Source organism: Pseudomonas sp. V98_8, from assembly GCF_029967975.1.
Taxonomy (GTDB): domain Bacteria; phylum Pseudomonadota; class Gammaproteobacteria; order Pseudomonadales; family Pseudomonadaceae; genus Aquipseudomonas; species Aquipseudomonas umsongensis.
On sequence record NZ_JASCAE010000001.1, the window covers coordinates 170,346 to 228,016 of the forward strand.

Consider the following 57,671-nt stretch of genomic DNA (forward strand, 5'->3'; position numbering starts at 1 on the left):
GAAAAGCAAAGGTCCATGCCTGTTCGACGCATAACAACGCCAGCAGCGCCCAACCGGCCAGCCACAGTGTCGGGGCTCCGATTTGCCTGAGTAGCTTCAGCCAGCGCTGACTGATTCGCTCCAGCAGCCGTTCGTACCAACCCACCGGTTCTTCAGGTTCATCAGCGGCGACCACCGATGCCAAGGGATTCATCGCCTGCGCACGCCATTGCGTGACCCACCAGGCCGATTGCAAGCCAGCGACCAGCACCAGCAATGCGGCGCTCTGATTGAACAACAGCGCAGGCCAGAGGGATTGCGGCGCAAACAGCCCGACAAAAAAACCCAGCACCAGGCCCATTGCCGCGAGTGCGCCGAGGCCGACGGCGAGCAAGCGCAATCGTCGGCCCTGAAAAACTGCCTGCTGAAAGCGCGGCAGCCCGGCTGCCTGCGCTCCATCACCCTCTTCGAGATCGACTTGCATACCACTCCAGTGTTTAGCATCGCCCACGGGGCATTCCGTTACGATATAACGATACTGGTGAAATTTTCGTGCTCAGTCTGCTTATCTAAAGATGCTGAACCTGTCGCCAAGCTGAAGCCTTGACCGAAATGCATCGGAGCGCACATATTACGCTCGTAATTTTATTCCAAGACTACTTTTACCCCTCCCCGTCCGCTTTCAATCCAGGAGTACTTCCATGAGCACCTATGACGTCGTGATACTCGGTGGTGGCCCCGGTGGCTATAACGCAGCGATTCGAGCAGGCCAACTGGGATTGAAGGCGGCGTGCGTAGAAGGACGCGCTACGCTCGGCGGCACCTGCCTGAACGTCGGTTGCATGCCGTCCAAGGCATTGCTGCACGCCTCGGAGCTTTACGATGCAGCCATGGGAGCGGAATTCGCCAACCTTGGGATCGAGGTCAAACCCACGCTCAACCTCGCCCAGATGATGAAACAAAAAGATGAAAGCGTGACCGGGCTGACCAAAGGCATCGAGTTTCTCTTCCGCAAAAACAAGGTCGACTGGATCAAGGGTTGGGGCCACATCGACGGGCCGGGCAAAGTCACCGTGACGGATAACGCCGGCGGCAAGACCGAACTGGTCGGCAAAGACATCATTATCGCCACCGGTTCCGAACCCACTCCCCTGCCTGGGGTGGACATTGATAACCAACGCATCCTCGATTCCACCGGCGCACTGTCACTCACAGAAGTGCCGAAGCACCTGGTGGTGATCGGCGCCGGGGTGATTGGGCTGGAGCTGGGTTCCGTCTGGCGGCGCTTGGGGGCCCAAGTGACCGTGGTCGAGTACCTGGACCGGATCTGTCCGGGTGTGGACGGTGAAGCAGGAAAAACCCTGCAACGCTCACTGAGCAAACAGGGCATCAGTTTCAAATTGAGTTCAAAAGTGACCAGCGCCACGACGACCGCAACCGGCGTGCAGCTCAGCGTCGAACCCGCCGCAGGTGGAGCAGCCGAGTCGCTGGAGGCCGATTACGTGCTGGTGGCGATCGGACGTCGGCCTTATACCCAAGGTCTGGGATTGGAGAACGTCGGCCTCGCCACCGATAAACGCGGCATGCTCGCCAACAAGGGGCACCGTACCGAAGCCGCGGGCGTCTGGGTGATTGGCGACGTCACCTCCGGACCGATGCTTGCCCACAAGGCTGAAGACGAAGCCATGGCCTGCGTCGAACAGATCGCCGGCAAGGCGGGAGAGGTCAATTACGATCTGATCCCCAATGTGATCTACACCAAGCCGGAGCTGGCCAGCGTCGGCAAGACCGAAGAACAGTTGAAGGCCGAAGGTCGCACATTCAAGGTCGGCAAATTTCCATTTACCGCCAACAGCCGGGCGAAGATCAATCATGAAACCGAAGGATTCGCCAAGGTACTGGCCGATGAGCGTACCGACGAAATCCTCGGTGTGCATCTCGTAGGGCCAAGCGTCAGTGAAATGATTGGCGAATATTGCGTGGCCATGGAGTTCAGCGCATCCGCCGAAGACATTGCCCTGACCTGCCATCCACACCCGACCCGATCCGAAGCCTTGCGCCAGGCTGCGATGAATGTGGAGGGGATGGCGACGCAGATGTAAGCCTCCAGATTTTTGGTGGCTGGGCCTTCGCTTCGCGAGCAGGGTCGCTCCCACATTGGAATGCATTCGTATGTGGGAGCGAGCCTGCTCGCGAAGAAGTCTCCTCGGTCTACAGCGGCAAATGCCCCAACGGCAATGCTCCCGGTGTCTTCACCGTGTGGATGGCAAAGTTGCTGCGGATATCGCTCACCCCTGGCAGCTTCAACAAACACCCCGTGAGAAACCGGTCGTAGGCGCGTAAATCCGGTACCACCACTTGCAACAGAAAGTCCGATTCCCCAGATACCAGAAACGCCGAAATCACCTCCGGCAATGCTGTCACGGCCAAGCGAAAAGTTTCGGCCTGCTCATCGTTATGGCGCTCGACTTTTACTCCGACGAATACGGTCAGGCCTAGCCCGACTTCATCGCGATCCAGATTGGCCTGATAACCACGAATTACTCCGGCCTCTTCAAGCATCCGTACCCGGCGCAAACATGGCGAAGCGGACAGACCGATTTCTTCAGCTAATTGCACATTACTCAGCCGACCATCCCGTTGCAGCGCAGCAAGAATCTTGCGGTCGTAGGCATCCAGTTTCATCACTTGGCATATTCCGCTGGTTGAACTGTGATTTGTTGGCAGGTTATGCCAAATCATCCCGCTTTAGAAGCAAACTACGCAAGCACATGCCCTGCTCCCTGGCTCTAGACTGGCACCACTGAATCGACAACGACAGGGGTGCGACATGGCGGGACTCGGGCTATTTTTCATGGCGCTGGCGGTGGTCTATCTGCTGCCCGGCCCCGATATGATCCTGCTGCTGCAAACCGGTGCCCGCCACGGCAAAGGCGCAGCGTTGGCCACGGCCGTCGGCTTGGCAATCGCACGCGGTTGTCATGTAGTGCTGGCGGCGTTGGGATTGGCTGCATTGTTCAAGGCGGCTCCCTGGACATTCGACGCGGTACGCCTGGTCGGGGCTGCTTATCTGCTGTGGATCGGCATTCAATGCCTGCGCACGACGATGCTGCCATCCCTGGACGACCCAGGTACAACAGATGAAAAAACACGCTGGAGCGAAGCGATCCGCCGCGGTTTACTGACCAATCTGCTTAACCCCAAGGCGCTGCTGTTCTGCTCGGTATTGCTGCCGCAGTTCATCGATCCACTCAATGGACCGGTACTCGCGCAATTTGCGGTCCTGGGCCTGGTGTTGGTCGGCGTCGGTTTGCTGTTCGATAGCGCCTATGCGTTAACCGGTGCCGCACTGGGTCGTTGGTTGCAACGCAGCCCCAGCTTCCAGCGCGTTCAACAATGGCTGTTCGGCAGCCTGTTGATCGGTTTCGCCGTGCGGCTGACCTTTGTTCAACAGGCTTGAACCTTATTGCACTTTGCGGCGACGGCGCTTGACCTGCACCAGCGCCACCGCCACGACCAACAACACGCCTCCCATCTGCAGAGCTGTCTTGTACGGTCGCAGGGCCGAGCGGGCAGCATCGGTGGCCTGGGTGACATAGCGCTTGTCTGCACTTTCAAAGTCGGGATACGGGCATTGATGCCCAAAATCCGCCGCCCACTCCACGAATGGTCCCTCTTTGACATATCGCTGGTAGAGCGCACTTTGTTCTTCAAGGCTGCTGTTCCAGCCGGCCGCTTCACACAGCACAGCGGCGAACGCCTGGCTGGTGTGCGGCAGATTGTCGGCAGCTCGGCGGGCCAGTGCCGTTGCCACGAATCGATAGTGGTAACGCTGATCGGGTTGGGCGGCGCTGGCTTGCTGACGCTTCACTTCGTCCTCGGCTACCAGCGGCCCGACCTTGAGTTCAGCACTCTCAAGGCTGAAGTTGCCTCCGAACGTGGCGTAGTCTGGCGCCATTTCATAACTGAGAATGTCCATCCCCCATTCACGTGCGGTCCAGGCGGCATTGAACAGTGCCGCGGCGCGTCGCGTCGGCCACCATGCCGAATCCGCCGCCATACGTTGCTGGCCGTACAGCCTGGCTTTGTGGCGCAAGCCATCGTTATCGAAATAAGCCGGCGCTTGCTCGTAGTGTCCTTCGCGCAACAAACGCCGCCCAAGCAGATTGCGCAGGCTCGCCGCCACCGGCAGGGGCACGTAGTTGTCCACATCGTGCTGGCTGAGGGGTGGCGGTGCCGGTACCTGAGTATCGACGTAATGCTTGAGCTCATCCAACGTCAGTACACGCTCGGCAACAGTGGCCGCGTCCAACCAATAGACGCCTTGGCTGCGGTACAACTGGTCGAACGCCTGCAGATAATCCCCGCGTTGCAGGGCCAGGATCGCGCTTTCGCCTTCGACCCGGCATTTGGGTTGCAGCGTTTCGAAATCGTAATCCGGCGTTCTCCGATCGCCCCACGATTCATTCTGCGGGAAAGCCTTGGCGGCCTTCGCATACGCTGCAGCCGCCGCCGTTTTATCGCCATCGCGCACCGCCAGTTTGGCCCGAAGCCACCAGGCCAGACCGCCGTCACCAGCGCGCTCAAGAAAGGCTTTGGCGCTGTTGAAATCGCCCTGTTGATAATTCACCGCGGCCAGGCGGTCCGCATTGTCGAGGCTGCCGCGCGTACTGCTCTGCAACAGCTTGATCAGTTTTTGCTCATTCGGTGGTTGATCACCGAATGACCAACCCAGCCGGCTGATCAAGGCGGCGGTCACCAATTGCTGCACAGGCTTGCCCTTGAGCAACCCGGCCAACTGATCCTCGGGCATCGAAGCCAGTTCAGCCATCAACAGCTTCAATGAGGTGTAACCCACTGCCGAACCCTGAAGGTTCTGCGTCGCATAAAGTTCGATGGCGCCGTTCCAGTCACCTGCCGCCCGGGCCACGCGAGCCTCTTCACCAAGACTGGCGACGCCCAGTTCCAGTGGGTCGCTGAAGCCGTCGATGCTCAGTTGGCGGGTTTGTTCGTAGGCCTTGCGCGATTGTTCCAGCAGGTTGGGGGCGGCATCGGCCTGCGAACTCATGGCGAACAACGCCCGCCCCAGCGAGTAGGCAGCCCAGGTACTGCGCAATGCCCGTTGATCGGCGGGCAGCGCCAGCACCTTGCGGAAGTATTCGGCGGCCAGCGTTTGATCGCCGGCGTTGAACGCCACCGCGCCCGCCAGATACAACTTGAGCTCGGCGGGAAGGTTCGCACCCTGTACTTCAACCTGCCGGGCATCGGCCAGCCCACGCAGCTGTTTCACCTGTGCCTGCTGTTCATGGGACAAACCAACCTGCTCGGCTTGATCCCGCTGTTCAACATGAGCGGAGGCTTCTCCATAGGCTGCGCCAGGGACAAGGGTGGCGTCCGTAGCAGGCTTGAGACCGGCAATCGCATGACTGAGGCGGCTCACCTCGAAACTGAAATTGCCCTCCGGCAATTCCTCCAGGGATTGACCTCGATTGTCCAGCAACCGCATGGGGAAATCCGGCCCGCACGCCATGGCTGCCAACGGCAGGCCAAGGCTCAGACAAAGCAAGTGACGAGGCCAGTTACGGGTGAACATTCCAAGCTCCTTGATCAATGATTGCGCAGCGTGCCCAACCGATGGCGCGCTGTCCGCCAGCCGCTATCCGGCCGTCGCGCAGGCGGGTGAAGGTAAGCAGGTTCGGCTCTTGTTGCAACGTATAACCGGCCAGCGCATCGGCCCCCTCACAACCCTGCACCGCCAGCGTCACGCGCTCGGGCCAGGCATTGTCGAGGTTGCCCTCATTGCTGATACCAATGTCATAGAGGCCTTCGTGCTCCGAAAGATTCAGTGCCAGATGACTCTCAAGAACATCACCACGCGACACGGCGCGCAAGGTCGTCAGGCTCCAGGCTCGACGGTCGTTGGCCAAAGGCAGCCGAAACCAGATCAGACCGGTCAGATGAGCCGGCGGATCTGCGCGCAACCGCGCAGCAAGCTTGCTCAATTGCAGTGGATCAGCCAACAACTCCCGGCGCTCGCCGTTACGTTCAATGGCTACTTCGCTTTCCACGAGGGGAGCGCCACCGACACTCGGCAACAACGCGACGCCATACGCCGGCAGGGCCAGGAAAAAGGGTTTCGAGGTGATTCGGCTCCAGGCCATTGCCCATTGGCTAGCGAGATCTGAGTCGAACAAGCCGCGCCGGGGATCGTTGACGGCATGAACCTGTAACACGCTGCTATCGACAGTGGATAACAACGCTGGCAACTCTGGACTGTCGAGCCACGCCGGCAATGCCGTGATGCTCATGGCCATGGACGTCGGCAACACAGATCGCAGATGCGCCAGAAACTCACGGTAGGCGGGAAGCCGAGCGTTGCCCGCATCGTGATCGATCTCCACCCCGGCGAGGATCAGCCCCTGGCCCTGCCAATCGCTGATCAGTTGCTGGATCTGCCCCATGACCTCCTCCTGATCCAGCGACTGCAACTGGCCATCCAGGCGAACCACCGCAATCAACGGTCGGCCATCGCGCTTGAGCAGCTCAGGATCAATCCGCGCACGACTCCAACCTGCCTTAGGGAAAGCCTGTAGCGCCAGCACCCGCAAGGTGGAAAAGTCGGCGCGACTCTCCCGCAATGCAGCGTCATGCGCCGGGGTCCATTGGCGTTGCCACACATAGAGTTGCTGATCGAGTGGCGGAGCATCGTGCTGCTCGCAACCACCCAGCAGCGCGAGCGCCGTTAGCGAGACGATCACGCGAGTGAGAAAACCCATGAAAAAACGCCTTTCCCTGAAATGCACAAAGGGCCTTCTCGGCCCTTTTTCGTACTACCTACCCTACCCAGCCAACGACCGTCGGGCAATGGCTCCCGCGAGTTGATCCCCTAAAGGTCCAGGACCAAAGGCTGCGTGCCTTGAGCCGGAACTGCGCAACAAATCAGCACCTGACCTTCATCCGGTTCCTCCGCTGGCGGCTGTGGATAATTGACCTGGCCGCTGATCAGACGAGTCTTACAAGTGCCGCAGGAGCCCCCACGACAACTGAATTCCGGGTGCAATCCGCGGCTCTCCGCTAGCTCCAACAGACTGCCGCCATCCGGTTGCCAGCGAGCCTCCTTCGCTGAGCGCTGGAACACCACCGGCACCGAGGTGGTAGCCGCTGGCGGTTGCTCGATGACGATGGCATCGGGGTCAGGTCGACGACGCAATGTCGAGGGTCCGAAAGTTTCGGCATGAATCCGTGAGTCGCGAATATCCAGTTCGCGCAGGGCGTCATACATCGCCTGGGTAAAGCTGCCGGGACCACAAAGGACAAAATCCAGCTGATCGTAGTCCTCGACCTCAAGCAATTCCGAGAGCCGAGCGACATCGATTCGCCCAGTCACATCGAAGTCCTCGCCCTCCCGTGCCTCCGGCTCCGGCTGACTGAGCAGACGCACTACCCTGATCGCGTCACCGGCATGATCGAGCAAGCGATCCACCTCGGGACGAAACGGCTGATCGGCCAGGGTGCGCGAACTCTGGAAGAACCAGGTCGGCCGGATGTGTCGAGTGCGCAAGCCTTGATAAACCACCTCACGCAGCATCGACAGCAGTGGCGTAATACCCACTCCAGCGGCCAACAACACCAGCGGCCGACGTTCATGGGGCGCAACGGTGAAATGCCCCTGGGGGGCCCTTGCCTCCAACAAGTCACCGACGCGAACCTGGTCATGCAGGTGCGAAGACACCCGACCGTCACGTTTCACACTGATTCGGAAAAAGTCATCCGATGGCGCACTCGACAGGCTGTAGGTGCGGATATGGGTTTCACCATCAATGTTGAAGCGCAGCGGTAGATGTTGCCCGGCTTGAAACAGCGGCAACCCGGCGTCGTCGGCTGGCTCCATATAGATCGAACGGATGTGTTGGCTCTCCGCTTCGATCCGCACTACCCGCAGTGGCCGCCATTTATCGCCCAAGGTCTTGGCTTGCAAGCGCGCCTTGGCCTGCTCCCACGTTCCCGTCAGCAAGCTGGTTGGCGAAACACCGTCAAATCGCCAGCGCAAACCGAGGGCGGCTGGACGACGCACAACGTGTTCCACGTGGAACATCCACAAACGTTCAGCACCTTGAAATGCCTCTACCTGCGGGCCTTCAAGAATGATTTCGGTGCGCCCACTTAGCTGCAGCAGATCACCGGAATTGAAATCAATGAACAGCAAACCGGCTTTTGGATTGACCCGCAGATTGCCCAAGGTATTGAAAAACAAGTTGCCAGCAAAGTCCGGGATGGTCAGGCAGTCCCCTTCCACCCGGACGAAACCCGCCTGACCGCCACGGTGGGAAACGTCCACCGACCGTACGCCATCAACATCAACGTAACTGGCGACGAAAAAGGTGTCCGCCTCAGCAATCATCGCTTTAGCCGCATCATCCAGTTCATTGAATTGCTGCGCGGGACGTGTTGCCGGATCCGCCAGGGGCACCGATCGGAACTGCCTCAGTTGAATGTACTGCGGGCAGTTTCCATAGGACTGATCCACCGTCACAGCAAATTCGCTCGCGGTCATTGCGCTGATATGGCCATTAATACGATTGCGACGCCGGGTATGCAGTTCAATGCCCAGCAGGCCGATCGCCGAACCCGCGCCCAATTGCGCAGGGTCATCAGCAGCCGGCAAGCTGCTAAATTGCAATAAACCTGGATCGGGGGAATGTACGAAACCCGGTTGACCTTCAAGCACACTGGCCCAGGGACGACCGTCAGCATCAACCGCGCCATACAACATGAACGGAAGTTGCTGATAGAAGGTGCGGTGTTGATCCGGCATCTGATCGCGAATCACCCTGCGCCCGAGTACGTCCATTCGCTCGCTCACACCGAGATGAGCCTGCAACTCTTTTTCGCCAGCATGCCACGGTGAATAGTCCATTGCGGCTTCTCCCCTGCGCCATCGGCACAGCGTGAAGGGCCCGACAAAAGTCGGGCGAAAATATCAGGCAGTTTTTTGCAGGCCGGCGACAGTGCGCGGCATGCCGATAAAACCGGGCAAGGCTTCGACCCTCGCCAACCAGCCGCGGATATTGGCGTAGTCGTCCAGCGAGACATTGCCTTCCGGTGCATGGGCGATGTAACTGTAGGCAGCCACGTCGGCGATGGTCGGTTCGCTGCCGGTAAGGAAAGCTGTGTTGGCCAGTTCCTGATCGATCACCTTGAGCACGCTATGAGCGTAAGGAATCACTTCATCAGGATTGTACGGTGCACCAAATACTGTGATCAGCCTTGCCCTGGCGGGCCCGAAGGCGATTGGCCCGGCAGCAACCGACAACCAGCGCTGCACTTTGGCGGCACCGACCGGATCATCTGGCAGCCAGCGACCTTTACCGTATTTTTTCGCCAGGTAGACCAGAATCGCATTGGAATCCGCCAGCACCACACCTTGATCGTCGAGCACCGGCACTTGGCCAAAAGCGTTGATGGCCAGGAACTCCGGCTTTTTATGCTCGCCCTTAGCCAGGTCGACGAAGACCAGCTCGGTCGGCAGTTGCAGCAGCGAAAGCATCAGTTCCACGCGATGCGCGTGGCCGGAACGTGGAAAGTTGTAGAGTTTGATGGCTTGCATGGTCGACTCCGCTGGGCAGTGGCGCTGTGAGGGGAAAGATCAGCACCGATGGCAGCCATCTTCTACCAGTCACCAAAACAACAGAATAACCAGCAAACGCAATTAATTATTTCATCCAGAGAAATAAATCATCAGGCCCGCAAAGCAGGATGCTCGCGGAGGGCCTTCACCGTAAAGTCGACAAAACTACGGACCCGCGTCGCAGCCTTACGCCCGCCTTGATAAAGCACATGGATGGGCAAAGGCGGCATTTCGAAATCCGCGAGTACAATTTCAAGCTCACCTGCCGCCACTTTGCTCGCCGACTGATAGGACAGAATCCGGGTATAACCCAGTCCAAGCCCGGCCGCCGTGATTGCTGCTTGATTCGCCGTTACTGTCAGACGCGGTTCTACCCGGACACTCAGGGGCTCGCCACGCTCGAGAAAGGGCCAGTGCTTCAACTGTCCAATCGCGGACGTCGCAATAATCGGCGCCTGAGCCAGCTCTTGTGGATGTCTTGGCCGACCATGGATACCCAGAAATTGCGGCGATGCACAGATCACTCGCCGCACTTCGCCCACCCGAATCGCATGCTGGTTGCTGTCAGGCAACTCACCGATGCGGATGGCCACATCCACACCTTCCTCGACGATACTCACCACCCGGTCCACCAGCAGCGAATTGATCGTCACGTCAGGAAATTGCGTGAGAAAATTCACCATCAATGGAGTGACGAACAACTCACCGAACAAAACCGGCGCCGTGATCGTCAGTTGCCCACGGGGCTGGACGTGACTACCCGCCGCGGAATCCTCGGCTTCCTGCACCTCAGCCAGAATTCTCCGACAGTCTTCCAGATAACGCTGCCCTGCCTCGCTCAAATAAACACTGCGCGTAGTGCGCGTGAGCAACTGCGTGCCAATGCGCTTCTCCAACGCCGCCACCGCCCGGGTGACGCTGGCGGCCGACAGCCCCAAACGCCGTGCCGCTGCGGAAAAACCCTGGTCCTGGGCGACGGCGGCAAACACCTGCATTTCCTGGAAGCGGTCCATGGGCGTGTCCTTGATTCAGATAAAAAAATCGCAACCAAGTGGCTGCGATTTTTTAAGGTGTGACGAAATAATAAAGATTGTCACAGCGCCCCGCGTATTCCGCAGCCTACAGGGCACTACAAAGCTAGCTCTTTGAATATAAAGTTTGCCACAAAACTCCAAATCTCCAGAAAAACGGCTCCGCTGCAAACAATAAAAATTGTCACAACGTCTTTACCCTTGCCCCAGAAAGCAACTGCAGTTGATAAATCCCCGCTGCTTTCGATTAGGCTGTGAAATTGTTCTAAGGAAACTCTGAAAAAGACTTCCATCTCCGGTGAATACTCGCCTCACACGAATCGAACGGTTGAGCCCCGATGAAACAGATGTCCTTCGCCTATGCCGAGTATGCCGGCAAACGTAAGCAGACCCGCTGTGAGCGCTTCCTGATCGAGATGGATCAGCTCTACGGTTGACACTAGGTGAACTAGGGTTTGTCTGTAGCCAACTCAAACGGGGAGGGGGAATACTATGGCTAGTCGGAATCGTGCCACCGTTGAGCGGATAATCCTACAAGCCCGGATATGGGGATGGGATATGTCATGGTCTTTTAGCATGGCCACGCCTACCGATACCAGGCCAATCGGTCACCATTATTCAGAGCATACTGCGATCAAGCTTTACGGCTCCGTCCGATACCCTGAAGCATTCAAATACCCAACCCTAGAATGCTACCTACACGTTGACCCACTACTCCTAAGCGACAAGTCGACTCCTCGCTGCATCGGCTCTATGCAGGCGACTGGCAAAAGGCTCATCGCATATATCTCCGTTAGCAATGACCGATTCAACAGCTTGATCATCGCTGCAAGTCGACTTGTTGCCCTAGAGATCAATGCGGAGCCACTGAGATACCGCAAGGCCAAGGTGATGGGTATCCACCTAAGCACCGAGCTGGAATCTGATTGGTAATGGTGCTTTTGATCATAGAGACGCTAGTGTGTTGGCGCTGACACCGCATTGACCCAGTGGCCGAGATGTCACTGACCCAGTCTGACTCCTCGAAAAACATTGCCTGCGCGGGATTGTGCCGGTTTGAAGGTGGGCAGCCTTGCATCGGCACATGGATCAATTCGGCATAGGCCTCAACAATTTTCGAGAAAAACCTGGGCGATTCAATCAATATATTTTCACGCTGAAACCAAGCGCTCGGAGAGCCTTGCTGGTTCGGCCATTACGGGGCGGAACGACTTCTGGTCTGGCCCATCCGACTACCTCTGCGAGGGAGTTCAAGCCGTAACGCGAAATGCCATACTCCGAATCACGACCCGCGTGGTAAAGACGTTGCCAAACTTCTTCATTTGGCCCTCCATAGAGTACGTAATGGAGCAATTGGCGCACATCCCAGCCTTTACGATTACGTTGGCGCAAAATCAAATCTGCGAATGGTTCAACGCGTGATTCCCGATCCAGCGTCTTGAGCTCCGGGCACCCTAGCACCGCCAGGGGAACCTTGATGATATGGTCCATGGTTGCGTGTGTGTTTCGACACAGGGTGGCGAACTCTTCACGAGTCAGTCCCTTTACCTTGTCTTGCGCCAGTAAGGCCCGCACTGCCGGAGCACTATAGTAGAGCGCGTAATCCTCCCTTGAGGGAGCTTCCGGCAGTGATTTCCACCAACTCAGCTCAGTTTCCAGCGCCGCTTGTGGGTTGCCCTTGTTGCGCTGGTGATAGTCCTCATAGGGTTTATGAAGGCTGTCACCAACGTGGTTGTAGTAATACGCATGCAGGAACTGATCGACCTGCCAGGCTGCTGGAACATCGGCGCTAACCCAGTTGGGGCGATAGTCACCTAGCTGTTGCTGGATGCTTTGCAAAATACCCAGGGTACTCAACCATTCGCGCTTGAAGTTCTCCTTGCGCCGATCAAATGCTGCTTTCTTCTGTACGAAGCTAGGCCCCTCCCATTCGGGATGTTGCCGTTTCTTGAGGGCGTCGACATAGACTTTTTTGTTCAGGGCATTGAGCCGTTCCATTTCAGCGATGTAATCCGCCGAAATGGGTATGGTCACATCCAGCTCTCGTAGGTATTCGAAGAAGTCCTCCAACTGGTTTTCCATGCCGTTGGCGACCAACTCATCTTCCGAAAGAAAAACCCCCGCCTCGATATTCGTCAGCCAGCCGTTATCCGTGTGGTTGGCTGAGCCGATGTAAGCGCCATAGCCTTTCCACCAGATAAGTTTGGAGTGAAAGCGATCCGGGACGAATCGCGTGAAGATGTTGTTCTGTTGATGCCTTAGTAAACGCTTGAGCAACTCCACCGAGACTGGCACCGTATGGTCGTAGCGCATCCACAGGTCCAATCGCAGCTTGTTAGCCACGCAATGTCCAATCAGGTCCTGGGTTATATCAGAGGCGCTGCTGCCGTAAGCCACTGCAGCCAATACGCCATCCACCTGAACCTCGGCGGACAGCTCTGGCAGTAGATCCCGTAGGTGTATCCCGTTAATTCGGTTGGCGATCAGTTTCAACGCTTGAGTCCCTACAATTCGCTAAATCTGCTGCAAAGACCCTGACTAAAATCATCAAATCAGTGTAGCCGGAGTTCAAGCAATTTTAAATCACACCAAAATTTCTCAAAGTCCCTAGAGCATAATTTCATCCACGATGTCAATCGACTCTCGGGCCTCTATGAAGCGCGCATATAATTCGTTGGAAAATGCCGTATCCATGCAGATAACGTCGGTTTCATGCTCCCGCTCATTATGATCTTCTGGCTCAACAAAGCCTCGATCAAAGCGCAAGCCTGCCTTTTGATTAAACAGGTAGCGAGCATGAAAATCTTGTTCCAGTTGATCGGATGCTACTCGGCAAATAGTGATATTGACACCGCGCTCAATCCACGCCCTAAGATGCTCTTCATATTCATGTTTAACCACAGCTAAGCTACGCGAATCCTTGCTGTGGTCTGAAAATATAATAACCTGATTCGGAATTGCGTCATTTTCGCGACAAATACGTAGCATACCGTCAAGTACTTTTGTACATTTCCGTCTGGACTGAAAATATGGATCCACCAGCACGAAATGATCCGAGGCGGTCAATACATATTTTGCAGACTCTGCCAATGCATTCGCGTTACGCTTGACGCGAACTTCACGTCGATTGTCAAAAAGATTTTCGTGAGCATCATCGATGCGATGAAACTTATCTGAGACGATCTGATCTCTTACTAATACTGCAGAAATCTGATTTAAAACGGCTTCAGCACTGACACTCTCCAGCCAACTAGCACCTTCAAAGGCCAGACCTATCCGCACCAAACGATCATCCTTGGCATTCTGTAATTTTTCCTCTATCCGCTTGAGCTCAACATCACCAAGACCTCTGCGGCGGCAAGCCTCCATCACGAGCCGCATCCAGGTTTTCGGGTAACGCACGATCAACAGCCCCTTGCTGTAGCCAAACTTCTCCAAGGCATAGCGCAAGTCTTGCCAGTTATTGATGGCCTCAGGTTCTATGGCGAATATGGCGTGCATCAGAACAGCTCCTCGCCACGCTCAGCGAAGAAGCCATTGGGCCAACGGCTAGTGAACTCGCCAGTGCGGTCAATTTCGACACGCCTGGTTCTAACGCCGGCTGCACCTGGCTCCATATAGACGATCGAAACATCGGCTGGAGAAACAGACTGTAGGCCCTCAGGCAACACACCTTCGGAAGTTTCACGGATTCGGCGCAAGATCCGGAGGATCAGGTGCTCACTGTGGGTCTCGATCAGGAAAGTGCTTCTATTGTTGGCTTGCGTCAGCAAATCGCCGATGCCAACCTGAACTCTCGGATGGACATGCAGCTCCGGCTGCTCGCAGGCGATAATGCCCTGTCTGGCTTGTACAGCAGCGACCACGAGCGGAAAAAGTTGTGAAATCCCGACGCCCACTTCTGAAAAGGCAACCTCAATATTGTTGAGGTCGTCCCACAGTACCCACTTGCTATGGTGCTCCTTAGCAACCAGCTGTCGGGTGCTGGCTTCAGAAGGCTCCGCCTCTAACTCAAGAATTTTCTTCAGCACGTCGAGGTCGATTGAGCGCCCCTCAGGCAGCGGATTACCCTCCTCATCAGCGCCGGAGACGGTTAGGCTGAGTTCATCCCCAAAAGTATCAACAAATGCCCTCAGCTCACTGAGCGTGTCATCTCCGCCCGAGTAAATAACCTGACTGACCACGGCCTTCGAGCGCAGGGAATACCCTAGGTTCAAGGTACCCGGCGTGTTCAGCCAGTGATTTATTTCCGCTACGTTGGTAACGCTCAATCGACGTGTTACATCCCAAGCGGCGCCACCGGAATACCAGTCCTTTTGCTGCGGGTAGGGATTGGGTTGATGCAGCGCGTCAGGGATAAGACGTAACGGGCCGATGCACAGGCTTTCGTTGAGCAATGCCAGAAGGTTATCGAGGGGAGCGACCAGAACATCTGACAGGATTTCGTGCAGTCGCGCGGTCAGTATCGGATCATCCGCATCGATCACCGTCTCAAGACGTTTGCCCGGTACAGGCAAAGCCCCGGCAAGCCCTTTGAAGCCGATGGCGGCATGCTCGAAGGAAACTTCCACGGTTTGCCCCACATCCTTTCTGGAAACTGCTTCCGGCTTGCGATTGGCATTGAGTAACTCGTGCAGGCGACTTACAAAGTCCCCGTCCACGTATTCGTCCTGGACAACATGGTTCAAAAGAGCCGGGTGTCGATAGTTGAGCCAGGTAATGACAGGCTGCTTGAGGCCGGAATCACTGGTGAGCTCGGCAATCAGACTGTCATCCAGCCACACCTTGTAGCAGGCCACATAGGCCGTATCTTCGGCTTTTGACCAGGCAATATGAAACTCCAAGGTCAACCGGTCGGCGTCAGCCGTGGGGCTGTCGACAGGCAGACCGAAATCATCCCCCACCAGATCCACGATCTGGTTGTAGCTGGCGCCGATTGAGCCGTACTTATCGAGGGTCAACTTGATGACCATCGACTTGGCGATATCCCGGCCATTGACTAGGCTCTTGAACCCACCAATATGCTTTTCGCCCAGCGCATCAATGCGCTGGGGGTCGCATTGGCCCTTCTCCAGCATCTGCTGGATATAGAACAGGGCCAACAGCACCGAGCTTTTGCCTACGCTGTTCGGCCCGAACAGCAGCGTGACAGGTGCCAGCGCGATGGATTGGGTGGCCTGAAAGGAACGAAAGTTGGTGAGGGCAATTTCAGTAATACGCATGGCTTTTATGCTCCGGCTGGGCGGATGGACGGCAAATGTCTTTGATTTGATGTTTAGGCCTAGCCGCCTGATGGCACCCAAGAAGCTTCGGCCTGCGCCAACGCAGCGTGTAGGTTGTCGAACTCACAGGCAATCTCGAACTGCTCGGCCCCCTTAGCCAGGCTGAAGCCATTCATATAGCTCTTGTCGGCCCCGGCACCGTCGGTTTCTAAGAAGATGACCAGCGCTTCGAGGGGGTCAATTTGTCATAGAGATTGCAGTCGATGATACCGGCCATGGCTTCGTCAATGGGAATGACCGTGGTGGCGCGGTAGCCGCGAAAATGAGTGAGCTTGACGGACTTGAGGCGCATGGTGGCTTCCTTATCTACAGCTGGCCAGAAAATGCTTTTTGAGACAATGCACAGAAATTCAACATCTCCAGTTGATGCGCAGACTCTTGATTACTCGTGAGCGATTTGGCTTTCCAATAGATAGAAGAAAACTCTTTTTGTTTCTGCATGCCCGGCACTGGAAGCTCAATATCATAAAGCTCTTTTGTGCGAATCCCTTTTACTGTGCTGCCGGAAGAGCGAGCAAAAATTAAGTCCTGAACGAATGGGTGCAACAACAAGAACATGAGATACTCATGCGTTACTTTCCCTTTAGATCGTAGTGCAATCAAACGCTGACCAATTGCAACTTTCTCATAGTCGCCAAGCAACGCCACATTCCCAAGCGGTGCTTCAGTTGTGAAAAGAACATCATTCTTTCTTGGAAACCCCCTTGTCATCCATGCGTCATAGTTTTGCTCGGGAATGTATTCTCTTGGATCTTCATCAACATATCCATTCCTTACATTCTTGGCCGTAATCAATGGGATTCCGGTCTCCGATTTCTCCGGTGTCTTACCTCGATAATCTATGTAGTCAACTAACCCCGAGATTTTGTACCTCTCTGAAGACTCATACCCGGAAGAAGTAACTACATCACCGAACATGTCCAGAAACACGGCGCGGAGGAAGTCGTCGGCGAGTTGGATGGCTTGCTGGCGCTTGCGACGGATGGCGTCGGCCTTGTCGAGGATGGCGGCGATGCGTTTTTGATCGGGCAGGGGTGGGAGGGGTATTTCAAACTCCTCCACGATTTTTTTGGACACTTCCTTGAATGTTGCACCATTACCAAGCGCCTGCAGCCGCCCAGAGCTATGTTTCATGCAGTAATACAGATAAAGCCCATCCACACTCGCACTTGGAACAAGGCTCTTAAAGCCTTGATTTGTACATAAATCCCTACCGGCAATTGCGATATTCCCAATCGGTGCGCGAGAAGTTACCAGAACACTTCCCTTTGGAACCATTGATGTCGAGCAGCTTCTAAATCCAGCCGCTGATATGTACTCAGGCGCATCCTCCAAAATTGGGCAGGCCAAGTCAGATACATCCTTGGGTGTCACCCACGGTACATCGGGGGAATCCCAATACTCTGGAATTTCACGCTTGGGTGTGGCACCACCTACAACCTCGCAACAATCCTTGAGTTTTACCAACGGCCAACTCACAGCATCCCCTCCAGCTCATTCAGATCCGCCATAATCTCCTGCTCCAACCCCTTGAGTTTTTGCAGTATCACCTTTGGGTCTTCGTACTGCTCCTGCTGATACACCACTTCTTTGTAGCGGTTGATAGAGAGGTCGTACTTGTTGGCAGCGATATCCTCAGCCAGTACGACAAATGCCTTTTTGCTCTTGTCGCCAAACAGGGTGTTGATAGTGCTGGCGCTCAGATTACCTTCGACCATCCGCCGATATTTGTGCCATTGGGCGATAGCATCTGGCAGGTCGTTGCTGCCCTCGCCCTTCAACTCGGTGCGTTTGTCGTCCAGTGAGTAGCCGTCGGCCTGCAAGTCGTAGAACCACACGCGTTCGGTGGTGCCGCCCTTGGTGAAAATGAGGATGGCAGTGCTGACGCCAGCGTAGGGTTTGAACACACCGCTGGGCAGACTGACGATGCCTTCGAGCTGGTTGTTGTCGAGCAGCTCCTGGCGCAGTTGCTGGTGGGCCTTGCTGGAGCCGAACAGCACGCCGTCCGGCACGATCACCGCGGCGCGACCGCCGAGCTTGAGCGAGCGCAGGATATGGGCAACGAACAGCAGTTCGGTCTTTTTGGTTTTCACCAGCCCGAGCACATCGGGGTTGGTGTTGGTTTCGTCCAGAGTTCCCTTAAATGGCGGGTTGGCCAGCACTACGTCAAAGAAGTTCTTCTCCTGACGCGGGTAGTGCTCCTTGATGGATTTGCTCAGTGAGTCCTGGTAGCGGATGTTCGCGCCGTTCACGCCGTGCAGCATCATGTTCATGCTGGAGACGCGCAGCATGGTGGTGTCAAAATCGAAGCCCCAGAACATCTCACTGTTGATGTGCTGACGGTAAGGTTCGAGCAGGTCGCCGGTGTAGTGCTGGTTGCCGTCTTCATCGGTGAAGATGCCGGCCTCGCTAGAGTGCACGCGGTTGAGGTATTCCATGATGCGGGCGAGAAAGCCGGCAGTGCCGCAGGCCGGATCGCAGATCACATCCGTCGGTTGCGGGGCAATCAGCTCGATCATGGCATCGATGATGTGGCGCGGGGTTCGGAACTGGCCGTTGATGCCGGCAGTGGTGAGCTTGCTCAGCAGGTATTCGTAGATATCGCCCTTCACGTCGCTCTGGGTCAGCGGCAGGTCGTTGACCATCTCCACGGCAGAGGCCAGCACGGACTCGTTTTTGATCTCCAGGTCGGCGTCCTGCATGTATTCGCTGATATGCCCGAGACCTTCACGCTCACCGCCCTCGCCGTCGGCGCTGCCCAACTTCGCAAAGAAGGGATAAACCTTCTGTTTGAGGTGCTTGTGCAGCTCCTTGCCGCTCATGTTGCGGAAGTTTTTCCAGCGCAGCAGTTGGCCTTCTGGCGTATTGGGGAACAGGCGGTCGAAGGCATTGCCGGTGCGGTTGGCTTTGCGCTCGGCCACGTCTTCCTGCATGTCGAGCATGCGGGCGAACATCAGGTAGCTAATCTGTTCGATCACAGTCAGCGGGTTGGTGATGCCGCCCGTCCAGAACTTTTCCCAGAGCTTGTCGATATCGGTGCGGATTTTACCAGTGAGCATGCGAGGTACTTCTCTTGTTCAGAAATTTGGAGATCAGAGCTGGGCAGCCAGCTCTTCTTCGGATGATTGTTGGGCGAGTAACGGCATGGCTTCGGTTGGCTCCGGGGTTTCGTCAATGGCTTCGACAATCAATGACAGCCGCTCGCTTTCAAAATCCATGTGAGTAGGCTCCAGCGCCGGCAGGGTTTTGCTGACTTTGGCTGAGAGCTTGTTGAAACGCTCCACTTTGCCGTAGAGACCCTGCTTCCCGGCCAGTGCCTTGACGGTTTCGTTGTAGTGGTTGCTGACGGTATTGAGCGTGGCGCCCAGCTTACCGAGACGCTCAGCCACAATGCAGACTTGGTTGTAGATCTCGCCAGCCTTCTCGCTGATTTCCCGCGCCTCGGCATTGCTGCGTTCGATCATCCACAGGTTGGAGACCGTGCGCAGGATGGGGATCAGGGTGGTATGTGAGACCAGCACGATACCCTTCTTGTAGCCGTACTCAAACAAGTCCTTGTTGTGCTTCATTGCCTCGATGTAGGCCGGCTCAATAGGCATGAACATCAGCACGAAGCTCGGGCTGCGCATACCAACGAGATTGGTGTAGTCCTTGGATGCAAGGTCATCAATATGCTTACGCACAGCTTTGATGTGGTCGGCCATAGCAAGCTGGTACGCCTCAGGTGACTCAGCGCCGACAGCACGATCATAAGCGTTCAATGACACCTTGCTGTCGATAATGATGTGCTTACCATCCGGTATTTTTACAAGGTAATCGGTCTGCTTGCTTTTACCCTCGGCGTCCTTAAAGGCGCTTTGTACCTCGAAGTGTGCTTCTTCGATCAAGCCGCTCATTTCAAGCGTCCTGCGCAACTGGGCCTCACCCCAAGCGCCTCGCTGCTGCGAGTCGCCTTTGAGTGCTGAGGTGAGGTTATTGGCCTCTTTGCTCATTTGCAGACCGATATCAAGAACCTTTTTGATTTCACCATTGAGGCTGGTGTTGCCCTGCTGAGAGGCGTCGTGCACGTCGTTGATACGCTTCTGGAAACCCTCGATCTGCTCTCGAAAAGGCTTGAGAAGACCATCGATACTAGTCTGACTGATATGGGTGAACGTCTTGCCTTTCTCTTCGAAGATCTTGTTGGCCAGGTTTTCAAACTCCTGGGTGAGCGACTTTTTGGTGTCAGACAGTTGGGTCATCTGCTCCTGAAAGTGCTCCTCGCGTTTCTGTAGGGTGGTTTTAAGCTCGGTATGGTCGGAACTGAGCTTATGCAAACGTTCCTGCAACTGGTTGAAAGACTCTATCTGCTGGGCATGCGTTTGCTTGGCCTCTGCAAGTTGCTCGCGCACTTCTCGTTCGGAGGTTTCTAGCGCCTTAGCCCGTTTGCCTTCGCTCGCCAGCTCGTCCTTCAGACCGTCGCGCTCAGTTTGCATGGACGCGTTTTTCGTTTCTGCAGCGGTAAGCCGCTCTCGCAGCTCAGCAACCTGCTCTTGAAAGCCCCGCACTTCAGCCTGGGCCGTTTCCAAGCGTTTGGCCGTCTCATGATGATGTTGGTTCGCCTCTTCCAGTTTCAGCTGCAATGCCGCGCCTGTGTCTTTGCTTGTTAGCAGCTCAGCATGGAGGCGTGTCGCTGTATCGGCTGCAGCGTGCAGCTGTGTCTGCAGCTTGCCTTGCTCCACCTGCAGGTTATGGCATTGCGCTTCTTCTGCTTTGAGCCGACCTTGCAGTGCGGTCTGTTGGGCATCAGCAGACGCTTGGCCTTGCTGTGCCTGTTCTAGCTTCGCAGTCAGCATGCTGACCTGCCGCCCCTGCCGCAGGGCCGCGATAAAGTAGCCAATCACCGCACTCGCAATGGCGAGCACTACGCTGGTCACGATAATTTCCATCGTCCATTGACTGGCTAACATGATGGCTCCTAGAGGGTGCTTGGCGGAGTAGTTCCGCGCAAAAAGGGTTTGATTACTGCAACCAACTCGGTGATATCAGCGGGTGCGAAGACGCCGTCGATACCCTCGTGGGAAACGCTGTCGAACGGTGGTTCGTAGAGTTTTTCCACTACGATGCTGCCGTGCTGAGAGATGTAGTTCTTAAGCAGGTTCATAAAACGCACCTGCTGGGCCGTGAGGCTTGGATGGGCATGGAGGAAGCTTTTGAAATGCTCCTCGATGGCTTGTGCATCCAGACCGATGATCTCGCGCACGGTTAAGTGCAACTGATCGGCCGTGCGACCGTAGAACTCATTGAGCACTTCCAGACTGACGCCAGGGTGGCTTGTGAGGATGGTCGACGTGAGTGTTTTCAGCTCCGGTTCGGCAATGGGTTCGCCCTTGTAGATTTTCTGCAGGGTCGGGTTAGCCGCGAGCATGCCGTCGAGAATGTCCTTGAGGCGACGGCGATAGATCATCGCTTCGCTGGCACCGGCGATGTACACCGCTCGCTCCCCGCCCTGCACGTTGTCATCCCTGGTTTTGGTAGTGTCTATGCCATACCCCGTGGTGGTTCTTGTTTGCCGGTATTTCATGATGCCGCGAAGTTCTTTGCGCGCGTTTTCCAGTTTGTCGATGCTCGGGTTTTGCCAGAAACCGGCGCTGCGCACTTCGGCAATCAGCACATCCTTCTGACGCACGGCCTGGATGTTGACCGCAAGCTTGTCCAACTCGGCCAGCAGGATGATCTTGCCATCATCGAAACAGCTGGCCTTCTCGACCAGGCAACGCTGGATGCCAGCAATCAACTTGTCCAACGCTGTGGCGTGTTTGTCGCGCAGCACCCGGGCCGACATTAGCGGGGCAATGGTATTGCTGAGCAGGTGCTGGGTTTTAGCATCGAACTGTTGCAGCAGATTGGTTTGCTGCAACTGGTGGACGACACGGAGCTCGCGCTTCACCGCCACGCTGTTTTCCGGCAGGTCATTGATGTCTGTACGTAGCAGTTCAATGGCTGTGTCGAACGCTGCTGCATGATTCTGACGGAGTGCGGCCTGGGCAAGCTCCAAACGAACTTCGAAAGTGGTTTGCAGCAGGGATTTGCCGCCAGTGTCATCTGGTTCCTGATAATCCTGCTCGAAGAAATCGAAGTTTCCGTAGTGATCGAAGATCAGGAACTCGCTTTTATGTAGACCAGTGCCGAACAGATTAGGCCGCAGACGCGTGCCACGACCTATCATCTGCCAGAACTTGACCCAGGATTTGACAGGCTTGGCGAATACCAGGTTGACCACTTCCGGAACGTCGATACCGGTGTCGAGCATGTCTACTGAAATGGCGATGCGGAAGTGGTTATCCGGCTTCTTGAATTCCTTGATTAGGGTGTCCACATGAGGAATGTCGTTGTGGATGACCTTACAAACCTTGACCCCATACTGCGGGTAGAGCTTGCAGAAGAGCTTTTCCAGATGCTCGGCGTGGTCCTGGCGTTGGGCGAAGACAATGGTCTTGCCGACCAGTGAACGGGTCTCATCCTTGATGCCGTTGTTAATAAGATTTTCTAGGATAATGCGATCGGTGTCCTCACTGAAAATCTTGCGACCAATGTCCTTGCCGGCAATGGTGGTGCGCTTGGCCTCCTCCTCGCCGAGGTCATCTTCCAGCTGGCGCTTCTGCTCATCGCTTAGGTCGTTGTAATGGATTCCGTCGCGCAGGAAGTCAGTAGTCAGGTCACGTACACGGAACGGTGCCAGATAAGGGGGCTCGTTGTTGATGGCGGCATCCAAACCGAACTCGAAGGTTGGATCGGTGGTTTCACAGTCGAAAATATCAAAGGTGTTGCGGCTGATGAACTTCACTGGAGTAGCGGTGAGGCCAACTTGTAAGGCATCGAAGTAATCGAACAGGTCGCGGTACTTGTTGTAGATGCTGCGGTGACTCTCGTCCGCAATAATCAGGTCGAAGAAACCCACATCGAGCTGAGCGAAGCGGTTCATCATGCCCGGGTAGGTTGCAATGTAGATGCGTGCGGTCTGATCCACCTTGTTTGTTTCACCAATTACACAACGCGGCTCGCTAGGCAGGTTCTGCTTGAAAGCCTCATCAGCCTGCACACGCAGCTCCTTGCGGTCGCAGAGAAAAAGCACGCGTTTGGCCCAACCAGTGCGCAGAAGCAGCTCGGCCAAGGCAATAGCCACACGGGTTTTTCCGGTGCCGGTGGCCTGGATAATCAGCGCCTTGCGGCGCTGCTTTTGGAAGTGCGCAGCAACAGTCTTGATTGCTTCAATCTGGTAGGGCCGGTCGGCAATACTCAGCTCGGGGTTGTGCTTTTCCAGCTCCGCGATGCGGTACTGACGCTGATAGTTCAGGTATTCAAGGCTGTCCTTGCTGTAAAGGCCGTACACTGAACGATAGGTGTTGTACTGCTTATCATCCCAGATAAAAGTTTCGTAACCGTTGCTGTAGAAAATCACCGGGCGCTGCATACCCATGCGCTCGAAGCCGTCGGCGTACATACGGGCTTGTTCGCGCCCTTCCTGCAGACTCACATTGCCGGACTTCTTGACTTCGATCACGGCCAAGGGCTGGCCGTTGTCACCCCATAGCACGTAATCCGCAAACCCCTTTCCGGAAGCGTTATCGGGGAAGTCGACTTCCACCTCCATGCCGACCTGAGCCGGATTGCTGACATCCCAGCCGCCCTGCAGCAGCATGGCGTCGATCATCAGTGCGCGGGTCTTGGCTTCATTCCATTGCAGGCTGTCGGCAACCTTTTGGCTTTGCTGCTGACGCTTTTGTTGATCTGGCTTGGCAGGCTTGTCGAGCTTGTCGAGGTTGCGGGTGCGCTCCTGCTCCAGCTTGTCCATGACGCGCTGCAGCTCTTCCTGTTGCTTCTGCAGTTTTTTCTCGTAACTGGAAAACGATTGCTGAAGCTGGCTGAACGCAGCGGTCGGATCCTTGACCTCAATGAACGCCGGCAGCGCTGCGTGAGTAACGCCGTAGTATTTTACAGCCATGTACTTGGCAAGCTCATGCGCTGCATTCAAAGCGAGCTTGGCGTTGCGCACATCGCCCTCACCACCATGAGCAGTGTCGTTACCCTGAATACGCAGGAAATTAATCTGATAAACCAGAGACTTGCTGGCGCAATCAGCAAACACGGGGTCTTTCACCAACTCATAGAAGCTCGCCTGCGGCAGACGCGGCAGCAGTTCCTCTTTGTAGATCGTTTTGGTCAGCTCCTCAGCAAAGCTGCGCAAGCGGGTGAGCGCGCTGCCCGGATCGATGTGCAGCACCGCTTCGGCAAGGCCAGCCAAGTTGGCCAGCAATTGGTTGCCGGGGCGAAGGAACTCGAAGTTAACTGATTTCATAAAGGCGATTCTGTCCATATCGATCCTATAGCGAGGACCGTGCCAGTTTTAATCGATGCCGTATTTGTCCATCCAGTTGCTCAGCGTTTGCTGGCTTTTAAGGCCTAACAGGCTAGCTGCCCGAGTTTTGTTGTGCCCAGTAATCGTCAGCGCCTTATGTATATATCGGCCCGCGATTAAAGAAATTATCTCTTGTATATCAATGCCTTGTGAAACATCCGCGGCCAAAAAATCGGCTTCCGTCTGCGGTAATTTGAACAGCGCCTGTTCGATATCGCTAGCGGCTATCAGATCACCTCGACACCATAGAGCAGCTCGGAGCAACGTGGATTGCAGCTCACGGACATTGCCACGCCAAGGGTGCTGAAGGATAAGATTTTTTGCTTCTGCGGAAATTTTCTTATTGCCGAGACTGGGGTCTTGGCTGCTAATACCAGACAGCACCTTTTCAGAGAGCAAAAGCAGATCGCCCTCCCGCTCCCTGAGAGGCGGGAGGTGCAAAACGCCGACGGCGATGCGGTAGAAAAGATCTTCACGGAAGCGGCCTTTTGCAACCTCCTGCATTAGGTTGCGGTGAGTCGCAGTGATCAGCCGCACATCAACTTTGAGTTCCTGACTCGCTCCCACTGGGGTGAAGGTGCCTTCCTGTAGCACTCGCAGGAGGCGTACCTGCACATCAGGCGTCAGTTCCCCGAACTCATCCAGGAACAGCGTGCCACTGTGTGCCTGTTGAAAAACACCCGCCCGATCTGCCACCGCCCCCGTGAATGCACCTTTCTTGTGGCCAAACAACGTGGAATCGATCAGCTCAGGCGCAATGGCACCACAGTTGACAGCGACAAACGGTCCAACAGAGCGCGGCCCAGCATTATGAATCGCCCTGGCAAACAACTCCTTACCAGTGCCGGTTTCGCCGTAAATCAGTACCGATACCTGCTTCAGCGCCAGAATCTGCGCCTGCGACTTGAGCGCCAGCATGCGTTCGCTCTGCGCGACGATACTATCGAATGCGGCATCCACTGGCGCATCTAGCCCTGCGAGCTGAACGAGCTTATCGGTGCTGATCGCATTAGCTGCCGGGACATACTCAGCCGCAATTTCGAACGGCACCTCAACTTGCTGAACACCCTGCTCAAGGGAGGACTGGTAAAAGGTTGCCGGGTAGCGAGTCTTGCCTAAAAGAATCCACACCGCTTGCATGGCAGGTGTTCCGGGGCTGAGGAGGATAGACAACTGAGCACCTGGAGTACTCAGATGCTTTAAAAGCTGATTAGCTGCCTGATAGATCTCCCCGAAATGGACGGGGGAAGACAATTTTTCGTAATACGCCGTGATCGGCACATCGATCTGCTCGCGGAGCCAGGCAAGATAGGGCTCAACGCGCTCCACGGGATACGAGTAAAGCAACTGGACGCTATCGGCAGCTACAGCTTTTAGCGTGGACAAAATCGGGCCAGCTTCACCGCCTGAAACTGCATTGAGATCATTCCCGCCAACCCAACTGGCCAACACGCGTTGCTTTTTCACCACTGTCCCTGTACTCCCGGCCTCCCTCTTGCCCATTAGCAAGCTGGGGAAATTGTGCTCTGGTTCGCGACATAGATGGTAAGCCATCGGTTGTTGACACTTCTGCCGAATTGATCCGCGTGCCGACGCAACACTGAACCACATCCGACCGGAACAACTTCAGCACAGCCAATGGTTCGCAAGGAATAAACTAGGTCAAGACATCTCAGCAACTGGGTCAATTCGACGGCGGCGCCAACATAGTGCGGTTTACAGCGCAGAAAAGAGGTTTACACGCCCGGCATTAGCCGCATCGCGCATCAACGGCCATCACATTGGCCTCACCTTTCAGCACGGCAGCTTTTGGGGGCTGGCCGACGGCAGCGTTGAGAGCATTTTCAACAGAATCAGCGCCCATAGTGTGATATCACTGGGCTACAATCAACAGCAGCCTACACGCTCAGCTGTCAGGAACACCTGATGATGGCTGGCCCGAAATACGGATATTTCATGCTCTGGTCCCCTGCACCTCAACCACTCCTACCTCTATCTCCCCTGTCGCGTGCGTTTGCTCCGCGAACGGGCACCTTGGCGCGCGCCGCCGATAGGAATTTCGACTGTCTATGAATTATTTCACCGAAACGGCAGCCAACATCCTTGGCAATAAGAAGCTCCGCAGCCCCCAGATCGAGGCCTACATCAAAGCGCAGGAGCATTTCGAAAACTCCAATGAGGATGCGCTGATCGTCCTGCCGACCGGGACAGGCAAAAGTGGACTGATCTCCATCGTGCCGTTTGGCCTGGCAAAGGGACGCGTTTTGATCATCACACCGGGCTTGGTCACGAAGCAGAGCATCCGAAAGACCCAAGAGCTGCTGGAAGACAATTTCTGGATCAATTTCGATGTGATCTTCAGTGCCGAGGATCTACCGGTCACGTGCGAATTCAACTCGGACACTCACCAGTCCAGCCTTGAGCAGGCTCACTTCGTCTACTCGAACATCCAGCAGGTGCATAACGAGCGTGGACAGCCACTGACGAAGCGGGTGCCGTCTGACTTCTTCGACCTCATCATTATTGATGAAGGACACCATGCGCCGGCTGGTAGCTGGCAAAAAACCCTGGCCCACTTCTCCAAGGCCAAAAAGATTTTCGTCACGGGTACACCGTTCCGAGGCGACAACCAGGAGGTGCCGGGAAAACTGATCCACAAGACACCTTTGTCCGAGGTGATGCGTGATCGGTACGTGAAGTGGCTGAGGAAAGAGACCGTCAATGCTCATGAACTCTACTTCACGATCAACGAGCAGCCGGGCGTTCGTCTCTCCAAAGAACAAGTCCTCGAATTCAAGGAGCCGGAATGGGTGGAGCGCAGCGTAGCCCTGTCCCAAGAATGCTCGATGGATGTGATCAACCTGAGCATTCAGAAGCTGAATGAGCTTCGGAAAACCTCTCCTGATGTGCCACACAAGATTCTCGCTGTTGGCTGCAGCGTCACCCATGCCGAGGACCTGCGCACCTGGTATCAATTCAAGAACCTGACTGTGGCTGTCGTGCATAGCTACATGGATCAGGCCGATATCGCAGCGGCGTTTCGGGTGATCGATAACCACCAATGCGATGTCGTCATCTCCGTGAACATGTTGATGGAAGGTTACGACCATCGGTACCTCACGGTTCTCGCGCTTTTCCGACCCTACCGAAGCGAAAACGCCTTTGCGCAGATCGTGGGCAGGGTCCTGCGGGCTATTCCGGACGAAGAGATCACGGCCTTTGAGATCGATAACAATGCCGTGGTGATCTATCACCAGGAGACCGGCTTGGACTCGATGTGGACGGCCTTCCAGACTGAGGTTGACAGAGCCAAACATCAGCGGACCCGCGACTACACAATCACGGACGAGGACTACACCCGCAAAGAGCAGGAGCTGGGGGGTGTTTCCACCTCCGAAGCGTTTGTGAGTGACCGGGACTCGTACCTTGTAGACTTGGACTTCAACAAAATCTTTTCCGAGAAAAGGGCTGAGGTCGATTCCATCGCGACCCAGAAGGTCCAGGCGCTTCCTGGTATCGAGGGCTACGGCGCAGATGTTCTGGCACAGCTCAAGAGCGTGTTCCTCAACGCCGAGACGAAGAAAGCGGCTCAGATCATAGATCCCAACCTTGTGGAGAAGCGGCCTGAGATCGCTCGCAAGCAGTTGCGAGAGCTCCTGACCAAGAAGGCTCAGGACGAGGTCGCGACCTTGCTCAGCGACCTGCAGATCCCAGAAAAAGCTTCTACCCTTTATCCGATATTCAAAAACCACCTGCCGATGGTGAAATCCAACACACCTAACGACGGTATACTGGTCAGCTTTATCAACACCAAGCTGGCAAAGAAATTCGGTAGGGTTGCCGACCGCGACAATGGCTTGCTGACCAAGTCAATTGAGGACGTAGAAGTGATCATCGATGAACTGAGGAGAATACTGAAATGAGTCTTGAATCCATCAAATTACTGGTTGATGAGCTCTCGACTCTCCACGTAACCCGTGGCGTTCAGCCCAGTGAGCTCATCGACAATCTCTTCGAAGACGACTACATCGAGTCCTCAGCACGGAAAACATCTCAGGGTCTTGTGTTCGAGCTGACCTTCCAAGAGGTGGATGATGACGGGTCGCCGAACAGGGTCACCATGCGCTATACCTACGACCTCAGCCGTCATCTGGTGCTTGTGGAACAAAAAGTCGCGGCCAAGCGGTTCAGCATTCAGTGGGATCGTGCCCGCGCCGTCCAAGAGCGGCTGGGCAAGCTTGACGCGCTGCTCGCTGAGCGGCTGCCGCAGGAAAGGGTCGCCGCGATCCTTTCAACGATGCCCCAAGACTACCTGGCACTCGCTCCTCGTCTGCAGTTGGTAGCCTAACCCTAACCTTTCCCTCACTGCGGCTGATCTTCAACCAGCAATGATCTCGCCGCAGTGAATCTGCACAATGCGCCGATACGTCTCGTACAAAGAGATAAGGTCTCCTTGAGCCATGATCTTCAGAGGGGAACGGCCCTCAAAAAAGGCGTTGGCATCGTTAAAGCCTGGAACCCTCTTACGCTGTCTTGGTTGCTGAACGCTCCACTCAGAATACCGTGGATGCCGATCACCAATCCGATCCGCTGCTGCAGATCCACATAGAGCCTACTCCACGTCACACACCCAGAGTAGAGCGGCGAAAAGTCGAATGGGATATCCGCATGATGCTACAGGCTTGCTTAGCCGTTACCTGCCAGGCGGCGATGATTCGAAGCGCGACCTTCAGGCCGACAGAGCTCTATTCGCCGGTGAGTAGCTGATTGTTAGTCATGGTCTCGATTCCTGCGCTTTGATTCACTGATCACTCAAACCCTTGCCATATTTATTCGACGGTTCAGCACATGCATCGCAGCCGACCAGGATGCCGAGACCGAACAAACCCATTCCTGTAATCACCTTGCGGCGGTTCAACAAAAAGCTCATTCGCAACTGCCTTTGGGAAGTCGGAGAGATCATAGAACGCTATGTGTTGGTCGGCCTGAGCTTAAGAACCTTATCAAAATTACGTTGAGCAATCCCTTCCTCCAACGGCGTAATTGCCAAAGATTGAAAGCAGCCCAAATGATTGCCCACAGACCCACCCGGAGGACTGCACGGAGAGGCAATTGCGCGCTAGATGTCGATGCAGAACAAAGCCCTCGGCGAAATTACTCCGATCATGCATTGCGAAACCGAGATCGGAGCCAAGCAGGTTCTCCGTATACTTCAAGCTTTAGAGTGCGGTGGTCCTGTCTGATGCTGGCTTGGCGACTAGCGAAGGTTAAGTAATTTGGAATCGGCTGCTGCCTGAGGAAGGTGTGTTTGCCAGCCGTTTACCCTTCTCCGCCATGGTTGTCCGCCTATAATTCCATTGATCGGTACCAAAGGAGCGCCCGGCAACATGACAATGGTCCATGAACGTACCCGCAGCGTTGTCCAAACAGAAGCTTTTTTGCGAGATATTGTCAGAGACGTCACCCTGCCTGAGAGGGTGCGGCTTCGAGCCGAAGGTCTTCTGCGCCATTACCCCGCGCCCGATTACATTTGGCTCGCCGGCCGGCTAGAGGAACATCGGAGGGCCGAGCTAGCTCGGCTAGACGAAAAACACGGACCGTTGCCAGCGGTATTAGGGACTTGGCTGGCGGTAGAGCCTATGTTCTGCGACGGCTCCAACTCAGAGCCCGCCCCATAGCATCGAAGCGTCTGGATAGATGTCGCGCCCGGTTGAGTTAAGTGGCGAGCCTGGCCAGTCGCCTTGATCAAAGGTCAGCCATTTCACTGAATCTTCCTAGAGCCAGCCTACACCCTGACGGGAAATCGTACTGAAAGCGACGTATGAACCCAGTTGGTCTGGGTCAATGCACGGATGCCGTCGGCTCCCACGTTTGGAATACCATCAAGGGCTCGTAGGGTAACAATGATGAACACCGGCAATCGCTGAGTCATCGCCGGCTCGTTGGCCCCTAACGTTGCCTTAGCCTATGAAGCCCCAAGTCTCAACGGCGGTTCTCTGGGGGAAACTCTTGCGATGCACCTTCACGGGAGACCACTTGCTTCCGTGTTCGACTTGAGCTGCCTCGTAACCGTAGGCGACTCCGGTAAAATGCCCACCGCAGTCGTGCCACTGAAACCACCATATGTCACCAATAACGCTAATACGTGGGGATTACGAACGCTGTACTTCACCACGCGCCAATTTAACAACTCATCGCCTTCCATCATGTCGTGCCGGGTACTTTTGGTTTAATTTGGGGATAACTATCAACTATGAGATGTGCTTACTGTAGAAAAAATAGTGAATGATGGTTCAACCATGTCGGCGCTGACTGAAAACTGAGCCAGGTTAAATCGTATCGGCGCCTACACACACCTTCCTGGTGCGATGTTCCAAGCCCGCTCGCAGATAGTAGAATCAGTCGGTTCGAACACGTATTGTGCCCTCTAGAGAACCTGAGCTTCGGCCACCGGCGCCTGACATGACGAGAGGTCTTGTCAGGGCTTTCTCTTGACAGGAGACTGGTAGCGATGGCTTGCGAGGTGCGATATGCATGACCAAATCATGGGAGTGAGATGATCATAAATTGGGTAAAATAGCCCACACCTACAAGAATAGGGCTATCTGATAACGCCCTTAGGGAATTTAACCTGTGAGAATCTTTACGCCGTTGCCAGGTGAGTACATTGCTTCAGCACTCAAACGAGGAAATGAGTTGCTAAGTTTCGAGTCTCTAGCGACAGAAGATTTCTATATAAAGCCCGTACCAAGAGCTGGTTTCGGAGTAAGCAGATCACGTGAACGTGTAAAGGCAGAATTCCGCGAGCATACAGTATTCAATTTCCCGAAATTCCTGACTGAACACAACATAGCCGAAGATGTGTTAACCAACCACACTTTGTACCCCATAAATGCAGCACTGGGCCGTTCACGTGCGCACACCAATGTCACTCCGAAGGTTTGGGCAAAGATGTGCCCAGAATGCGCAGTGGAAGACCTTGAAACTCATGGCAGCTCATATATACATAGCAGGCATGTCCAAGCCTATGTTGAGGTGTGTAATATCCACGGCTCTAAATTATTAGAAATTTGCCAACACTGTTCAACACCTATAAGCCGCCACGCTGTAGCTAAATTAGGGCAATGCAGCCAAAAACACAAAATCTCAAAAAGATCTAAGCGCCAACTAAATTCGCCTCCACATCTGTATGCATCATTCATCGCAGAACTCCTCAACTATCGCGGCCCAATGGTCAATCGATATCTTGCTGATTTTATAGCATACATCAGCATATTCAAGCATTACGCCAAGAATCTAGCCCCCCCGAACAAGAAGCTAGACATGACTTCTATTATAAAGCGCGAACTTGGGCTATCAGTTAACTTTAGTACATTCGCTAGGCCACTTGATAATAAGCTTCCAATTTATGCCTTCATAGGCTGTAGGACTGCTGATAGATACTTTGAGCTACTAGATAACGAAAAGATTCGAGACTCATTAAGAGATACCGTTCATTACGCAAACCTTATGAAATGGCGACTTTATTAACAGCTACTTAATACGCAGTAGGTTTATGACTTCGTTATCAGACACTTGAGAAACTCTGATTCCAGCAAAGCTGGCATACGACGCTCATCGCACAACTTTCGTTAAGAGAATAAGTTTTGGCTGCCCATTTTATCTTACGAACTTGATAATCATGGGTAGACTCAAGTAAGTCATCCACCAGTGCGATGCTTATGGGAAAATGGTATGGCTGTCTCAAAAAATCATGGCGATTGGCTACAAGGCTGCAGAGCGCGCCGCGTGTGACCTTCTGTGGTTTGCCCTCCGCGAACATTATCCGGTCATTAGCAACCAAAGCTCTCGCCGAAGGTCAGCGTCCCGAGCCTCCCAATCGATCAAGGTCGTTTGCAGCCTGATGACGAGAGCACGGACTGCCTTTACATCATGGAGGTAAAGACTACTGGCGCCGCCGTGTTGACCTAGCCGCAACGCTGCCGACGTCTCCCTATCTGGTAGCAGAGGTGGAAGGCAAGGTGGTTGGATACGCATTCGCAAGCCAGCATCGAGCGAGGGAAGCCTATCGTTGGTCGGTGGATGTCACCGTATATGTTGACCCCGCTGTGCACCGAAAACGTAGGTGCTTTGCTTGAGGTCAATATCCTCCTACGTCGGATGGGAAACCGCAGTATCGCTTCTCCTTGCGTACGAAACGTTGGCGTTGAACAATCGTAAGACGCTATCCATTGAGCCCAAGTGACTGCGCTTAGGTACAGAAAGCTTTGTTTCTTATGGAAAGGTGTCGCGGTAGTGGCTTACGCTGTCACGGGCCAGGATCAATGGCGCTGATGCAGTAGATCGGGCATGAAGCCCATGAGCAAGTATGGTTTTTCGAAACAGGCATCAATAAGCGTGTGGACGAAGAGTGTGCCGTCTTCCAGCACGAAGGGAACAGCCGACTGATCGATCTTGAAAGTCTTCAGTCGCTTACGTGCGTTGCCTTTCTGGTAGGGATCATTGGCGCGCAGGTCAAATTCTTCTAGGGTGTAAAAAATCAACTCGTGGTCAATATGTGAAACAAAGAATCGGCCGTCGTTGACGAAATATTCCAAGTGGATCATTCGAGTAACTGCACAGTCTTCAAGCAGCTCTGGGATGTGGGCAATTTCCTCAAAAGTCATGCTATTTTCAGTAATAGAACACCAAGCCTTGTCCTCACTTCCCGGTTTGTAAAATTTCGAAACCGAAGGTCTCGCGGCATTGCCATCAGCTGTGAGACCTCTTTTTCGGAAAACTGTACTTACCATTACCTCGTCCGGCTGTGGTTGCAAGTTATTCACATTCAGTGGTTGTGGAATACTCTGGATGCCCAGTGAGACGAATATGTGTTGGTTCGTTTTAATTACTACATCATCGCTAGTCAGCAGAGCCAGATTTTGTATAAGTCCTTCACTGCGTAGGAGTTCGAACAGCGTGAGAACATAACTCGGGGTGTGTTCGATGAGAAGCTGCACCTGATGCTGCGGGTCTAGGATCCTGTTGGGGATTCCTATAAGCAGTTCGGAAGTTTCGGTAACAGAGTGCAAATTATATTTTCTGTATTGCGCGTCGGTCGCAAGCAGGTCTACCTCTGCAGCCTTGTAATACTGGTAAATCGGAGTAGTTTTCTGTGGTGCACGCATGTATCTGCGTTGCACGCTTTGATCCGAGCGATGTATTTCATACACGGTGCGCAGCAATCTTGTGAGAGCAAAATTATCCTTACATTGGCGAGCATTAAAGTCTTTTGCGTCAGTCAAGGTAGAGCAGTAATCGTCAAAGGTTTGCTCAGCCTGCCTGTGTAGTGTTTCTGCGGAGAGTTCATCCAGCTCTCGTTTCTTGCTGTCGATTGAACGGCGATCATGAATGGGATCGCTGATCATCTGCTCCAATTCGATTTCGAGCCTGCTACGTTCAAAGCGCAAAATGCTTCTCATGAAGGTGACTTCTTGCAGTGCTTCCTGCAACCACGGTAATGCAAGCTCAAATAGCGTTGGATCGTCGTCAAAAAAACAATCTGTCATTAAGTGATATGTACCGCCATTGCTACCGAACTTATCACCTGTGCTGCTGAAGTCATCTTCCAACCGACGTAGGAGTATCTGGAAGCGCTCCTCGTGAAGTTCGTCAAAGTAGCTTACAAATTCAGCGGGCATCTTCATGTCATGGGGCTCCTGGCTGATGTGGCTGGACACGGGGCAGTAGTGGCATTCTGCCGAAATTGAAGCTAGTTTTGGGCCATGTGCTAGCTGGATGTCATTGGCGAGGGATGCTGGTTCTTTCAGTGAGCTTTGTCCAAGCGTGGCGGCCTCGGTGGCTACCATCGGGCTAGGTGACTTACTCTACCAGATCGGTAAGATGCGCCCGGGCCTGCGGGTTTGAGGTTGTGCCGAGGGCGATCATGCCGATGACATTCCCGGAGTGAATGGCGAAAAGTTTCCTGGTTTTACGTCCGCTGATCTCTCAAGCCGAGGACTTGGCAACAAGCATCATTGCGGAAATGTAGTGGGAGCGCCGCTGTTCATATGCAAGAGGCCCCGCATCAAGTTGCTTTGCATTGAAAGGTTGAGGAACTGGATTGGAGCTCAGGGACATGAAAGGCCTGTGGAACGCATTGAAGCTTAGGCTTGCTAACCTACGGGGAAAGCCAAGCGTAGCTCCCCTTGTACCTCCGCCAATGGAAATAGGTACTGAGGCTCCCATACGCACCAAAGGTGAAGACCGTCTGCGCAGAGTAGGTTATGCATATCGCATCGCTGACGTTCTATCGGAGCTCAGCCCTCGTGAAGGGCGGATTTTCGCGATTCGCGGGGGCTGGGGCTTTGGCAAATCGTCCCTCAAGCACCTTGTCATTGAACAGCTTGAGGCCAGAGATAAGCAATCAGACTGGCTTGATTTTAACCCTTGGCAGTGGGGGGACGGGAACGCTATCAGCCGAGCACTCTTCGGGCAAATCGCGGACAGATTGGGCGGTGACCACTCTCAGGACGCGCTAGAACGCGCCGATACCCTTCGAAAGTACGGCGCCATACTGTCAGGCGCAAGTGCTCCGCTCAAACAGGCAGGTGGATCGCAGCAAAAGATTGCGACGATCTTCACCAATGCGTCGTTGCTTTCCTTTGCTTCCTCCATCGGCTTCAAGCTGCCCTCAGCAGCGATATTCGCTGGTGTTCTGGCAGCCATAGCGATTGCCATATCTCTACTTGGTCGCTGGTTAAGTCACCTCGGACGAGATCGTAGCGGAGAGTCACTCGACAAAATCCTCAAAGCCCTGGAAGAGCGCCTCAGGGAGCTGAAGCGCCCGCTAATCGTCTTTGTCGATGACATAGATCGGCTCGAACAAGACCAGATAAGAGTGCTACTTCGCCAGGTCAAAGCCAATGCGAACCTGCCCAACATTATTTTCGTTTTGCTGTACCAGCCAAGCATCGTGGAGAGCGCACTGGACCCAGTAGCAGACGGGGATGGACGAGCCTTTCTGGAGAAAATCGTCCAAGCGAGTTTCGACCTTCCGATGGTGCCAACGCACATGGTGCATCGGATTTTCACTGAAAATTTATCACAATTGGCAAGCCCCTACGCCACAGAGAAAAACGGTTTTGATCAGGTCCGCTGGGGTAATGCATTGATTGGTTCCATTCAACCACGGCTTCGGAATATGCGGGATGCCCATCGGCTGGTTTCCTCTATCGCGTTACATTTACCGCTGCATGCGTCCGGTGATTTGCTCGAAGTGAATATTGTGGATTTCCTGGTTTTGGAAACACTTCGGGTTTTCGAGCCGTACTTGCATGAAGCGCTTTTTCAGGAAAAATCGCTGCTACTGCAGGACGGTCGGTACCGGGGAGATGGCAAAAGACCGATAGCGGAAGCAGCCATGAAGGATCTACTCATTAGCGTGCAAGAAGACCACCGCGAGCTCGCCAAGGAAACCATAAAACTGCTGTTCCCTCAGGTCGAGTGGGTAATGGGCGGCCCTCATTACGATCATGGTTTCCAGCAGCAATGGGCTGAAGCCAAGCAGGTATGCAGTTCTCGATTCTTTCCGCGGTATTTCGAACTGCAGACCGCCCTCGGTGAGATTTCAGAACGTCGCTTTACTGATTTCGTCGATGCAACGCTGACGGAAGAGCAGCTGGCTGCCTCGATCGCTGCAATCGAAGCTGACGGATTACTCCCTGCGCTCGTGGCGAGGCTGGACGAGTCAGTCAATCGACTGCCGGTTGAGAACGCGGCAGTGCTGCTACCAGGATTGTTTACCATCGCACAGAAACTCGTGGACCACGAGGGTGACCCTTTTAGCTCCCCATGGGTTCGTGCATGGAGAGCGACGTCATGGTTCTTGAAGTTTATCCCAGAGCACAAGCGTGCTGGCCTGGTAGTCGAAGCCTTTCGGGAGACCAAAGCCTTGTCCGTGGCCGTGATGCTTATTCACCTCAGTGACCCTGCAGATCACAAAGACGCGGCTGACTTCAAGCCTACACTCGACCTCCCGACAGTCGAGGCGATGAAGGCAATCTGGTTGCAGTTGGTTCGGAGTCGGGCCGCAGACAAGAATGCCCTGTTGGCGGAACCAGACTTGGCCTCACTTCTTTATCGGTGGAAGAGCTACTCCGGATCGGTTGATGAGCCACGTAGGTGGCTACTCAGTGCCATCGGCACGGATCAAGAATTCGCGATTATGGCTTCAAGCCTTATGAGCGTTGGCACCAGTCATACGCTCGGTGATCGAGTGGGCAAAGTGCAGCACATGTTCAGCAGGGACACGATCGAAACGTTCATCGGGCTAGACGTCGCCATCGCGAGGTGCGAGTCAATCAATCCAGCCGACTTCCCGGACCACGAACTTCCACTGACAACTCTTCGACGCCACCTTGAAGCCTGGGCGCAAAACAAAGGCGAAATTTTGCACTGGTAAGCCCGTGGTGAGCGGCACAACGCCGCGCCGTAGTGTGACTACCTCCTGGCGTAGTGAGGCGCACCGCCAGGCGGGCTGACCAGCTCGTTCTAAAGGCTTAGCAATGAGCTACTGCCCATATCTGAACTCTCACGCCAGCAATTTATATAATAACCGGTAACTTCGACAAGTTTTTTGGCCCACTTACCTGAACCCGGCCCGCCTGTCTTAACGGATGCGATACGAAATATTGATTAAATATGTGTTGAAGTTTTTTTTCGCCTGTTGACTTCACTTCCGCCTGAATATCATTAACAAACTTTACTGAAACAGTATATTTCTTTACTGCCCCGGAAATCTTTTCAATTTCCAGCCTGGATTTTTCAGAAATCTTACCTGTTGTCCAAAGTTCAAAATGAATCGACGTATTTTTCCAGTCAGGGTGAGTCAGGCAGTATTTATATGTATTAGGGATACGAATGGTCAACCAACGAGTGATCTCATCCTCAGATATCAATGCGTATGGAGCGTAGCCTTTGCACTCGATGAAGTAAGTCTTCAGTCCATGCGCTTCCACAAGCACATCAGTTTCGCTCTCTTGCCCACCCTGGTTCCGAATTTTCTCGTTCAGACGCACCCTGTACGAATTCCGGGTTCGACCTACGACATCCGCTACAAAATACTCAAACAGTGTGCCTCTAAGATTGCCAGTTGCACCTTCGAACTTTTTAAGACCCACGAACAGTTTTTCAAGGGTGTCAGCATCGATAGCTTTCTGCCCAGCCTCGGTCAAGGTTTGCATCAATAAGCGCAGCGCCGATGCTACATCTTTGCCAAACAAGCTTGTAGGAGTAGCGGGAATAATTCCCTTTCGCTTCAGTAGATTGAACGCATCGTTGGAATAGCTTTCTGCGATAAAGAAACAAATGCAGGCACCGACATTCTTCAGGTTTTTAACAGTCTCGACCTTTGTAATAAAAGCCAACAGTCCAGACTCGGATACTTCGACATCAAAAAGAATGTCTGCCAGCAAAAATCCTGGTTTTTGCATTCCATCAGCCTTTATCTGACTGATACCAGACAGATAAGAAGGTGCTGTGAGGTCCCAACAGAAGGTACCAACCTGCGGTTGATCCTTCTCTTCAAGATGTCTTAGTTTAACCTTCTCGAAACTGACCAAACCCAAATTTTTGCACCAAGTTTCAAACCCTGCGAGGAAGATATCCTCGGCGGCCGTTCTTGCTCTGAGGGCTGCCACAGCGCCGTCGTACATGCCGGGGCCTTTAGCCAGCGCAATACAGTTACCCGAGCTGGGGACGTACTGTCGCTCTACAAGCTGGGCGCGGAGCAGTTGATCAACCATGGTAGTACTGGAGACGTGCTTTTTTAGCCGTAGAGGAGCACCGCAGGCAATGTGAAAAAATGGCTCCGCCACAATGCCACCCCGCTCTATTAACGCAGCGAGTGCTTTGCCATACGCAGCATTGGCTTGAAGCAGCGCCCCGGTGAGCTTGAGCCAGTACTCATCGGAGCCGAAGTACTCTTTGATATACAGGAACACAGTGTTTCGGGGAAATAGATTGTAGACCCGCCCGATACGCTCGTCAGCACGGCTGACTCGCTTTCTCGCGGCTACGTGAGTGATGCCTTCCTCATTCACCATAGCCGCAACCAGGTCACTGGATAGACATGGTCCCTTGTCCTCAAGCAGCTCATAGACGCTGGTCATCACCCCTCCATGTCACACTGCGCTATTAATATTACAATCCTATCCTCCAAAGCAGCAAAACGGTTTGTTTCCGGGAGGCGCCGAATCTCGAGGGCTGTAGAGGTGTAGACACCGAAATCAGCAGGAGGGCTGTCACAGTCGCAAAAATTTGATGCTCGGCTACGAGGCTTCAATAGCGATGACGCAACGAAGGTTACCATCACCGAACATCGGGAGGAAATCGTGATGTCGATCCTGATTCGAGTCAACCCAGACCGGAGGGGGCAGCACTCATCAACACAAATGCTCGCCGCCTCGAAGTAGATTTATGACTTCGCTATCAGACACCTGAGAAACTCTGATTCCAGCAAAACGGTATACGACGCTAATCGCACATCTTTCGCTCAGGAGATAGGTTTTGGCTGCCCATTTTATTTTTCGGACTTGATAGTCATGGGTAGATTCGAGTAAGTCATCCACCAGTGCGATGCTCATGGGAAAATGGTTTGGCTGTCTCAAAAAATCATGGCCATTGGCTACAAGTCCGCAGAGCGCGCCGCGTGTGACTTTATGTGGTTTGCCCTCCGCAGACATTATCCGGTCATTAGCTACCATAAGCTCTCGCGCAAGGTCAGCGTCCCGAACCTCCCAATCGATCAAGGTCGTTTGCGGCCTGATGAAAGGATGTGCAGACACATATTGCTTCAACCACTCCCGATCGTGACGGTACAGCCAAAGATAGCCAGGCTTCTCGTGACATTTCAGATTGGCGCTGTTGCAAAACGCTGACCGGCGCTCCTCAATATCGCCCTCACTTGCAGCGTTCACTGCATGATTGCCGCCCGGCAAATCTTCACTGAGATAGTCTGCTTTTGGCCGAAAGAGTTTGAGTTGCTCCAGATCTAAACCAAGCAGCCAACAAAGAAAGTAAAATTTCAAAGGCTGCACTACTCCACGTGGACGCAAGACTCGGAAAACCCAATCAGTGGAACTTGTCATCTCCTGAAACTCAGTCGCGTCAGGAATGCAGAGGAGAGGCGAAGCTAGGAATGCTGCTAGCAACTGCTGCCTGATCCGGCCAGATTTGATAAACCCCATCTCATCGAGGCGGTACCTTAGAAAATTACCTGCGAAAAGTGCATGCACCTCCCTTGGATGACCGAGTCCCCAGAACTGCATTTCAGCAATGCTTCGAGCCGCTGTTCTGCCTAGTGAGTGTATTACCGGCGTTCCACCTGCTTCAGCCGGTAGGAGCATGCAACGCCAATCGGCTCCATTCGGAAATATCAGTGCGTGAAGCACTTCTCCGTGGTGCGGGCAAATACAGGTGCCTGCAGCTTGATGAGTTCGGTGCCAGTAGGCAGAGCCGAATTTCAGGACGTCTTCTCTGACGCACCTGTCGCAGTATCTGAAAGATGCGTGTTTAAGAAAACGCGAGGCGGTGATGCCCAGACTCATCTTGAGGCCTGTACCATCGCTGCCGGCCATAGTGATAATGGAAGCTCTGTACTTCGTATCGTCCACAAATGGCCGGTAGAGCGGCAAAAGCGTGAAGCGCTCGATCAAATCGACTACCGGATAGCCTGCCCCAAGCCGTTGGGACAGAGCCCCCAAGCAACACGGCAGAATGGAGCCACAGGTCCTGGAGTAAGTCCCGAACAGTTCTTGGCTTTTGAGGCGATAGCTGCGGTTCGCCGCCAGCCGATGATAACGGACAGCCAAGCTGTAGAGCGACTCATCAGGAAACGGCTGAGGAAAGAAAAGAAGACTCTCCATAGGCCTGAACCCCCGCGAATCATGTCACCAGGCTAAGTCTTTATTCACCCAGCCGCGCTGTTCGAGTTGAGTTTGCACGTCTTCGTCCTTTGAAAAATGTGCGCTTTTTAAGGATCCATCGGCGACCGGGACTAACGGCCTACTGGCACCCTTGGCGATTGGATTAGCAATAGGTTCTGCAGGAGTGGTAAACGAAGCCTGAGTAAGAAGCGAAAGATGTGTCCTATCAGCTCGCCGCGCCAGATCGTAATTCATCATCTGAGCGATCTGGTCCTTTGTAGGCATCATGTCCTCGAAGTCCGCAATTTGCAGAGGATCACCGCTTCGAAGGGCCTCAATGGGCTTGTGCAGAAGCCTCATCTGGGTGTCATACACCTGCTGCAATACCGCTGAAGTAATCGAATCAATGCCCTCCCAAATTACGTGCCGCTGGGTCAGCATGAGAAGCTTGGCCAGGAAGTCCGTGTTGCCTTGAGTGAGGTCGTAAATCGTAGCCAGAAGCTCATCTGTCAGCGGAGCACAGGAAGCCGTCCAGTCATAGGCCCAGAGCTGCGACACCAGATGTGACCAAAATGGATCGTCCTCGGTGAATCGGTCGAAAGCGATGGGACCCATCCCCGCAGCTCGCCGGGCGTTTCGCAAAACGCCGGAAAATAGCGGCAGCATTGCATTCGTTCCGACGTAGACCAGCGGAACGCCGGCGTCGTTTGACAGCGTCACGAAAAAATTGAGCAGCTTCTCGCGGTCTTGCCCGCCCCGCGACGAGCAAAGATGTTGCATCTCATCAATGATCAAGGCACCGATATAGAAAGTTTTGCACAACTGACTGAGGTGCTGAAGCATCACACTGATACTGTTACCTGCACCACCTTTGCGCGAGTACTTGTCAATTCCTAGCGCTACATCCAGTGCCGAAAAGAACGCTGAGCAAAACCCTCGTAGGGAACCGTCGTGCGGGCACTCGATCTTGAGCCAGACTACTTGGGTCTCGACGAAGATCTGCTCCTTGTATCTGCTATGGCTGATGACCTGGGGATAAAGCTTCGCTATGGAATTAAGGGCGGTCGTTTTACCCATACCGCTCAGCCCAATGAGCGTCATCGTTTCCGCAGTGGACATGAAGCCTTGGCGTTGAATCTCGGCAGATGAAGGCATCCGATGCCTGACGGACGAAGCGAGTAGCGGGTTACGACCCGTATAACCGTACCGGATCAACTGGCTGAACAAATCCTCAAGCCGCAGGTGGATCTCAAAAGGAACGACGACGTCCTTCAGCCTGTTTATCCCATGGCCACGAAGCTTAGGGTCCAATGCCCGCTCTGCTTCGTCAGGCCTCGTGGGATGATTACCAACACGCCTGACGACATCAATATCCGACAAAATCCTGGGCAGGCACTCTATTAGGGGATTACCGTCGTATTGAGGCATCCCGGTTGGAGTATAATCAGCGGGCGCAAAACTGAAGTCACTCATAGGTCTCTCCACCCGAATTGACCACCAGTTTCAGGAAGGCAGCGCTTCGCGCAGAATTGGGCTTGCTTACGGCTGGTTTGGGATTTTCCGCCGTAACAGACGGGTTATCCATAACGCGAAGCTGGTTCAGATCAGCGGTATGGAGATCGCGCTCACTCTGAGCTTCTGTGGCGCGCTTGGAACGTTTGTCCCGTTTGAAATCAGCGTTCGACTTCGGGTCACCTTGTGCTATGCGCTTGGTTTTCGCCCGGTCAAGGATGTCCTCCTGCCGGGCTTTTAGTAGCGCCGCAGTGTTGTCAGCTTCATATCGAGCATCCGGCGAGACCTGATTCACGATCTTAATCATATCTAGGACCTCCTCCATACGGAGTCCGCCATATTTTTGCCGTTGTTGCGGCACTATCGTGAGGGGCTCGAATCCCGCATCAGATTTAACCCAGCAATTTTCTATAGAGTTTGGATCATAATAAACCCTAATGTATCTCGTTTGGAAATTATGTGACCGCTCTAGCCACTCCTCACGAACTGCTGTTTGACAAGTATATTGCACGCCTTGGAAATTAATTCCGCCTCGGCTGATACGGCATTCCTGCGAAGGCAATAAGGCGATCTTGAGTTCTGCAGGAGAAACCACCTTAGAATTAAGCATGCTGTTTGCCATGGACCATTTCCAAAGTTCTATTGGAGTTGGTGCTACTTCTGCAGCAACCATCTCGCGACTGAGAACATGAGGTACCCGAAGGCTTTTGTTGTGTGCCAGCACTCCCACGATTACCATTTCGGTAAATTCATCGATATCGAGGATTGCATCTAGCTGGTAGTCTCGGTCGCCTCGCTCCATTTTTCGGGCGTCCACGCCCCCTGGTACAAACTTCAGGTCCAACTTTTCATTTATCAGCCGAAAGCGGCTTTCAATGATACTTTTCCAGTCAGGTCTAAAAGGTGGCAAAATCTTAACGGCAGTACCCAGAACCTTCGTCATCGCCTCGCCGGCCTCGCTTAAAAGCTCAGCGCGGTCCGCAACGAGCTCAACCGGCAGATGAAAGCATGGCCAATCAGACTCACCAATATCAATACCATATCGCTTGCAGAAATCTACTTTAGGTGTACAGGCGTTATAAATAGCGTGCCTAGCACCATTCCAACTTGGCCCCTCAAGACCAACGTGGATGCCCACAATCATTCTGGTGAACGTATCTACAACAACGTAGAGGACTGGCCGACCAATCAGCCACAATCTGTTGACACGGTGCACCAGATAAACATCGGCAATAGTCGAATCTATTTCATAGCGATGGCCAGCACCAAACAATCCCATAGATGCTGACCCAACGAGCGGGCGATGGTCTTTGTTATAGCGAATGGCTCCTCCGCGCTTCTTCAACTTATAAAGAGCGTCGAAAAACAATTTTCCATTATGCCTAAGCTGGTGGATGGATGGATAACTGCCTCGTACCACATCTCCTTTAGAGCCATCGGTTAGCGTTTCCCTATAGAATTTGTTCAACATCCACTTATGTGCGTCTTGAATCGTACCGCACCTGCCACTAGCAACCCGCCCATAAGCAAGGCGGATGTGGGTAAGATGCCGGTTCTCAAGCAGAATAGCGCCATCTTCGCTGATCACGACGCCGAGATATTTGGCCGGCCGCCCGGGAATAATGCCAGATGCGCGGCTTTTTTTCTTTCCTCGACCGCCACATGGACTGGTATTCCACAAGAATGCGTTACGAGTCTGCCCCATGCTCCAGTATCGATAAAGAAGACGATAGATTTGCTTACGATCTACTCCCATCGCCATAGCATGACTCGAAACGAGAGCGCCAAAATCCGAGGTTAAAATATCTAGGGCAGTTTGGTTTTCCACCAGGCCCCGAACAAGGCTCCAATTTCTATCTCTGCTATTTCTTTCATTCTCGCTTATCTGATCTTCACTTCTGAGCAAGTGCATGGGAACCTTTTCCGGACTTAGCACAGCCGCACCGGAATCGATCTCTTCCAGCAAAAGTGATTTCTCCACCCGCCATGGTTTGGTCGGATTTGTGGACAGTTCAATCACTAAAAAAAAACAGTCTTTTTGACCCAAAACTCTAACTGGCTTCTCCAACAGGCTAGAGCCTTCACCTGGAGAAACGATGCAGTTAACTCGCAGACTTAGCATTAATGGATACCTCGATTGGTGCCGTAACAGCCGAAGGCGGTTGACTAATCCATACATGTAACGGCTGAGATAGGCTAATCACCTTGGATGTGAGATCCATGTCCAACCGACCGATCCATAGAAGATGATGGAAAAGATGCTTTACGCCCATGTAGTCTATATAGATATACTTGGAAGCTTTATCCAGTAACACCTTGAGCGCGACTTCGTCAGTTTTACACCGCCCTATGAATTCGAGTAAATTTTTTATGTTCTTTTCTGTAGGCAAAGAAGGATGGATGTTCGCATAGGTCCGCAGAATGGTGAGATTTGCTATCTTGTTTCGCGACAGGTTTTCGTGCAGAACTAGCTTCCATTCTACATTCCTAATCGACCAATACTTTTCTTCGATAGCAAGTTTCTCAGCCATTCGATTCCGCACGCCAATGTCTGCATCCTCGAACTCCTTCCGGTGCTTGACAGAACGCGCAGCCAGCCTGACTTCGCCCGATGAATCTAGGAAGGTGATTAGGAAGTCGGTCGTCATGACTACAGGAACCTGAGTCCCTGGGTAGACCGGATGGCGATAATTAAAGCTGGTGGCGATTGCCTGGGTTTCGGCTTGCGTTAAGAGGGGGTACTGCTCGCGGATATCGATTACTGAATTATCACGTTCTAGGACGGTGAGATAGTCGCGCTCAGCGTTTGATAAGAGGTGATGAGTGCGTTGGAATTTTACGCCCGGCACTAGGTGGGACACGCCCTTGGATTTGATGTCCCAAACCCTGATCCAAGGTGCATAGGTTTCTCTTACGCCGCTACCACGACCAGATTTGATTCTTTTATCGATTTTCTGCTGAGTCATCAGCTTGGAAGGCGCTGGCTTAACCGGCGCAGCGGGAACAGATGTCATTTCGAGTCGCTCATCGTAGGGCGACCCACTCGCTCAGAACGGCACATGAGGAGCGTGGCGTGGAGGTGTCAGGAGCGGGCTCAGCCAGGACAGCGGTCACAGGTCCATTGAGGATCATGATCCTAATTTCCAAGACCTGCTCCTGCTCCGATGTACGGTCGAGGCAGGAGCTTGTGACAACCTTTATTAAGTTGTGACAACCTTTATTGTTTTGTGACAACCTTTATTGTTTGCAAACATAAGGTTCGATCAGCTGTGGATAACTTATTCCACAGTCACCGATTTCGCCAGGTTGCGTGGTTGGTCGACGTCAGTGCCTTTGAGCACAGCCACGTAGTACGACAGCAACTGCAGCGGGATGGTGTAGAGGATTGGTGACAGGATGTCGTGGATGTGGGGCATGTGCACTACGTGCGTGCCTTCACCATTGGTCATGCCAGCCTTCTCATCTGCGAAAACGATCAGTTGGCCACCCCGGGCGCGGACTTCCTGGAGGTTGGACTTCAGTTTCTCCAGCAGCTCGTTGTTTGGCGCTACGGTCACCACTGGCATGTCGTTATCCACAAGCGCCAGCGGGCCGTGCTTCAGCTCGCCAGCCGGGTAGGCTTCGGCGTGGATGTAGGAAATTTCCTTGAGCTTGAGGGCCCCTTCCATCGCGACCGGGAACTGTGCGCCACGACCCAGGAACAGGGTGTGGTTCTTCTCGGCGAACAGTTCAGCAATTTTCTCCACGGTGCTGTCCATCGCCAGCGCTTCACCCAGGCGGGTTGGCAAGCGACGCAGTTCTTCGACCAGTGTCGCTTCAACGCCTTTGGCCAACGATCCGTGAACCTGGCCCAGGGACAGGGTCAGTAACAGCAGACCCACCAATTGCGTAGTGAAGGCTTTGGTAGACGCCACGCCGATTTCGCGGCCGGCCTGGGTCAGCAGGGTCAGGTCCGATTCACGCACCAGGGAGCTGATGCCGACGTTGCAGATTGCCAGGCTGGCGAGGAAACCCAGTTCCTTGGCATTGCGCAGCGCAGCCAGGGTATCGGCGGTTTCGCCGGACTGGGAGATGGTCACGAACAGGGTGTCGGGTTGCACCACGACTTTACGGTAGCGGAACTCGCTGGCAACTTCGACTTGGCAGGGGATGCCGGCCAGTTCTTCGAGCCAGTAACGCGCAACCATGCCGGCGTGATAGCTGGTGCCGCAGGCAACGATCTGCACATTGCGCACTTTGGCGAACAGTTCAGCGGCCTGTGGACCGAAAGCCTGTACCAGCACGCCGTTCGGGCTCAAACGACCTTCCAGGGTGCGCTGTACCACGGACGGTTGCTCGTGGATTTCCTTGAGCATGAAATGGCGGAACTCGCCTTTTTCAGCCGCTTCGGCGCCATCGCGATACTGCACGGTCTCACGCTCGACAGCCTTGCCGCTGACATCCCAGATCTGCACGCTGTCGCGGCGAATTTCGGCGATATCACCCTCTTCCAGGTACATGAAACGGTCAGTCACCTGACGCAGTGCCAATTGGTCGGACGCCAGGAAGTTCTCACCCAGGCCCAGGCCGATCACCAGCGGGCTGCCACTGCGGGCTGCCACCAGGCGATCAGGTTGCTTCGCGCTGATGACTGCCAGACCATAAGCACCGTGCAGTTCCTTTACTGTTGCCTTGAGGGCCTCAGCCAGGTCAGGAAGGTCCTTGAGTTTATGGTTCAGCAGGTGGGCGATGACTTCAGTGTCCGTGTCTGAAGTGAAAACGTAACCCAAAGACTTGAGTTGTTCACGCAGGGCTTCGTGGTTTTCGATGATGCCGTTATGCACCACAGCCAAATCGCCAGAGAAGTGCGGATGCGCATTGCGTTCGCAAGGTGCACCGTGAGTGGCCCAGCGAGTGTGGGCAATACCCAGGCGCCCAACCAGCGGTTCTTCGACCAAGGCCAGTTCAAGTTCGCTGACCTTGCCCGGGCGACGCGCGCGCTCGAGCTTTTGATCATTGGTGTACACCGCTACACCCGCGCTGTCATACCCACGGTATTCCAGGCGCTTGAGGCCCTCGACCAGGATGGCGGTGATGTTACGTTCTGCAACTGCGCCGACAATTCCACACATGTTATTTCTCCTGACTGACAGCCGCGCAAATCAAAGTGATACCGCGGGCTTGAATCTGATCCCGCGCATCGAGCGACAGGCGATCATCGGTAATGAGGGTATGGACGCTGCTCCAGGGCAGTTCCAGGTTGGGAATCTTGCGACCGATCTTGTCGGCCTCCACCATCACGACTACTTCACGGGCGACTTCGGCCATCACTCGGCTGAGTCCCAGCAATTCGTTGAAGGTGGTTGTACCGCGGGCCAGATCAATACCATCGGCGCCGATGAACAATTGATCGAAGTCGTAGGAGCGTAGTACCTGCTCGGCGACCTGCCCCTGAAAGGACTCGGAATGCGGGTCCCAAGTGCCGCCGGTCATCAACAGCACCGGCTCATGCTCGAGTTCGCTCAAGGCGTTGGCGACGTGCAGGGAATTGGTCATCACCACCAGGCCCGGTTGCTGACCCAGTTCCGGAATCATCGATGCGGTAGTGCTGCCGCTGTCGATGATGATGCGTGCATGTTCGCGAATCCGCGCAACAGCTGCGCGGGCAATGGCCTGCTTGTACCTGGAGACCGGTTGACTCAGGTCGGCCACTAATTCCTGAGGCAAGGTGATGGCGCCGCCATAACGACGCAGCAACAGACCATTGCTTTCAAGTGCGGCCAGATCCTTGCGAATCGTAACTTCAGAGGTTTCGAAGCGCTTTGCCAATTCATCCACACTGACTTCGCCCTGCTCGTTGAGCAAGGCCAGGATGTTGTGGCGCCGCTGAGGTGTGTTGCGCTTCGACATGATCTGATAAGTTTCGATTCGAAAGATAACGGAAGCAATCAAAACCTATCGAGGAAACTTCGTCAAGCGCGGATCGATCAAAAGACTCTGTGGATAAAATAATTAACAGCAAGCCCCCTGAAGTGAGCGAGGCTTGCCGATTAATATTATTAACAGTATTTTGGTTGTGAATAACTTCTGAAAAATATCGAGGTGTGGATAACTTAGCTCTTCTTGATCTTCTCTGGTCGCTTCCAACCGTCGATGTTCTTCTGGCGAGCACGGGCTACTGCCAACTGCGCTTTATCCACAGTAGAGGTAATAGTCGAACCGGCTGCCGTAGTCGCACCAGACAAGATATCCACAGGGGCCACCAATGAGTTGTTGGAACCGATGAACACGTCCTCGCCCAGCACCGTTTTCCACTTGTTGGCCCCATCGTAGTTGCAGGTAATGGTGCCAGCACCGATGTTGGTGCGTGCGCCCACTTCGGCATCGCCCAGATAGGTCAAATGGCCTGCCTTGGCACCTTCGCCCAGATGAGCATTTTTCAACTCGACAAAGTTACCCACATGCGCCCGCGCTTCGAGCACAGTGCCTGGACGCAGACGCGCGAACGGACCGGCATCGCTGCCTTCTCCGAGAATCGCCCCTTCGATATGACTGTTGGCCTTGATCACGACGCCTTTACGCAAGGTGCTGTCCTTGATCACGCAGTTCGGGCCAATGACCACGTCGTCTTCAATGACGACGTTACCTTCGAGGATCACATTGATATCGATCAGCACGTCGCGACCCACACTGATATCACCCCGCACATCGAAACGGGCCGGGTCGCGAAGAGTCACTCCTTGAGCCATCAAGCGACGGCCGGCGCGCAGCTGATAATGACGCTCAAGATCGGAAAGCTGCTTGCGGTCATTGGCGCCCTGCACTTCCATGGCGTCGTGGGGCTGTTCGGTGGCCACCACCAGACCGTCGCTGACTGCCATTTCAATCACGTCGGTCAAGTAGTACTCGCCCTGCGCGTTGTTGTTCGACAGGCGGCCCGTCCAATCGGCCAGGCGATCGGCCGGAACCGCGAGGATCCCGGTATTGCCTTCCTTGATGGCGCGCTGGGCTTCGTTGGCGTCCTTGTGCTCGACGATGGCAGAGACCTTTCCATCATTGTCGCGAACGATGCGGCCATAACCGGTTGCATCATCCAGCTCGACGGTAAGCAGGCCCATCTGCCCAGGCACTACCAGCTTGAGCAAACGCTGCAGGGTTTCGATTTCAATCAAGGGCACATCACCGTATAGCACCAGCACGGTGTCGGACTTGATGAAAGGAACGGCCTGGGCCACCGCATGACCGGTACCCAATTGTTTGTCCTGGAGGACGAAGTTCAGATCGTCGGCGGCCAGGCGCTCGCGTACCACATCGGCACCATGGCCGATCACCACGTGAATGCGCTGTGGATCAAGTTGTCGGGCGCTGTGGATAACATGGCCGAGCATCGAATTGCCGGCAATCGGGTGCAAGACCTTTGGCAGGGCCGAACGCATGCGGGTGCCCTGGCCAGCAGCGAGGATAACGATTTCAAGAGACATGACTGGCTACCAATCCTGGGTGGTCAGCGGCTGCGACCAACGTGATGAATATCGGGAAAATAAAAAAGGGTAGCCGAGGCTACCCTTTTTAATCAATCACACAACAAGCGCTGCCTTAATGGCCGAACTTCTTGCGGATCTGCTGGACGGTACGCAGCTGGGCTGCGGCCTCGGCCAGACGTGCGGCAGCGGAACCGTAATCGAACTCCGCGCCCCGCTCATGCAAGGCCTTCTCGGCAGCCTTGACGGCTTCCTGAGCGGAAGCTTCGTCCAGGTCGGCAGCACGTTGCACGGTGTCGGCGAGAACCTTGACCATGTTCGGCTGAACCTCGAGGAAACCACCAGAGATGTAGTACACCTCCTCTTCCCCGCCCTGCTTGACCAGGCGGATCGGACCTGGCTTCAGATTAGTGATCAGCGGCGCGTGACCCAGGGCGATACCAAGATCACCCAGTGCACCGTGCGCAATCACCATCTCGACCAGACCGGAAAAGATTTCCCCTTCCGCGCTGACGATATCGCAATGGACTGTCATAGCCATCTGATTGCCTCAACCTAAATTAGCGCCCGTTTCCGGGCGCCGGGATTACAGTTTCTTGGCTTTCTCGATCGCTTCTTCGATGCCGCCAACCATGTAGAACGCTTGTTCTGGCAGGTGGTCGTAGTCACCGTTGAGGATGCCTTTGAAGCCAGCAATGGTGTCTTTCAGGGAAACGTATTTACCCGATGCACCGGTGAAGACTTCAGCCACGAAGAACGGCTGCGACAAGAAACGCTGGATCTTACGAGCACGGTTTACCAACTGCTTGTCGGCTTCCGACAGCTCGTCCATACCCAGGATCGCAATGATGTCCTTCAGTTCTTTGTAACGCTGCAGAACGTACTGGACGCCGCGAGCGGTGTCGTAGTGGTCCTGGCCGATAACGTTCGGGTCCAGCTGGCGCGAAGTCGAGTCCAGTGGGTCTACCGCTGGGTAGATACCCAGGGAAGCGATGTCACGGGACAGAACGACGGTGGCGTCCAAGTGGGCGAAGGTGGTCGCTGGCGACGGGTCGGTCAAGTCGTCCGCAGGTACGTATACCGCTTGGATCGAAGTGATCGAACCTTCCTTGGTCGAAGTGATACGTTCTTGCAGAACGCCCATCTCTTCAGCCAGGGTCGGCTGGTAACCTACTGCCGAAGGCATACGGCCCAGCAGTGCGGATACTTCAGTACCGGCCAGGGTGTAACGATAGATGTTGTCGACGAACAGCAGAACGTCGTTACCTTCGTCACGGAACTTCTCGGCCATGGTCAGGCCGGTCAGTGCTACGCGCAGACGGTTACCCGGCGGCTCGTTCATCTGACCGTAAACCAGTGCCACTTTGTCCAGAACGTTGGAGTCCTTCATCTCGTGGTAGAAGTCGTTACCCTCACGAGTACGCTCACCCACACCGGCGAACACGGAATAACCGCTGTGCTCGATGGCGATGTTACGGATCAGTTCCATCATGTTTACGGTTTTGCCTACACCGGCACCACCGAACAGACCAACTTTACCACCCTTGGCGAACGGGCAAACCAGGTCGATAACCTTGATGCCGGTTTCCAGCAGGTCGTTGCCGCCTGCTTGTTCAGCGAACGAAGGCGCTGCACGGTGGATACCCCAACGCTCGTCGGTGGCGATTGGGCCAGCTTCGTCGATCGGGTTGCCCAGTACGTCCATGATCCGGCCCAGGGTCGCTTTACCGACCGGTACGGAAATGGCTGCGCCAGAGTCGGTCACTTCCAGACCGCGCTTCAAGCCCTCGGTGGAACCCATCGCAATGGTACGAACCACGCCGTCGCCCAGCTGCTGCTGAACTTCCAGGGTGGTTTCAGCCGCGCTCACTACTTTCAGCGCGTTGTAGATGCTCGGTACGCTGTCGCGTGGAAATTCCACGTCGATAACGGCGCCGATGATTTGAACGATACGTCCGCTACTCATAGCTGGATCCTCTGAATATTTGAACCGTTAAACCGCGGCAGCGCCGCCGACGATTTCCGAGATCTCTTGGGTGATCGCAGCCTGACGCGCCTTGTTGTAGACCAGCTGCAAATCGCTGATCAAATCACCGGCGTTGTCGGTAGCGTTCTTCATCGCGATCATCCGCGCAGCTTGTTCAGCCGCGTTGTTCTCGACCACCGCCTGGTAGACCTGCGACTCAACGTAGCGGACCATCAAGCCGTCAAGCAGCTCTTTGGCATCCGGTTCGTAGAGATAGTCCCAGTGGTGCTTGAGGTCCTGATCCGGGGTTGCCACCAGTGGAATCAATTGCTCCACGGTAGGCTGTTGCGTCATGGTGTTGATGAACTTGTTGGAAACCACGGACAGGCGGTCAATACGGCCGTCCAGGTAGGCATCCAGCATCACTTTGACGCTACCGATCAAGTCGTTGATCGACGGCTCTTCACCCAGGTGGCTGATAGCTGCTACGACGTTGCCGCCGAAGTTGCGGAAAAAGGCCGCACCCTTGCTACCCACTACACACAGATCAATCTCGACGCCTTTCTCGCGGTTTACCGCCATGTCCTTGACCAGGGCCTTGAACAGGTTGGTGTTCAAGCCACCGCACAGACCACGGTCACTGCTCACTACGACATAACCAACACGCTTGATTTCGCGGTCGATCATGAACGGGTGGCGGTATTCCGGGTTGGCGTTGGCCAGATGCCCAATAACCTGGCGGATGCGCTCCGCATAAGGACGGCTAGCAGCCATGCGCATTTGTGCCTTGCGCATTTTGCTGACCGCCACTTTTTCCATGGCGCTGGTAATTTTTTGCGTGCTTTTGATGCTCGCAATCTTACTGCGAATCTCTTTTGCGCCTGCCATGTAACACCTATCAGGTTAGCAAGCGGGAGCCTTGCGGCTCCCGCTGCGGCTTACCAGGTTTGGGTGGCCTTGAACTTCTCGATACCGGCTTTCATGCCAGCGTCGATATCGTCATTGAAGTCACCCTTCACGTTGATCTTCGCCATCAATTCGGCGTGATCGCGGTTGAAGTAAGCAATCAGCGCTTGTTCAAAGCTGCCGACCTTGGCGATTTCGACGTCAGTCAGGAACCCACGCTCAGCGGCATACAGCGACAACGCCATGTCAGCGATCGACATTGGGGCGTATTGCTTCTGCTTCATCAGCTCGGTAACGCGCTGACCATGCTCAAGTTGCTTACGGGTCGCTTCGTCCAGGTCAGAAGCGAACTGGGCGAATGCCGCCAGTTCACGGTACTGAGCCAGAGCGGTACGGATACCACCGGACAGCTTCTTGATGATCTTGGTCTGAGCGGCACCACCCACACGGGATACCGAAACACCGGCGTTCACTGCAGGACGGATGCCCGAGTTGAACATGGCCGATTCCAGGAAGATCTGACCGTCGGTGATGGAAATCACGTTGGTCGGAACGAACGCGGAAACGTCGCCAGCCTGGGTTTCGATGATCGGCAGTGCGGTCAGGGAACCGGTTTTGCCGGTCACTGCGCCGTTGGTGAACTTCTCTACGTACTCTTCCGAAACGCGGGATGCGCGCTCCAGCAGACGGGAGTGGAGATAGAACACGTCGCCTGGGTAAGCTTCACGGCCTGGTGGACGGCGCAGCAGCAGGGAAATCTGGCGGTAAGCCACTGCTTGCTTGGACAGATCGTCATAAACGATCAGCGCGTCTTCACCGCGGTCGCGGAAGAATTCACCCATGGTGCAACCGGAGTACGGTGCCAGGAATTGCAGCGCAGGAGATTCCGAAGCACTGGCAGCCACGATGATCGTGTTGGCCAGGGCGCCGTTTTCTTCCAGCTTGCGAACCACGTTGGCGATGGTCGATTGCTTCTGACCAATGGCTACGTATACGCAGAAAATGCCGCTGTTCTTCTGGTTGATGATCGCGTCGATCGCCAGAGCGGTTTTACCGATCTGACGGTCACCGATGATCAGCTCACGCTGGCCACGGCCGACAGGGATCATGGCATCGACAGCCTTGTAGCCAGTCTGTACAGGCTGGTCTACCGACTTACGCCAGATCACGCCTGGAGCAACTTTCTCGACCGCGTCGGTCTCGGTGTTGCCCAGTGGACCTTTACCGTCAACAGGGTTGCCCAGTGCGTCGACTACGCGACCCAGCAGTTCCTTACCAACTGGAACTTCGAGGATGCGGCCGGTGCACTTGGCGCTCATGCCTTCAGCCAGAGACTGGTATGCGCCCAAAACAACGGCACCTACGGAGTCTTGCTCCAGGTTGAGTGCCATACCGTAGACGCCGCCCGGAAACTCGATCATCTCGCCGTACATGACGTCGGCCAGACCGTGAATCCGCACGATGCCGTCAGATACGCTGACGACAGTGCCTTCGTTACGGGCTTGGGAGGTCACATCGAGCTTGTCGATGCGGCCCTTGATAATTTCACTTATTTCGGAAGGATTGAGTTGCTGCATTGCTCTGCTGCCCCTTCAAACTCAAGATTTCAATGCTTCGGCAAGTTTCGCGATTTTGCCGCGAATCGAGCCATCGATAACCAGGTCGCCGGCGCGGATTACGACACCACCTATCAGGGCGGCATCCTCCGCAACTTGCAGGCGCACTTCCCGGTTGAGTCGTGCACTGAGAACCTTGGCGAGTTTGTCTTGCTGTTCTTGGTTCAATGCAAATGCACTGGTCACTTCAACGTCTACCGACTTCTCTTGCTCGGCCTTGTACAGGTCGAACAGAGCGGAAATCTCCGGCAACAGCGGGAGACGGTCGTTTTCGGCAACGACGTTGATGAAATTCTGTGCCTTGGCATCGAACTTGTCGCCGCACACGTCAATGAACGTGGCGGCCTTTTCTGCGCTCGTCAGTCGCGGGGCCTTGAGCACGCGCTGCAGGGTATCGTCTTGCGATACCGCTGCTGCCAGGCCGAGCATGGCTGACCAATTGGCCAGTTGCTGGTGGGCCTGAGCGTGCTCGAAGGCCGCCTTAGCGTAAGGTCGGGCCAACGTGGTCAGTTCTGCCATGATCGCCCTCGCTTAGATTTCAGCAGCCAGTTGGTTAACCAGCTCTGCGTGCGCGTTTTGATCGATTGTGGCACCCAGGATCTTCTCGGCGCCGCCGACTGCCAGCAAGCCCACTTGGGCACGCAGGGCGTCTTTGACACTGTTCAGTTCCTGTTCGATCTCGGCCTGAGCCTGAACCTTCACACGGTCAGCGTCGATACGGGCTTTTTCAACAGCCTCTTCAACAATCTGATTACCGCGTTTCTTGGCTTGCTCGATGATTTCAGCTGCCTGAGCTTTCGCTTCGCGCAGTTGCTGACCCGCTTTCTCTTGGGCCAACTCCAGGTCACGAGCTGCACGGCTGGCAGCGTCCAGACCATCAGCGATCTTCTTTTGACGTTCGTGCAATGCCGCAATGACCGGAGGCCATACGAACTTCATGCAGAACAGTACAAAAATCAGGAACGCAACGGACTGGCCAATCAGGGTCGCATTAATGTTCACGCCAACACCTCGCAGTTACGTTGTCCATCACACCAAATTACCCGGATTATCCGAGTAATTAGCCAGCGATCTGACCAACGAACGGGTTCGCAAAGGTGAAGAACAGAGCGATACCAACACCGATCATGGTTACGGCGTCGAGCAGACCGGCAACGATGAACATTTTAACTTGCAGCATTGGAACCATTTCTGGCTGACGCGCTGCGCCTTCCAGGAACTTGCCACCCAACAGGCCGAAACCAATTGCGGTACCCAGTGCGCCCAGGCCGATCAACAGTGCAACAGCGATAGCGGTTAGACCAACTACAGTTTCCATCTTTCCTCCCGACTTTTACGTCGTATGGTTTAGGTTTTTTTAATTTAAAGCGGTAAAACAAATCGTTTCAGATGCCCCGTGAGGAGCACCCTCCCGTTTGACCGGGAGGGACATCAGACTAGTCGAGACTGGTCTTAATGGTTTTCTTCGTGCGCCATCGACAGGTAAACGATGGTCAGCATCATGAAGATGAACGCCTGCAGGGTGATGATCAGGATGTGGAACACAGCCCACGCCCACTGCAGAACAACGCCCAGGCCACTAAGCCAGAGCAGGCCGCTGCCGAACATCACAGCAATCAGAATGAACACCAGCTCGCCGGCATACATGTTGCCGAACAGACGCAGGGCCAGGGAGATCGGCTTGGCGATCAGGGTCACGAATTCCAGCAGGAAGTTCACCGGGATCAGCAGGGCCTGAACGAAGATGTTCTTGCTGCCGAACGGGTGCAGGGTCAGCTCGCCGATGAAACCGCCGAGGCCCTTGACCTTGATGCTATAGAAAATGATCAGAGCGAAAACCGAGAACGCCATGCCCAGAGTCGCGTTCGGGTCGGTTGTCGACACGGCGCGGAATGGGATGTGGTGGTCACCGGAGATCAGGATGGCCAGTTGAGGAATCCAGTCGACCGGTACCAGGTCGACGGCGTTCATCAGGAACACCCAGACGAAGATGGTCAGTGCCAGCGGTGCAATCACCGGGCTACGGCCATGGAAGCTGTCTTTCACGCTGCCATCGACGAATTCGACCAATACTTCAACGAAGTTCTGCAAAGCACCTGGCTGACCGGAAGTCGCTTTCTTGGCCGCCATGCGGAAAAGAAGAACGAAGATCAGACCCAATGCGACCGACCAGCCGAGGGTATCGACGTGGAAAGCCCAAAAGCCCATTTCCTTGGCTTCTGCTGCGGTGTGGGCAAAGCCCCAGCCGCCGGTAGGGTGCTGACCGAAGGTCAGGTTCTGCAAGTGGTGCTGGATATAGCCCGAAGCGGTTGTTTCTGCCATGGTTGCCTCAAACGCCCTAAGGTCTCGAAAGTCTTGTTCTCATCAGCAGGGGAGCGAACCAGCTGACTGACTGAGTCAGCACGAAGACACCGAATACTGCAATCGGTGCCAATGGCTTCACACCTGCGAACACCAGTGCAAACAGCACTGCCGTCAAAATCAGTTTGCCTGCCTCGCCGGCATAAAAAGACCGGACGATGGACTGGGCTGCTCGGGCGCCGGAAAACCGAAATGCCCTGTGAGCAAAATAAACATTGGGCAGCAAGGCTATCAGGCCTCCGCAAAGTCCCGAGTACCCGGCAACGACTCCATGCCATTGCCAAAGCGCCAAAGCAGCAATCAGCAAAACGACAAATTGAGCCATTAACACCGGAAAAACTGCCAGGCGATGGAAGGGCAAGCGGTTTGGCGTGCGGGTTTCCATCACTATTACTCTCCAATGGTCGGCTGCCAGAATTCAATAACTTGGCATAATTTGTGCCGACAAAATGCGCGCAGAGTATAGGGGCGGTTCTGCCCCTATTCAACTGTCAGGTAGTGATTTCCGACTGCGCGCTACATAAGGAATTGTTTCAGCGAATGTGTGCGAGCACACCCTGAAGTTCATCCAAAGAGTTGTAGCCAATAACCAGTTGCCCTTTACCCTTCTTCCCGTGGCGAATCTGCACCGCAGAGCCCAGCCGCTCGGCCAGGCGCTGTTCCAGGCGGGCAATATCCGGGTCCGGTTTGGAGGGTTCCACAGGCTCCGGTTTGCCACTCAACCACTGGCGAACCAGTGCTTCAGTCTGGCGCACGGTCAGCCCGCGTGCGACAACATGTCGCGCCCCTTCGACCTGTTGATTATCCGGCAAACCGAGCAATGCCCGGGCATGACCCATTTCGAGGTCACCGTGGGACAGCATGGTCTTGATGACTTCCGGCAGCGAAATCAGGCGCAGCAGGTTGGCCACGGTTACCCGGGACTTGCCCACGGCTTCGGCGACTTGTTGCTGGGTCAGCTGGAATTCCGTCTGCAGGCGCTGCAAGGCCACCGCTTCTTCAATCGGATTGAGGTCTTCGCGCTGGATGTTCTCGATCAGCGCAATGGCGATCGCGGTTTCATCCGGTACATCACGCACCATCGCCGGGATGGTTTCCTGGCCAGCTTGCTGGCTGGCACGCCAGCGGCGTTCGCCGGCAATGATTTCGTAGCGACCGCTACCGATCGGCCGCACAACGATCGGCTGCATCACGCCTTGTGCCTTGATCGATTGCGCCAGCTCCTCGAGCGCCTGGGGATCCATATCACGACGCGGCTGGTACTTGCCGCGCTGCAGCAGATCCAGCGGCAGGTGCTGCAACTCTCGCTGATCGGCCTGCACCGCCTGTTCTTCCAGCGCGCTGACACTCGGACCACTCAGCAGTGCATCCAGTCCACGTCCGAGACCTCGTTTCTTGACGGCCATGGGGATTCCTTAAGTTGCCTGAGCAGCGGCGATGCGTGAGTTTTTGCGTTGGCGACGGACCATTTCGCCCGCCAGGGCCAAATAGGCCACGGCACCGCGCGATGATTTGTCGTACGCCAGGGCCGGCATGCCGTAGCTCGGCGCTTCCGCCAGGCGAATGTTGCGCGGAATGACCGTGTCGTACAGCTGATCGCCGAAGTGTTCCTTGAGCTGGGCCGATA

General features: G+C 54.7%; 45 protein-coding genes and 1 pseudogene (2 of these 46 cut by a window edge). 8 read left to right on the forward strand and 38 right to left on the reverse strand.

Annotated elements, in window-relative coordinates; genetic code table 11:
* Positions 1 to 463, reverse strand: the 5' end (the start) of a protein-coding gene (locus QLG10_RS00790) for a protease modulator HflK (RefSeq protein ID WP_110748325.1). It extends 1,499 nt beyond the left edge of the window; the window shows 463 of its 1,962 coding nt (coding positions 1–463); it begins with the start codon at positions 461 to 463; the stop codon falls past the left edge of the window.
* A gap of 217 nt (positions 464 to 680) precedes the next feature.
* Here QLG10_RS00790 and lpdA point away from each other — a divergent pair, with 217 nt between their 5' ends.
* Positions 681 to 2,081, forward strand: a complete 1,401-nt coding sequence (gene lpdA, locus QLG10_RS00795; protein ID WP_282485255.1) for a dihydrolipoyl dehydrogenase — start codon at positions 681 to 683, stop codon at positions 2,079 to 2,081.
* A gap of 109 nt (positions 2,082 to 2,190) precedes the next feature.
* Here lpdA and QLG10_RS00800 read toward each other — a convergent pair whose 3' ends face one another.
* Complete coding sequence (locus QLG10_RS00800) at positions 2,191 to 2,664, reverse strand: Lrp/AsnC family transcriptional regulator (RefSeq protein ID WP_188263353.1); 474 nt, start codon at positions 2,662 to 2,664, stop codon at positions 2,191 to 2,193.
* A 145-nt stretch (positions 2,665 to 2,809) separates the two neighbouring features.
* Between QLG10_RS00800 and QLG10_RS00805 the strand changes: the two genes are divergently transcribed.
* A complete protein-coding gene (locus QLG10_RS00805) occupies positions 2,810 to 3,439 on the forward strand; it encodes a LysE family translocator (RefSeq protein ID WP_282485256.1) in 630 nt (209 codons plus the stop codon).
* Between the two features lie 3 nt (positions 3,440 to 3,442).
* Here QLG10_RS00805 and QLG10_RS00810 read toward each other — a convergent pair whose 3' ends face one another.
* The 14 genes from QLG10_RS00810 to QLG10_RS00875 all read right to left on the reverse strand — a co-directional run bounded on the left by QLG10_RS00810 (position 3,443) and on the right by QLG10_RS00875 (position 25,785).
* Complete coding sequence (locus tag QLG10_RS00810; RefSeq protein ID WP_282485257.1) at positions 3,443 to 5,572, reverse strand: hypothetical protein; 2,130 nt, start codon at positions 5,570 to 5,572, stop codon at positions 3,443 to 3,445.
* Positions 5,559 to 6,755: a DUF3142 domain-containing protein gene (locus tag QLG10_RS00815; protein ID WP_282485258.1), complete on the reverse strand. Its 1,197-nt coding sequence runs from the start codon at positions 6,753 to 6,755 to the stop codon at positions 5,559 to 5,561. The genes QLG10_RS00810 and QLG10_RS00815 overlap by 14 nt, the downstream gene beginning before the upstream one ends.
* Positions 6,756 to 6,865: 110 nt before the next feature.
* On the reverse strand, positions 6,866 to 8,896 hold the full coding sequence (locus tag QLG10_RS00820) for a pyridoxamine 5'-phosphate oxidase family protein (RefSeq protein ID WP_282485259.1): 2,031 nt from the start codon (positions 8,894 to 8,896) through the stop codon (positions 6,866 to 6,868).
* Between the two features lie 63 nt (positions 8,897 to 8,959).
* Positions 8,960 to 9,586, reverse strand: a complete 627-nt coding sequence (locus QLG10_RS00825) for a glutathione S-transferase (RefSeq protein ID WP_110748344.1) — start codon at positions 9,584 to 9,586, stop codon at positions 8,960 to 8,962.
* Between the two features lie 131 nt (positions 9,587 to 9,717).
* On the reverse strand, positions 9,718 to 10,620 hold the full coding sequence (locus tag QLG10_RS00830) for a LysR family transcriptional regulator (protein WP_110748347.1): 903 nt from the start codon (positions 10,618 to 10,620) through the stop codon (positions 9,718 to 9,720).
* A 1,158-nt stretch (positions 10,621 to 11,778) separates the two neighbouring features.
* Positions 11,779 to 13,131 carry a phospholipase D family protein gene (locus tag QLG10_RS00835; RefSeq protein WP_282485260.1) on the reverse strand — a complete coding sequence of 451 codons (1,353 nt, stop codon included), beginning with the start codon at positions 13,129 to 13,131 and terminating at the stop codon, positions 11,779 to 11,781.
* 114 nt (positions 13,132 to 13,245) lie between these two features.
* Positions 13,246 to 14,139 (reverse strand): hypothetical protein, encoded by an 894-nt coding sequence (locus tag QLG10_RS00840; RefSeq protein WP_282485261.1) that lies wholly within the window; start codon positions 14,137 to 14,139, stop codon positions 13,246 to 13,248.
* The gene (locus QLG10_RS00845) at positions 14,139 to 15,860 is read right to left on the reverse strand and encodes an AAA family ATPase (RefSeq protein ID WP_282485262.1); all 1,722 of its coding nucleotides are present in this window, start codon (positions 15,858 to 15,860) and stop codon (positions 14,139 to 14,141) included. The genes QLG10_RS00840 and QLG10_RS00845 overlap by 1 nt, the downstream gene beginning before the upstream one ends.
* Before the next feature lie 208 nt (positions 15,861 to 16,068).
* Positions 16,069 to 16,212: a hypothetical protein gene (locus tag QLG10_RS00850; RefSeq protein ID WP_282485263.1), complete on the reverse strand. Its 144-nt coding sequence runs from the start codon at positions 16,210 to 16,212 to the stop codon at positions 16,069 to 16,071.
* Positions 16,213 to 16,226: 14 nt separating this feature from the next.
* On the reverse strand, positions 16,227 to 17,399 hold the full coding sequence (locus QLG10_RS00855; RefSeq protein ID WP_282485264.1) for a restriction endonuclease subunit S: 1,173 nt from the start codon (positions 17,397 to 17,399) through the stop codon (positions 16,227 to 16,229).
* Positions 17,396 to 18,979 carry a class I SAM-dependent DNA methyltransferase gene (locus QLG10_RS00860; protein ID WP_282485265.1) on the reverse strand — a complete coding sequence of 528 codons (1,584 nt, stop codon included), beginning with the start codon at positions 18,977 to 18,979 and terminating at the stop codon, positions 17,396 to 17,398. The genes QLG10_RS00855 and QLG10_RS00860 overlap by 4 nt, the downstream gene beginning before the upstream one ends.
* 33 nt (positions 18,980 to 19,012) lie before the next feature.
* The gene (rmuC, locus tag QLG10_RS00865; RefSeq protein ID WP_282485266.1) at positions 19,013 to 20,869 is read right to left on the reverse strand and encodes a DNA recombination protein RmuC; all 1,857 of its coding nucleotides are present in this window, start codon (positions 20,867 to 20,869) and stop codon (positions 19,013 to 19,015) included.
* Positions 20,870 to 20,877: 8 nt separating this feature from the next.
* Positions 20,878 to 24,258 (reverse strand): DEAD/DEAH box helicase family protein, encoded by a 3,381-nt coding sequence (locus tag QLG10_RS00870; RefSeq protein ID WP_349016945.1) that lies wholly within the window; start codon positions 24,256 to 24,258, stop codon positions 20,878 to 20,880.
* Positions 24,259 to 24,306: 48 nt separating this feature from the next.
* Positions 24,307 to 25,785, reverse strand: a complete 1,479-nt coding sequence (locus QLG10_RS00875) for a sigma-54 dependent transcriptional regulator (RefSeq protein ID WP_282485268.1) — start codon at positions 25,783 to 25,785, stop codon at positions 24,307 to 24,309.
* 602 nt (positions 25,786 to 26,387) lie between these two features.
* Here QLG10_RS00875 and QLG10_RS00880 point away from each other — a divergent pair.
* Entirely contained in the window at positions 26,388 to 28,241 is a 1,854-nt protein-coding gene (locus QLG10_RS00880; RefSeq protein ID WP_282485269.1) for a DEAD/DEAH box helicase family protein, read from the forward strand.
* Complete coding sequence (locus tag QLG10_RS00885; protein WP_282485270.1) at positions 28,238 to 28,666, forward strand: hypothetical protein; 429 nt, start codon at positions 28,238 to 28,240, stop codon at positions 28,664 to 28,666. The genes QLG10_RS00880 and QLG10_RS00885 overlap by 4 nt, the downstream gene beginning before the upstream one ends.
* A gap of 274 nt (positions 28,667 to 28,940) precedes the next feature.
* Here the strand turns inward: QLG10_RS00885 and QLG10_RS29580 are convergent, their stop codons facing one another.
* The gene (locus tag QLG10_RS29580) at positions 28,941 to 29,051 is read right to left on the reverse strand and encodes a hypothetical protein (protein ID WP_349016946.1); all 111 of its coding nucleotides are present in this window, start codon (positions 29,049 to 29,051) and stop codon (positions 28,941 to 28,943) included.
* Between the two features lie 68 nt (positions 29,052 to 29,119).
* The gene (locus QLG10_RS00895) at positions 29,120 to 29,248 is read right to left on the reverse strand and encodes a hypothetical protein (RefSeq protein ID WP_282485271.1); all 129 of its coding nucleotides are present in this window, start codon (positions 29,246 to 29,248) and stop codon (positions 29,120 to 29,122) included.
* Positions 29,249 to 29,447: 199 nt separating this feature from the next.
* Between QLG10_RS00895 and QLG10_RS00900 the strand changes: the two genes are divergently transcribed.
* The 3 genes and pseudogenes from QLG10_RS00900 to QLG10_RS00905 form a co-directional block, all read left to right on the forward strand.
* The gene (locus tag QLG10_RS00900) at positions 29,448 to 29,561 is read left to right on the forward strand and encodes an antitoxin Xre/MbcA/ParS toxin-binding domain-containing protein (protein WP_282485300.1); all 114 of its coding nucleotides are present in this window, start codon (positions 29,448 to 29,450) and stop codon (positions 29,559 to 29,561) included.
* A 150-nt stretch (positions 29,562 to 29,711) separates the two neighbouring features.
* Positions 29,712 to 29,996, forward strand: coding sequence for a BPSL0761 family protein (locus QLG10_RS29585; protein WP_349016947.1), 285 nt, complete (start codon positions 29,712 to 29,714; stop codon positions 29,994 to 29,996).
* A gap of 2,289 nt (positions 29,997 to 32,285) precedes the next feature.
* Positions 32,286 to 32,438: pseudogene (locus QLG10_RS00905) on the forward strand (N-acetyltransferase); the annotation flags it as partial.
* 201 nt (positions 32,439 to 32,639) lie between these two features.
* Here QLG10_RS00905 and QLG10_RS00910 read toward each other — a convergent pair.
* Positions 32,640 to 34,004, reverse strand: a complete 1,365-nt coding sequence (locus QLG10_RS00910; RefSeq protein WP_282485272.1) for a hypothetical protein — start codon at positions 34,002 to 34,004, stop codon at positions 32,640 to 32,642.
* A gap of 431 nt (positions 34,005 to 34,435) precedes the next feature.
* On the opposite strand from QLG10_RS00910, the gene QLG10_RS00915 reads away from it, so the two are divergent.
* On the forward strand, positions 34,436 to 36,760 hold the full coding sequence (locus tag QLG10_RS00915) for a P-loop NTPase fold protein (RefSeq protein WP_282485273.1): 2,325 nt from the start codon (positions 34,436 to 34,438) through the stop codon (positions 36,758 to 36,760).
* 142 nt (positions 36,761 to 36,902) lie between these two features.
* On the opposite strand, the gene QLG10_RS00920 is transcribed toward QLG10_RS00915, so the two are convergent.
* The 19 genes from QLG10_RS00920 to QLG10_RS01010 form a co-directional block, all read right to left on the reverse strand.
* Positions 36,903 to 38,468: a hypothetical protein gene (locus tag QLG10_RS00920; RefSeq protein WP_282485274.1), complete on the reverse strand. Its 1,566-nt coding sequence runs from the start codon at positions 38,466 to 38,468 to the stop codon at positions 36,903 to 36,905.
* A 273-nt stretch (positions 38,469 to 38,741) separates the two neighbouring features.
* Positions 38,742 to 40,223 (reverse strand): TnsD family Tn7-like transposition protein, encoded by a 1,482-nt coding sequence (locus QLG10_RS00925; protein WP_282485275.1) that lies wholly within the window; start codon positions 40,221 to 40,223, stop codon positions 38,742 to 38,744.
* Between the two features lie 24 nt (positions 40,224 to 40,247).
* Positions 40,248 to 41,696, reverse strand: coding sequence for an ATP-binding protein (locus tag QLG10_RS00930; protein ID WP_282485276.1), 1,449 nt, complete (start codon positions 41,694 to 41,696; stop codon positions 40,248 to 40,250).
* Positions 41,689 to 43,857, reverse strand: coding sequence for a transposase (locus tag QLG10_RS00935; RefSeq protein WP_282485277.1), 2,169 nt, complete (start codon positions 43,855 to 43,857; stop codon positions 41,689 to 41,691). The genes QLG10_RS00930 and QLG10_RS00935 overlap by 8 nt, the downstream gene beginning before the upstream one ends.
* A complete protein-coding gene (locus tag QLG10_RS00940; RefSeq protein ID WP_282485278.1) occupies positions 43,838 to 44,749 on the reverse strand; it encodes a TnsA endonuclease N-terminal domain-containing protein in 912 nt (303 codons plus the stop codon). The genes QLG10_RS00935 and QLG10_RS00940 overlap by 20 nt, the downstream gene beginning before the upstream one ends.
* A gap of 264 nt (positions 44,750 to 45,013) precedes the next feature.
* The gene (gene glmS, locus QLG10_RS00945; protein ID WP_110748350.1) at positions 45,014 to 46,846 is read right to left on the reverse strand and encodes a glutamine--fructose-6-phosphate transaminase (isomerizing); all 1,833 of its coding nucleotides are present in this window, start codon (positions 46,844 to 46,846) and stop codon (positions 45,014 to 45,016) included.
* A gap of 1 nt (position 46,847) precedes the next feature.
* Positions 46,848 to 47,627, reverse strand: coding sequence for a DeoR family transcriptional regulator (locus QLG10_RS00950; protein ID WP_177411575.1), 780 nt, complete (start codon positions 47,625 to 47,627; stop codon positions 46,848 to 46,850).
* Between the two features lie 200 nt (positions 47,628 to 47,827).
* Positions 47,828 to 49,195: a bifunctional UDP-N-acetylglucosamine diphosphorylase/glucosamine-1-phosphate N-acetyltransferase GlmU gene (gene glmU, locus QLG10_RS00955; protein ID WP_110748356.1), complete on the reverse strand. Its 1,368-nt coding sequence runs from the start codon at positions 49,193 to 49,195 to the stop codon at positions 47,828 to 47,830.
* A gap of 115 nt (positions 49,196 to 49,310) precedes the next feature.
* Entirely contained in the window at positions 49,311 to 49,736 is a 426-nt protein-coding gene (locus tag QLG10_RS00960) for a F0F1 ATP synthase subunit epsilon (RefSeq protein ID WP_007969909.1), read from the reverse strand.
* A gap of 45 nt (positions 49,737 to 49,781) precedes the next feature.
* Positions 49,782 to 51,161, reverse strand: a complete 1,380-nt coding sequence (atpD, locus tag QLG10_RS00965) for a F0F1 ATP synthase subunit beta (RefSeq protein ID WP_020797984.1) — start codon at positions 51,159 to 51,161, stop codon at positions 49,782 to 49,784.
* A 27-nt stretch (positions 51,162 to 51,188) separates the two neighbouring features.
* Positions 51,189 to 52,049: a F0F1 ATP synthase subunit gamma gene (gene atpG / locus QLG10_RS00970; RefSeq protein WP_008064595.1), complete on the reverse strand. Its 861-nt coding sequence runs from the start codon at positions 52,047 to 52,049 to the stop codon at positions 51,189 to 51,191.
* 50 nt (positions 52,050 to 52,099) lie between these two features.
* Positions 52,100 to 53,644 carry a F0F1 ATP synthase subunit alpha gene (atpA, locus tag QLG10_RS00975; protein ID WP_020797985.1) on the reverse strand — a complete coding sequence of 515 codons (1,545 nt, stop codon included), beginning with the start codon at positions 53,642 to 53,644 and terminating at the stop codon, positions 52,100 to 52,102.
* Positions 53,645 to 53,665: 21 nt separating this feature from the next.
* Positions 53,666 to 54,202, reverse strand: coding sequence for a F0F1 ATP synthase subunit delta (locus QLG10_RS00980; protein ID WP_008064599.1), 537 nt, complete (start codon positions 54,200 to 54,202; stop codon positions 53,666 to 53,668).
* 12 nt (positions 54,203 to 54,214) lie between these two features.
* The gene (locus QLG10_RS00985; protein ID WP_008064601.1) at positions 54,215 to 54,685 is read right to left on the reverse strand and encodes a F0F1 ATP synthase subunit B; all 471 of its coding nucleotides are present in this window, start codon (positions 54,683 to 54,685) and stop codon (positions 54,215 to 54,217) included.
* 58 nt (positions 54,686 to 54,743) lie between these two features.
* Entirely contained in the window at positions 54,744 to 55,001 is a 258-nt protein-coding gene (gene atpE / locus QLG10_RS00990) for a F0F1 ATP synthase subunit C (protein WP_003097235.1), read from the reverse strand.
* 134 nt (positions 55,002 to 55,135) lie between these two features.
* A complete protein-coding gene (gene atpB / locus QLG10_RS00995) occupies positions 55,136 to 56,005 on the reverse strand; it encodes a F0F1 ATP synthase subunit A (RefSeq protein ID WP_007969902.1) in 870 nt (289 codons plus the stop codon).
* Between the two features lie 16 nt (positions 56,006 to 56,021).
* Complete coding sequence (locus QLG10_RS01000) at positions 56,022 to 56,429, reverse strand: F0F1 ATP synthase subunit I (RefSeq protein ID WP_008064605.1); 408 nt, start codon at positions 56,427 to 56,429, stop codon at positions 56,022 to 56,024.
* A 148-nt stretch (positions 56,430 to 56,577) separates the two neighbouring features.
* A complete protein-coding gene (locus QLG10_RS01005; RefSeq protein ID WP_008064607.1) occupies positions 56,578 to 57,450 on the reverse strand; it encodes a ParB/RepB/Spo0J family partition protein in 873 nt (290 codons plus the stop codon).
* A 9-nt stretch (positions 57,451 to 57,459) separates the two neighbouring features.
* Positions 57,460 to 57,671, reverse strand: partial view of a ParA family protein gene (locus QLG10_RS01010; protein WP_008064610.1) — the end only. Its footprint extends 586 nt past the window's final position; the window shows 212 of its 798 coding nt (coding positions 587–798); its start codon lies off the right edge, out of view; the stop codon is at positions 57,460 to 57,462.

Bases quoted from the DNA above. Each gene is read 5' to 3' on its own strand.
- lpdA (WP_282485255.1), top strand. From the start codon at position 681: ATGAGCACCTATGACGTCGTGATACTCGGTGGTGGCCCCGGTGGCTAT.
- QLG10_RS00900 (WP_282485300.1), top strand. From the start codon at position 29,448: ATGCAGAACAAAGCCCTCGGCGAAATTACTCCGATCATGCATTGCGAA.
- atpE (WP_003097235.1), bottom strand. From the start codon at position 55,001: ATGGAAACTGTAGTTGGTCTAACCGCTATCGCTGTTGCACTGTTGATC.
- QLG10_RS00930 (WP_282485276.1), bottom strand. From the start codon at position 41,696: ATGAGTGACTTCAGTTTTGCGCCCGCTGATTATACTCCAACCGGGATG.
- QLG10_RS00805 (WP_282485256.1), top strand. From the start codon at position 2,810: ATGGCGGGACTCGGGCTATTTTTCATGGCGCTGGCGGTGGTCTATCTG.
- QLG10_RS00825 (WP_110748344.1), bottom strand. From the start codon at position 9,586: ATGCAAGCCATCAAACTCTACAACTTTCCACGTTCCGGCCACGCGCAT.
- atpB (WP_007969902.1), bottom strand. From the start codon at position 56,005: ATGGCAGAAACAACCGCTTCGGGCTATATCCAGCACCACTTGCAGAAC.
- QLG10_RS00845 (WP_282485262.1), bottom strand. From the start codon at position 15,860: ATGCGTATTACTGAAATTGCCCTCACCAACTTTCGTTCCTTTCAGGCC.
- QLG10_RS29585 (WP_349016947.1), top strand. From the start codon at position 29,712: ATGGTCCATGAACGTACCCGCAGCGTTGTCCAAACAGAAGCTTTTTTG.
- QLG10_RS00810 (WP_282485257.1), bottom strand. From the start codon at position 5,572: ATGTTCACCCGTAACTGGCCTCGTCACTTGCTTTGTCTGAGCCTTGGC.
- QLG10_RS01000 (WP_008064605.1), bottom strand. From the start codon at position 56,429: ATGGAAACCCGCACGCCAAACCGCTTGCCCTTCCATCGCCTGGCAGTT.
- QLG10_RS00815 (WP_282485258.1), bottom strand. From the start codon at position 6,755: ATGGGTTTTCTCACTCGCGTGATCGTCTCGCTAACGGCGCTCGCGCTG.
- QLG10_RS00840 (WP_282485261.1), bottom strand. From the start codon at position 14,139: ATGCACGCCATATTCGCCATAGAACCTGAGGCCATCAATAACTGGCAA.
- QLG10_RS00980 (WP_008064599.1), bottom strand. From the start codon at position 54,202: ATGGCAGAACTGACCACGTTGGCCCGACCTTACGCTAAGGCGGCCTTC.
- QLG10_RS00800 (WP_188263353.1), bottom strand. From the start codon at position 2,664: ATGAAACTGGATGCCTACGACCGCAAGATTCTTGCTGCGCTGCAACGG.
- atpG (WP_008064595.1), bottom strand. From the start codon at position 52,049: ATGGCAGGCGCAAAAGAGATTCGCAGTAAGATTGCGAGCATCAAAAGC.
- QLG10_RS00960 (WP_007969909.1), bottom strand. From the start codon at position 49,736: ATGGCTATGACAGTCCATTGCGATATCGTCAGCGCGGAAGGGGAAATC.
- QLG10_RS00830 (WP_110748347.1), bottom strand. From the start codon at position 10,620: ATGGACCGCTTCCAGGAAATGCAGGTGTTTGCCGCCGTCGCCCAGGAC.
- atpA (WP_020797985.1), bottom strand. From the start codon at position 53,644: ATGCAGCAACTCAATCCTTCCGAAATAAGTGAAATTATCAAGGGCCGC.
- QLG10_RS00860 (WP_282485265.1), bottom strand. From the start codon at position 18,979: ATGCTCACTGGTAAAATCCGCACCGATATCGACAAGCTCTGGGAAAAG.
- QLG10_RS00920 (WP_282485274.1), bottom strand. From the start codon at position 38,468: ATGACCAGCGTCTATGAGCTGCTTGAGGACAAGGGACCATGTCTATCC.
- QLG10_RS00850 (WP_282485263.1), bottom strand. From the start codon at position 16,212: ATGCGCCTCAAGTCCGTCAAGCTCACTCATTTTCGCGGCTACCGCGCC.
- rmuC (WP_282485266.1), bottom strand. From the start codon at position 20,869: ATGTTAGCCAGTCAATGGACGATGGAAATTATCGTGACCAGCGTAGTG.
- QLG10_RS01005 (WP_008064607.1), bottom strand. From the start codon at position 57,450: ATGGCCGTCAAGAAACGAGGTCTCGGACGTGGACTGGATGCACTGCTG.
- QLG10_RS00885 (WP_282485270.1), top strand. From the start codon at position 28,238: ATGAGTCTTGAATCCATCAAATTACTGGTTGATGAGCTCTCGACTCTC.
- QLG10_RS00910 (WP_282485272.1), bottom strand. From the start codon at position 34,004: ATGAAGATGCCCGCTGAATTTGTAAGCTACTTTGACGAACTTCACGAG.
- QLG10_RS00935 (WP_282485277.1), bottom strand. From the start codon at position 43,857: ATGCTAAGTCTGCGAGTTAACTGCATCGTTTCTCCAGGTGAAGGCTCT.
- QLG10_RS00880 (WP_282485269.1), top strand. From the start codon at position 26,388: ATGAATTATTTCACCGAAACGGCAGCCAACATCCTTGGCAATAAGAAG.
- QLG10_RS00870 (WP_349016945.1), bottom strand. From the start codon at position 24,258: ATGAAATCAGTTAACTTCGAGTTCCTTCGCCCCGGCAACCAATTGCTG.
- QLG10_RS00915 (WP_282485273.1), top strand. From the start codon at position 34,436: ATGAAAGGCCTGTGGAACGCATTGAAGCTTAGGCTTGCTAACCTACGG.
- glmU (WP_110748356.1), bottom strand. From the start codon at position 49,195: ATGTCTCTTGAAATCGTTATCCTCGCTGCTGGCCAGGGCACCCGCATG.
- QLG10_RS00925 (WP_282485275.1), bottom strand. From the start codon at position 40,223: ATGGAGAGTCTTCTTTTCTTTCCTCAGCCGTTTCCTGATGAGTCGCTC.
- QLG10_RS00895 (WP_282485271.1), bottom strand. From the start codon at position 29,248: ATGAGCTTTTTGTTGAACCGCCGCAAGGTGATTACAGGAATGGGTTTG.
- glmS (WP_110748350.1), bottom strand. From the start codon at position 46,846: ATGTGTGGAATTGTCGGCGCAGTTGCAGAACGTAACATCACCGCCATC.
- QLG10_RS00940 (WP_282485278.1), bottom strand. From the start codon at position 44,749: ATGACATCTGTTCCCGCTGCGCCGGTTAAGCCAGCGCCTTCCAAGCTG.
- QLG10_RS00820 (WP_282485259.1), bottom strand. From the start codon at position 8,896: ATGGACTATTCACCGTGGCATGCTGGCGAAAAAGAGTTGCAGGCTCAT.
- atpD (WP_020797984.1), bottom strand. From the start codon at position 51,161: ATGAGTAGCGGACGTATCGTTCAAATCATCGGCGCCGTTATCGACGTG.